The sequence below is a fragment of the Nocardia cerradoensis NBRC 101014 genome (assembly GCF_000308535.1).
Classification (GTDB): Bacteria; Actinomycetota; Actinomycetes; order Mycobacteriales; family Mycobacteriaceae; genus Nocardia; species Nocardia cerradoensis.
The window spans coordinates 1-56,762 of record NZ_BAFW01000161.1 but is presented as its reverse complement, the minus strand read 5'-3'; the positions used below and the strand labels follow the sequence as shown (position 1 = coordinate 56,762).

Below are 56,762 nucleotides of genomic sequence, written 5' to 3'. Positions count from 1 at the left end.
GCCAGCATGGTCAGCAGATAGCCGTAGACACCGCTGCCGGGGGCGTCCACCGGCACATCGGCATGCATCGCGTTGCCCATGATCAGCAATTTGGCGGCTTCGTCGTGGAACTGTTCGTCGACCATCCGCCCGACCGGCAGCATCAGGAACCGCAGATACCGGAACAGGTCGGCGGAGCCGAGATCACGCCACAACCCGGCCGCGCCGCGCACGGGCGGGAACGGGCCGAGGAACGACCCGAGCAGATGTTCGCGCACCTGCCGCCACTGTTCGACCAGCCGCATCCAGGTGCGGCCGTCGCGAGCGTCGCGCCGGGCCAGCGCCTCGGCCGTGATCTCGGCGTCCGGATGGACGACGGCGGCATCGCTGTCCTCGGGACTGCGGGGGTGGCCGTACACGATGGGCGCTCGGCTCCATCGCAATCCGTGATCTTCCAGACCGAGGCCGCGCAGCGCCGGCGAGGCGCCGGCCATCGGATAGAACGCGCTGAACAGATCCATCCGGTAGCCGGGCACCAGCTCGGCGCTGCGCACGGCGCCCCCGGCGGTGTCCTGGGCCTCCAGCACCACCACATCCCAGCCGTGATCGGCGAGCAGCGCGGCGCTCACCAGGCCGTTGTGCCCGCCGCCGATGATCACGGCGTCGACGGGCTCGGCATCGAGCGGCGCCGAACCACCGGGCGTGGGCGAGGACACGGGCATGCGCTACGGCCGGGGCCGGTCGACGTCCCCGCGCCACGCGCCCGATTCCTGGGGGCGCGATTCGATGAAGTCGCGGAAACGCTCGAGATCACCCTTGACGCGACGATCGAGTATGCCGAGCTTGTCGGCGACGTTCTCCACGAACCCGTCGGGATCGATATCCATCTGCGCGGTCACCCGCGTGTGGTCCTCGTCGAGCCGATGGAAGGTGATCACTCCGGCATGCCGGGGGCCGGCCTCCGAGGTCCACGACACCCGCTCGTCGGGGTGCTGCTCGGTGATCTTCGCGTCGAATTCGCGGGTCGCGCCGGCGACGTGCACCGTCCAGTGGGTGTGCGTGTCGTCGCGCTGCTCGACCCGCTCGACGCCCTGCATGAACTGCGGGAACGATTCGAACTGGGTCCACTGGTTGTAGGCGGTGGTCACCGGTACGTGCACATCGACCGATTCGGTGACTGTTGTCATGCTGCGACCTCCTCGTGGTCTCGGTGGGCAACGCTGACGCCATACCCGCACCGCGCGCTCGTACACGGATCACTCGGTCCCGGCGTCGAGTGCGTACATCGAGCGGACCACCGCGAGCAGTGCGGCCTGCTGGGCGTGACCGGGGATGTGCCGCTCGGACAGATCCCGCACGGCGGCCGCGGTATCGGCGTGCGCTGTGCGCAGTTCGTCGAGGTAGGCGTCCAATCGCGCGGGATGGGCGTGGGTGGCGTCGAGGCAGGCGACGGCGTCGGCCAGTATCGTGACCAGGTGGGCGAGCCGGGGGGCGAACACCTCGCCGAATTCGTCGTATTCGGCGCCGGTCGCCACCGCCTCGGTCAATCGCTTGACCTGTTCGGAGACCTCGCTCAGCGTCCGGAACGGGGATTCGGAGACCGCTGGATGCCAGTCGCGTCGACGGCGGACCAGCCAGCGCGGATTCCAGCGCAGGCTCTCGCGGCCCTGTCCGAGCGCGTCGTCGGCGCGCCGCACGGTCGCATCGAGCAGCCGCGCCTGATGCTGCCAGTGCGCCGCGGTCGGGAGATCGACGTGCTCGGTCAGGCCCGCGGCGATCGAGGCCAGCAGTTCGCGCAGTTCTCCGGCGAGGGCGTCGACGGCCTCGCGGGTCCGGCGCAGATGCATGGGCGGCAGCACGATCATGTTGACCGCGACCCCGATGGCCGACCCCAGCAGGATTTCGGCCATCCAATACGCCAGATAGGTCAGATTCTGCGCGGTGCCGTAACAGACCATCAGCAGTGCGGTCACCCCGGTCCAGATGCCGCTGGTGCCGAACCGATGCCATTGCCCCACAATCATTCCCGCGAATACCGCGACACCGAGCGTCAGCATCGGCTGCCGGAAGACGAGGGTGGTGAGGTAGGCGACCGCCAGTCCGGCCAGCAGTGCGCAGGTCTGCTGCGCGGCGCCGGTGAGCGAGCGGTACACCGTGGTCGTCATCAGGAAGACCGCCGCGTAGGGGGCCATGAACGACTGCGGCGCCGGGATCGCCGCGCGGGCGATGGTCCAGGCCGCGACGGCGGCCCCGGCCATCTTCGCGGCCTGGATCAGTGCCTCACGTTCGCGCCCGGAACGAGTGCAGGCGAGCACCGGCCACGTCGTGGTCAGTCGTCGCGCCGCTCGTGCGCGATATCCGAGAGGCGGAATGAACAGTCCCTTCGTCGCGGGTGGGCCGGCATCTACTCGCCGAGCTACCCGCGACGTTTCCGGCGAAACGCGGCGTCGGCCGCGGTCACCAGGTCAGAACGGGTTTGACGACACGTCCCGCGTGGTGGTCGGCCAGGGCGGCGCCGATCTCGGTGTACGGGTAGGACCGGACCAGCCGGTCGAGTGGCAGCCGCCCGGCGGTGTAGAGCTCGAGCAGGTGCGGGATGAATCGCCGCGGCACGGCGTCGCCCTCCAGGCAGCCGTGAATGGTCTTGCCGCCCAACACGATATCGCGCATATCGAGCTGCGGGACGCCGATGCCGAGGCCGACCACCGCCACCGCGCCGCCGGTGGCCAGCCCCGCCACCGCCGCCGCGAGCACGTCGGGACGACCGGTGGTGTCGAGGGCGTGGGTGGCGCCGCCGCCGGTGAGTTCGTCTATGGTCGCGGCGGTCTCGTCGCCCGGGGCCAGGGCGGCGGCCGCGCCGAGTTCGAGGGCCAGCGCACGGCGATCGGCGGACGGTTCGACCACCAGCACCGTGGTGCCGGGACGTGTGCGCGCGGCCAGCAGCCCGGCCATACCGACCGCACCCGCGCCGTAGATCACGAGCTGCGAATCCGGTTCCGGGGCGAGCACATTCAGGATCGCGCCGGCGCCGGTCTGGAAGCCGCAGCCCAGCGCGGCGGCGACGGCGAGATCGGTACCGCCCGGGACGACGATCGTATTGTCCGCGGTGCTCAGCGCGTATCCGGCGAAACTCGACTGCCCGAAGAACCCGTCGCGCACGCGCGTGCCGTCGACGGTGATGCGGGGCGAGCGATCGGCACGGCCGCCGAACTGATTCAACGCCGTGGATCGAGCGCAGTACGGCAGGCGGCCGAGCCGGCAGTTGCGGCAGCTGCCGCAGTGCCGGAACGTCAGCACGACCCGGTCGCCGGGCCGCACGCCCGCCACCTCGGCGCCGACCGCCGCCACCACACCCGCGCCCTCGTGGCCGAGCAGGATCGGGCGGTCGGCGGCGCCGGCGGCGCGGGAGACCAGATCGGTGTGACAGATTCCCGACGCCTCGATCCGGACCAGGATCTCGTCGGCGCGCGGCTCGTCGATCGTGACGGATTCCAGGCTGAAGGCGGCCCGCGGATCGCGCGACAGCGCGGCAGTGGTCACCGGCACGGCTCAGACCCGCTCGAGCAGGAAGTAGAAGTATTCGCCGCCGGCCAGCACCAGTTCGGGTCGTCCGTTCATGATGCCCATCAGCGTGTTCTCGTCGAGGCGCTTGAAGTGGTCGAACACCGCGCGGCCGTCGTAGACCATGGTCGCGGTGACCTCGCCACGGAATTCGATGTTCCACAGCGTGGCCTCGCCGCCGCCCAGTTCGACATCGGAGTACAGCGTGCCGTCCTCGGCGCGGCAGATCAGCGGTTTCGCATCCATCGTCGAATGGAAGGTCTTGCCGTACCAGCCGCTCTTGTCCAGTGCGCGGCACAGCGGGTGGCCGGTCCGGAAGGCGGCGCCCTTCCATTCGCCGAGGATGTCCTCGGCGCGCACGACCGCGAGTTCGGCCCACAGCCGGTCCAACTCGTCCGTCGATACTCCGCTCGATTGCGCCGCCAGCTCGCGCCAGCGTTCGGTTGTCCCGGTCATCGCATCCTCCACAGTTTCCCGAACCAGCTGGTTCGGGAAACTACACCCGAACCGGCTGGTTCGGCAAGATAGGATCCGCGGCATGCGCGCAGCAGGCCATGCCACCAGGGAGCGAATCCTCGCCGCGGCCAAGGCGGAGTTCGCCCGCTACGGCATCGCCGGGGCCCGGATCAACCGGATCGCGGAGGCGGCCCATGCCAGCAAGGATCGCCTCTACGCCTACTTCTCCGGCAAGGACGACCTCTACGCGGCGGTGACCGAGCAATGGGCTACCGAGACCACCGCCGCGACCGCGCTGGACGCGGACGATCTGCCGTCCTACGTCGGCAGGCTCTTCGATCACTATCTGCGAAATCCCGACAACGCCCGTCTGCAGGCGTGGGCGGAGATCGAGCGCACCCAGATCCCGGGTGCCGACGAGGCGATCCGGCGCGCGGTCGCACCCAAGATCGCCGAGATCCGTCGCGGTCAGCGCGCCGGGCTGATCACCGGCACCTTTCAACCGCTGACCCTGCTGACCCTGCTGACCGATCTCGCCCGCACCTCCGCGGTGCACGCGCTGCACGACGACGACGCCGAGGACCGCCGCGCCGCCACCGTCCTCGCGGCCCGGCGGCTGATCGCCCCCTGAGCGCGGCGCTGGTTTGCCCGTAGCGGGTGCGGGTAGCGCGAGTGCTGAGGCTCCCCGGGCTGCACGCGAACGTGGGGACCTTCCACCGCCGCCACGTCGACAGGAGATCGCGATGGGTTTTCCGGAGCAGCAGCAACAGGTCCCCGGGGTGCAGCAGCGGATGACCCCGCAACCGGACTGCGGGGAGGACAGCTATCGGGGGTCGGGCAAACTCACCGGGAAGGCGGCGGTGATCACCGGCGCCGACAGCGGAATCGGGCGCGCCGTGGCCATCGCCTTTGCGCGCGAGGGCGCCGATGTGCTGATCTCCTACCTCGACGAGCACGACGACGCGCAACAGGTCGTCGCGCTGGTGGAGCAGGCCGGGCGCAAGGCGGTCGCGGTGCCGGGCGACCTGTCCGATCCCGAACACTGCAAGGCCGTCATCGACCGCGCCGCAACGGAATTCGGAAAAATCGATGTGCTGGTCAGCAACGCCGCCTATCAGATGACGCACGAAAGCCTCGACGAGATCTCCGGCGACGAATGGGATTACACGTTCAAGCTCAACGTCGGCGCGCTGTTCCATCTGGTGAAGGCGGCCGTCCCGCATATGCCGGCGGGCGGCTCCATCATCGGAAGCTCCTCGGTGAACTCGGATATGCCCTCACCGACGCTGGCGCCCTACGCGGCCACCAAGGCGGCCATCGCCAACTTCTGCGCCAGCCTCGCACAGCTGCTGGGCGAGAAGGGGATTCGCGTCAACAGCGTCGCGCCTGGCCCGATCTGGACGCCGCTGATCCCGTCCACCATGCCGGTGGAGAAGGTCCGCAACTTCGGCGACGACGTCCCGCTCGGACGGGCCGGACAGCCCGCCGAGCTGGCCGCCTCCTATGTGCTGCTGGCCTCCGACGACGGCAGCTACATCTCCGGTGCGCGGCTCGCCGTCACCGGCGGCCGGCCGATTCTCTGATCGGCCCGTCAATCGGTGCGCCCGTGGCCGGTCCCGGGCGGAGCGGACTCCGGCCGTCCCGGCTGCGGCGAACCCTCGAACAGGATGGGACGGTCGCCGGCCGGACCGAGGAACAGCCCGAGCAGCAGCATCGCCGCGCCGAGGCCCAGATGCAGCCAGTTGTCCGCGGTGTTGACCGGAATGACGTTCGCGCTCGACTCCTTGTCCACGACCAGGCCGTACACCCAGAGCGCGAGGTAGACGACACCACCGGCGATGAGATAGGTCCGCGCGGTCATCGTCGTGCGGCCCATCGCCAGACCCGCGACACCGAACACCAGATGCACGATGTTGTGCAGCGCCGAGACCTGGAACACGCCGAACAGTTCGGCGCCGGAATGGTGCCCGGTCCAGGTGAGCATGTCGTAGTTCGTGGTCACGCCCGGGATGAACCCGAGCACCCCGACCACCAGGAACGCCGCCCCGACCACATAGGCCGCGGCCTGCACCGGGGAAACCCGCGCCCGATGCCGAGATACAGATGCGGTGGCCATCGCTGCTCCCTTCGAATGCCGAAGATTCGCCCGTGACTTCGACGGTAGCCGCACCGGACCGCCGCGAACAGCGCGAACCCGTTACAACCCGGTCGGCGCGGGTATCGCGGACACAGACCGGGCGGTCGCCAGGACCGGGTCCGCGCCATCCGCCACTCTTCGTCTCCGAGGTGACCATGCATATCCGATCCGGTGCACAGACGGCCGGGGCGAACGAACACGACCGCATCGCGCACCCGTGGGGGACGCGCACCCCGTACGGTCCCGGGGAACGGTGGCCGGAACGCGTGGACATGTTCCTGGCCGAAGGTGTGCGCGAGGACATGGTGGAACGCTGGGTGCCGACCGCCTCGGTGCTGCATTCCAACGGTGACGCGATGGATATCGCCGTGCACGAGGGCCGCATCGTGGGGGTGCGCGGTCGCGCCGGGGACCGGGTCAACCGCGGGCGGCTGGGGCCGAAGGACCTGTTCGGCTGGCAGGCCAGCAATTCTGCCGACCGGCTGAGGGCCCCGCTGGTGCGCCGCCGCGGCAAACTGGTCGAAACCGATTGGGACACAGCGATGTCGATGGTGGCCGAGCGGACCCGCGACCTGCTGGGTGAGCGCGGGCCGGGATCGATCGGCTTCTACACCACCGGACAACTGTTCCTCGAGGAGTACTACGCGCTCACCGTTCTGGCCCGCGGCGGCATCGGCACCGATCATCTCGACGGCAACACCCGGCTGTGCACCGCCACCGCCGGTGAGGCGCTGAAGGAGTCGTTCGGATCCGACGGGCAGCCCGGCAGCTACGCCGATGTCGACCACGCCGACGTGATCGCGCTCTACGGCCACAACGTCGCCGAAACCCAGACCGTGCTGTGGTCGCGCATGCTCGATCGTCTGCGCGGCCCGAATCCGCCCGCCCTCGTCTGTGTCGATCCGCGCACCACGCAGGTCGCCCGCGCGGCAAGCATCCATCTGGCGCCGCGCCCGGGCACCAATGTGATGGTCATGAACGCGCTGTTGCACGAGCTGATCCGCAACGAGTGGATCGATCGCGACTACATCGACGCGCACACCGTCGGCTTCGACGAATTGCGCACACAGGTCGCCGGCTGCACGCCCGAACGCGCGGCGGAGATCTGCGACGTGCCGGCGGCCGATCTGCGGGCCGCGGCGAGGGTGATCGGCACCGGCGAGCGGGTGCTGTCGACGGTGCTGCAGGGCTTCTACCAATCCCACCAGGCCACCGCGGCGGCGGTGCAGGTCAACAACATTCATCTGATTCGCGGCATGCTGGGCCGCCCCGGCTGCGGCGTCCTGCAGATGAACGGCCAGCCCACCGCGCAGAACACCCGCGAATGCGGCGCCAACGGCGATCTGCCGGGATTCCGCAACTGGGCCAACGATTCTCACGTCGAAGAACTGGCACGGCTGTGGAATGTGGATCCGGAACGCATACCGCACTTCAGCGCGCCGACGCATCTGATGCAGATCCTGCGCTTCGTCGAGGACGGGTCGATCCGCTTCCTGTACGTCAACGGCACCAACCCGGCAGTGTCGCTGCCCGAACTCGCGCGTGTGCGCGCCCTGCTGTCGCAGCGGCGGCTGTTTCTCGTCGTGCAGGACATCTTCCTGTCCGAGACGGCGCGATTGGCGGATGTGGTACTGCCCGCGGCGACCTGGGGCGAGAAGACCGGCACCTTCACCAACGCCGACCGCACCGTGCATCTGTCGGAGAAGGCGGTCGAGCCACCCGGCGCCGCCCGGCCGGATCTGGACATCTTCCTCGACTACGCCCGCCGCCTGGACCTGCGCGACGCCGACGGCGCACCGCTGCTGCCGTGGCGGACGCCGGAAGAGGTCTTCGAGCAGTGGAAGCGGTGCAGTGCGGGACGACTGTGCGACTACTCGGCCATGACCTACGCGAAACTTCGCGCGCTGGGCGGCATTCAGTGGCCGTGCACCGAGGAGCATCCGGAGGGCACCGAGCGCTTGTACGCCGATGCGAAATTCCGTGCGGCGCCGCAGGATTGCGAAACCTACGGTCGTGATCTGATCACCGGAGCGCCGCTGGAACCGACCGAATATCGCGCGCTCAACCCCGAGGGCCGCGCGATCATCAAGGCGGCGGAGTTTCTTCCGCGGCACGAGTCGCCGAGCGAGGACTATCCGTATGCGCTGATCACCGGTCGCACGCTCTACCACTTCCACACCCGCACCAAAACCGGCCGCGCCCCGCAACTGCAGGCCGCCGCACCGGAGGTGTGGGTGGAGATGGCCGCCGAGGACGCCCGGCGCGAAGGGTGGGACGACGGCGACCTGGTGCGCGTGCGCACCCCGCGCGGGCGGGTGACGGCCCGGCTGCGCACCGGCGACATCCGCCCCGGCGTGGTCTTTCTCCCGTTCCACTACGGCTACTGGGACACCGCGGCCGGCGATCGCCCCGCCGGGAAGGACGGCACCGCCGCCAACGAACTCACCCCCACCGAATGGGATCCGGTGTCCAAACAGCCGCTGTTCAAATCCGGTGCGGCCGCACTGGAACGCGTGCGCCCCGGCCGGCGATCGGAGCGAACCACCACAGCGGCGGTCGAACTGGAGCGGAGTGCGCGATGAACGACCTGGACGCCATGCTCGCCGAAATACATCGCAGCGACACCCATCTCGGCAAACTGCTGATCCGCACCGCCGATCGTCACCGTACCGACCACGAGGTCCACCACGTCTGCCGCGATCTGCTGGTCTGGACCGACGAGCATCGCCGCAAACTGGCCCGGACGGGAGAACGGCGCGGCCTGCGCCTGGACGCGTCGCCGCTGTCGGCCGCCGGACCGGTGGAATCGGCGCGCCGGACGCTCGGCACCCTGGTCGGCCGGCGGCACGCGCCCGCGCTGCTGTTGCTGCGCGATCTGCGCACGCTGCACAGCCACGCCGCGGTGGTGTCGGTGAACTGGGAAATCCTGGCCCAGGCGGCGCAGGCGGCGAGAGACAGCGAACTGCTGGACCTGGCCACCGACTGCCATCCGGAGACGTTGCGGCAGATGCGCTGGGCCAATGCCAAGATCAAGGAGACCGCTCCGCAGGCCGTCGCGACGCCGTGAATACCGCTGCCGACGGCGGGTATGCGCCCGCTATGACTGCCTCGATAGAGCAGTTGCTGCACACGCTCACCAAAGTGGTGAACGCGCTGCTGGCCCATGAGATCGACTTCGCGGTCGGCGGCGGTTGTGCGGTGTACGCCCGCGGGGGTCCCGCGAGCGACCACGACGTCGACATCTACGTCAAACCGGCCGACGCCTTCCGCGCTCGCGACATCCTGACCGCGTCCGGGCTGCACGCGGTCGACCCGCCCGAGGACTGGCTGACCAAGGTATACGACGGAAATACGCTGGTGGACTTGATCTTCCGGCCCAATTACCGCAACGTCGACGACGATCTGCTGGGCCGCGCCACCTGGATGCGGATAGGCCCGGCGGCGGCTCCGGTGCTCAGCGGCACCGATCTGATGGTGGACAAATTGATGGTCCTCGACCCGCACCGGCTCGATTTCACCCGGCTGCTGGCGATCGCCCGGGATCTGCGGGAGCAGGTCGACTGGCGGCGTGCCCGGGACGAAACCGCGGTCTCGCCGTACGCGCGGGCGTTTCTGGCGCTGATCGAGGATCTCGGAATCGGAGGTGAGGTCATGGCTCAGGACTCGGGCGACGAGGTGTTGCCGCAATATCTGGTCGCGAATCTGCGGCGGGCGTTCGCGGAGGACCCGCGCACCGCCGAACTCGGCGTGCAAGTGACCATCCGCGGCACCGTGGTGGTGCTGTGCGGAGAGGTCGGCAGCGAACAGCAGCGCAGCGATCTGGAGGACATCGTGCGCGAGCACGCGCCGAAACTGCGCATTCACAACGATATTCGGGTGACCTCCACACAGTCGCCCATCGTCGATCACGAACGGCTGAGCTGATGACGGGCCCGGAACGGACCGACGGGGTGGTGCGCATCGCGGCGGTGGCCGATATCCATCTCGGCGCGGATTCGCGGGGGACGCTGCGCCCGGCATGGGAGCGACTGCCGGCCGAGGCCGACGTACTGCTGGTCGGTGGCGATCTCACCCGGCACGGCACCCTCGACGAGGCGCGGGTGGTCGCCACCGAACTGGCGGACCCCGGTGTGCCGGTGATCGCGGTGCTCGGCAACCACGACTACCATTCCGATCTGCAGGACGACATCACGGCCCTGCTGTGCGACCACGGGATCCGGGTGCTGGAAGGAACCTCCACCACGGTGACCGTCGGTCCCTATTCGCTGGGCGTGGCGGGGACGAAGGGCTTCGGCGGCGGCTTCGCCGGCAAGTGCGCGAGCGTGTTCGGTGAGCGCATCATGCGCGACTTCGCCTCGTACACCGTGGATCTCGCCGACGCGCTGCATGTCGCCCTGTGCGGACTGGACACCGATGTGAAGGTCGCGCTCACCCACTATTCCCCGTGCGGGGACACCCTGCACGGCGAGCCGCCCGAGATCTATCCGTTCCTGGGCTCGTACCTGCTCGGCGAGGCGATCGACACGTGCGGCGGCGCCGATCTGGCGATCCACGGGCACGCGCACGCCGGGTACGAGCGCGGCACCACACCCGGCGGGGTGCGGGTGCGCAATGTGGCCCAGCCGGTGATCCGCGCGGCCTACACGGTCTACGATCTCTCGGTGCCGGAGCGGGCGGACGGTTCCGGTGCGCCGAGCGAGTCGCACGAGGCCGCGCGGACCCCGGCCTGACAACGAATTGCCGGAATATCCGGCCGAGGAAGTGCCGCCGAAGTTCTGGTAATTCCCGCCGGGCTGCGGAATCATTTGTGGAGAATACCCGTCGGCGGTGCGGGAAGTCCCGGCCCCGGCGGCGGGAATTACCTTCCGGCCGACGCGGGAAGGAATGTTCCGAGCGGTCGCGACGCGGAATTGCGCGGCCGCCCGGCCCGGGGAGACGTCGGCGGCTCGCTCGGCCAGGTGCCGGGACAGGCCCCGGGGCGCGGTGGGAACGGCCGGTGCCGCTGGAGGTTTCGCGGTGTCGATGAGCTCGACGGACGGTACCTGATGACGATCGCCGAGCGGCCCGGCGTACGCACAAAATCGCGCACATTCAACCGTGCAAATGTGCTTGCATCCGTAAATGCTTTCGCACAACACGTGACAATGCGCGCGGTTGCGCATTGTTGTTGTTCTGGCTAATGTGTCCGCATCCCGGTGGCGTACATGTGACGTTTCCTTCGCAGGCGATGCGTCGCTGCCTGTGTCCACATGTGATCGGGTGCGAGCGTGTACTGCGGGGAGGAATGCGGTAGATATCGGACAAGGGGGAACAAAGATTGGTATTCGATGACAATAAATTCTGCATCGGTGAATATTCGAGGATATCGGGGCAGGGATATCGCGACCGGTGCCGGTAGGCCCGCGCTGTTGTTCAGCGCGGTCACGACCGCCATGCGGATGCGCCCGTACGCGACGGTGTCGAGCATGCACGACAGCCGGACCTTCGGTGACCTGCTCGCCGAGGTCTCCGACAAGGCCGCGCGATTCGATACGGTGTTGCGTCGTCCGCGTGCGAGAGTCCTTGTGGCGCTCGGCAATTCCCCCGGATACATCTCGACGATGCTGTCGCTGCTCGCTCGCGGCGACATCCCCGTCCTGGCCAATCCGGCACTGCCGCTCACCGCGATGCGGGAGCTGATCGAGGAGTGCGGCATCGACGCCGTCGTCGCCTCCGGGCAGGCCGGTGGAATCCGGCTCGACGAACGATCCTGGGCGCAGCGCACCGATTTCGACGGCGACCGCCCGGCCCTGCACCGCGACACCGAACTGTGCCGTGTCGCCTCGGCGCCGTCGCGGCGACTGGTCTGTCTCGAGTACTCCGCGACCGCGGTGCTCAACGCGGCCACCGCGTGGGTGGGGGCGAGCAAACTGCGCGAATCCGATCGGACGCTGTGTTTCGCGGGTCTGTTCGGGCGCTTCGGATTCCACACCGCCACCGTCGCCAATCTCGTCGCCGGCGCCGATCTGGTCCTGCCCGCCGGAACCCACGCACCGGGCAATATCCATCGCCACCTGGCCGCGGAGTCGCCGACCGTCCTGGTGGCCGAACCGGCCGTCTATCAGGCGATGGTGCAGGGCACCCGGGAGGACCTGTCGGTCGATGTCGCGGCGGCGCTGCGCCGGATCCGGCTGCGGCTGTCCCCGCATTCGGTCGCCTCTTCGGTGGCGGCGCGGGTGCGGGCCGTGTCCGGGCCGATCACCATCTGCTACGGCCTCGACGAAACCGGCCCGGTCGCCTACGGATTCGACGCCGCCGACGGTGCGTCCGGCGTCCACCTGCTGTCCGGAGTCCGCATGGAGGACCGCTCCACCGACGGCGAACAGTACGCGCGCGTGCACACCAAATCGCTGGCGACGACCTACCTCAACGACCCGCTCGAATTCGAACGCTCCCTCACCGGCGACGGCAGCTATCTGAGCCGCAGCCTGGCCGGCCTGCCCGCATCGGTCGTCGACGCCGGCTGACCGCGGCCGGGTAGTCCGGCGGCCGCCGCGCCTCGGCATCTCATCCGTGGTGGGTGATGCCGCCGTCGCGCGGGCGATACACAGTCGATGCGCCGGCGCTCGACCTCTCGTGAGCGCCGGGCCCGATCGGCCTGTGAGGAGCCACGGTGGCGAATCGACGATCTGAGCGGATGCGTGGTCGTGCCGCCGCGGCATGGCGTTACGTCCGCACGGCGCCGTGGACGTTCTCGTGGTTGGCGCTGCTGCTGGTGACCACGATCGTGCAGCATGCGGTGCCGCTGGACGACCTGAAGATCATTCTGGGCGAGCGCTCGACGAATCTGTCGAATCTGCAGAGCGATCCGCTCCACGTCCTGGTGACCAGCCTGCTGTGGGTCGCGGGCTACTTCTGGCTGCCGTATCTGGTGCTGTACTGCGTCTTCCACGCGCCCGCCGAACGGTGGCTGGGCGCCCTGCGCTGGGCGATCGTCGGGTTGCTCGCCCATGTGGGCGCCACCTACATCAGCGAGGGGCTGCTGGGCTGGGCGATCCGGCACGGATATGCCGATCCCGCTCTCGTCGACGTGCGCGATATCGGCGTCAGCTACTTTCTCGCCGGCATCATCGGCGTGCTGACCTATCACCTCGCGTATCCGTGGCGATGGGTCTATGTCGTGGCGGCCACTGCGTGTTTCGCCGCGCCGCCGCTGATCCACCTGACCTTCACGGGAATCGGCCACTTCTCGGCCTTCCTGATCGGCCTGGCGTGCTACCCGCTCACCCGGACACGGACCGCGCCGACGTGGAATCCGGCGCAGGCGTGGCGGGACCGCCGCCGTCGCGCGCGCGCAGTCTAGTTCATCGGTGCGCACCTGGAAAGCGAAGTGGCGCTGAGTGTTTGCGGCGTGCTAAGAGAGTGGACGTGTTGTCGTCTGCGCGTGTTCATCTCCACCCTCGTGTGTCGGTACCGGCGCCCCCTCGCGGGAACCGGCGTTTCGCGTGGTGACCGGAGGTATCGCGCGCGCCCGGATCGCAGCGCCGCCGCGGCCGGCACCGGTCCGTTCGGCGCCGGGGCGAGCCGAGACCGCGTCGAGGAGGACCGCCTACCGCGGCGACCTGGACGGGTTGCGCGGTGTGGCGATCGTGCTGGTGGTGGTGTTCCACATCTGGTTCGGCCGGGTCTCCGGCGGCGTGGACGTCTTCCTGGTGCTGTCGGGATTCTTCTTCACCGGACTGCTGGTGCGCCGCGCGGAGCGGGGAGCCGTCGGCATCGCATTCACCGTGCGCCGCACCGGGCGGCGGCTGCTGCCGGCGATGGTCGTCGTCCTGGCCGCCGTCGTGGCGGCGACGATCTCCACGCGGCCCTATACCCAATGGTCGGATCTGGCGGGACAAACCCTGGCGTCGCTGTTCTATTACCAGAACTGGCGACTCGCGACGAGCTGGTCGGACTACCTGGCCGCGGATCCGTCGGTGAGCCCGCTGCAGCATCTGTGGTCGATGGCCGTGCAGGGACAGTTCTATCTGCTCGCCCTCGTCGTGGTGGCCGCGGTCGCCGCCGTGCTGCACCGCATCGACCGCATCGCACTGCTGCGTCCTGTCCTGGCCGGTCTGATCCCACCCGCGGCCGTGGTGTCGCTGCTGTACGCGACCCACGGGGCGGCGACGCATCAGGGCTGGAACTACTACGACAGCGGCGCGCGGCTGTGGGAGCTGCTGGCGGGGGCGGCGCTGGCGCTGGCCGGACCGGCCCTGCTGCTACCGCGCATGCTGCGGGCGGTGACGGCGCTCGCCGGTCTGGCGGGTGTGCTGTTCTGCGGCTGGCTCATCGTCGACGGGGCCAACCGCTACCCGGGCCCCGCCGCGCTGGTACCGGTGCTCGCCGCGGTGGCGGTGATCGTCTCCGGAAACAACGTCGCGGCGGCGGACATGCCGTGGCCCAATCGGATTCTCTCCTCGCGGCCGGCGCAGTGGCTCGGCGAGATCGCCTATCCGCTGTATCTGTGGCACTGGCCGATTCTCATCTTCTACCTCGCCGAATCGGGTCGCCCGCACGCCGGGCTGCGCGATGGCGCGCTGGTGGTCGCGGCGTCGCTGCTGCTGGCGTGGGCGACGCACCTGCTCGTCGAACAGCCGTTGCGCCTGGGGGCGCGCAGTGCCTTGCTGAGTTCGTCGCCCCTGTATCGGCGCGGCGCGGGCACGCTGGTGTGCGCGGTGGCCGTCGCCGTGGTCGCGGCGACGGGTGCGTGGCAGTTCGGTGTGGTGCGCATGCATCCGGCGCAACCGACGCGGCCGCTGGATCGGGTGCTGTATCCGGGTGCCGAGGCGCTGGCGGCGGGGGCGCCGACCCCGCAGGCGCCGATGCGGCCCACGGTCCTGCAGGCTCCCGGTGAACTTCCGCCGCCGACGCTCGACGGCTGCATCGCCGACTGGGACACCCGCGAGGTGGTCACCTGCACCTACGGCGATACGAGCGCCACCCGCACCCTGGCGGTGGTGGGCAGTTCCCATGCCGAACACTGGGTTCCGGCGCTCCAGGAGCTCGCCGCACAGCATTCCTTCCGCATCCAGGTGTATCTGAAGATGGGCTGCCCGCTCACCCTGGCCGACGACGCCACCTACAAGGGGGAACCGATTCCCGACTGCCGGGACTGGTCGCGCGCGGTCCTGGACCGCCTCGCCGTCGACCGTCCGGACTGGGTGTTCACCACCGGCAGCCGGCCCCGCACCGGAACCGGTGACGAGACACCGCCCGAATACGTGGACGTGTGGTCGGCCCTGGCCGAACGCGGCCTGGACACCGTCACCATCCGCGACTCACCGTGGTTGCGCCACAACGAGATTCGTTACGCGGCGGCCGACTGCCTGGCCGGCGGCGGCGACCCGGTCAGCTGCGGTATGCGCCGAAGCGATGCGCTGGATCCGGTCGATCCGCAGCTCGAACCGGCCTCGCGCTACCCGAACATCTTCCCGATCGACCTGAGCGATGCGTTCTGCGATGCGTCGGTATGCCCGGTCGTCGCCGGCAACATCCTGATCTACCACGACGAACACCATCTGACCTCGAGCTACTCGCGTTCGCTGTCCGGGCCGCTCGGCCGGGAGTTGGGACCACTGCTGCACTGGTGGTAGTGCCGCGCGTCACGTGGGACGACACGGCGGCTCGATTGCCAGTACCGTATCCCACGAGTGGCTCGAGCAGGAGGTGCCCGCACGTGGTGGGCGTTGGACAGGGTGGGACGCGCCGGTGGGTCATGGCCGGGGTACTCGCGATCGTCGTCGCGGCGATCGGATTCGGTTCCGTGGAACCGGCGGCGCCGGATGGGCATGCCGGTCCGGCGGTGCCGGGCCTGAGCATTCAACCGGCCGAAGCCGGTGTGCCGATGCGGATCGCGTACGGCCGCGAAGCCGATACCTTCGGTGACCTGTATCTGCCCGCCGGTGGGCCGCTGTCCGGATCTTCGGGCCGGTGTCCGGTGGTGGTGCTGATCCACGGCGGCGGGTGGTCGCAGTACCGCGATCTGACCCAGTTCTCCGCGCAGGCCCGGCAACTCGCCGAATCCGGTGTGGCGGTGTGGAATGTCGAGTATCGGCGGGTCAACGGCGCCGGCGGCTGGCCGGTGACACTGACCGATGTCGACGACGCCGTCGCGGCCCTGAGCACGGTCGTCCAGCAGCGCGCCGGAGGACGGCTCGATCTGGACAACGTCCATCTCGCCGGTCATTCGGCGGGCGGGCAGCTGGCGGCGTGGGTCGCGGGCCGCCGGACCGACGGCGAGGCCGCATCGCGCGGGTTGCGCATCCGCAGTGTGACGCTGATGGCCGCGGTCCTGGATCTGGACTACGCGGTGGCGCACGGCAACGACGGATTCGCGCGAAAACTGCTGGGCGGTCTGCCCGACGAGGTGCCCGACCGCTACCGGTACGCCTCGCCGATCGTGAATCTTCCCCGCGGCGTGCACATCACGGCCGTGCACGGCGACGCCGACCGGGTGGTGTCGGTCGAACAGAGCCGCCGCTACGCCGAGGCCGCTCGCCGCGCCGGCGACCCCACCGACCTGCACATCCTGCCCGGTGTCGGGCACGCCGAATTCACCGATCCGGGCTCTGCGGCGTGGTCCGTGGCGCGGGTGGCGATTCTCGCGAGCGTCGCCGAATCGGCGTAGCCGGGGCACCGTCCCTGCCGCCGGCGGTGGCGACCGATAGTGTGGATTCGTGACGATGGCGGACAGACAGTACGGCGGCCGTGCGGTGACCGAACGCCGGGCCGAACGCCGTCAGCGGTTCATCGTCGCGGCGACGAAGGTGTTCGCCGAACGCGGCTACGCGAACTGCTCGCTGGCCGATGTGTGCGCCGCGGCCGGACTGTCGAAACGGCAGTTCTACGAGGAGTTCCAGACCCGCGAGGATGTGCTGATCGCCGCCTACGACCGGGTTCAGGACGAGGCCGCCGCGGCGGTCGTGCGGACCCTGGGCACGCTGTCGCCGGCCGATCCGGCGCGGGCGATGGCGGTGGTGCTGTCGGCCTATCTCGACTCGATCACCTCCGACCCGTACCGGGCCAAGCTGGCGTTCATCGAGGTGGTCGGCGCGAGCGACCGGATGGAGCAGCATCGCCGCGAACGCCGGCACGGCTGGGTCACCCTGCTGGAGATGGTGGTGGTGCCGATCGCCGGCCAGGGCGCGCGTCTGCGTGGGGGCGCCGCGCTCTCGGCGAGTGTGCTGATCGGCGCGGTCAACGGCCTGGCCCACGAGTGGTTGCTGATGCAGCCGCGTCCCGACGTGAGTGAGCTGACCGATCTCCTCATCCCCGTCGCACTGTCGTTGATCGAGACGTAAATCGCCACGATGGTCGTCGCGCCGTGTGTCGCGACTGTTCGGCGGCGGGTTCGGTTCCAGCAGCCGTTGTCGCATCGGCTGATCCGGGACTAGCGTGCGGGATCGAGCGAGTCGAGTTCGGCGCGCAGCCGGCCGACCTCGGCCGCGACCTCGTCGCGCAGTTCTTCGCGCTCGGCCAGGCTCAGTCGCAGACTCTCGATCGTCTCGTTCATCGCCGCGAGTCGCCGGTCGGCGCCCTCGAGATGCCATTCCAGCACCGAGCGCCGGTCGACGTCGGTACTGGCCGAACCCACCCACTCGACCAGATAGTCCAGCCACTGCGGTTGTTTCGGCATCGGCTCGTCGTCGTGCCAGCCGCGGCGCAGTGCGGGCTTGGGGGAGAGCACGCGCTCGCTGTCGCCACCGTCCGGGGTGGGGGCGTGCAGCTGGATCATGCTCAGCTTGCCCGCGCTGGTCACCACCGCGGTCACCCGATATCGCCCGGCGAGATGCATTCTGAGTTCGGCGGTGCCGCGACCGTCGGCGTCCATCGCGCCCAGCCACGGGCCGTGCGCCGCGCTGAGGATCGATTCGAGGATGCCGAGCTGGCCGACGCCGCGTCGCAGGCGGGTCGCTCGCTTGCGCAGCTCCTCGGTCGTGGCGGTCATCTGATCCCAGTGCATACCCACGAACATAGTGGTCCCGCCCCGCGGGTTCCCCACCTCCGGTGAAGTGGGGAACCGTCCCGATCACTGCGCGGGCGTCGCGGCCTGCGCACTTCCGCTCGACAGCGCCTTCACCAGATCGGTGATGCCGGACGCGGAGCCGGTGCCCGTGGGGTCCGGCTCGCCCGGCGCCACCACCGGTGTCGCGGAGACGGCGTCGTCGGCCGCCGCGATGCCCGCTCCGCCGCACAGCGCGGCCGCCGCGGCGGCACCGATCAGGGTCAGAGTTCCGAGTTTCTTCATTCGGATGAAGTCCTATTCCGTGAATGTCGTTGTGAATGCGGCTGCCGCACCGTCAAATTCACTACATCCGGACGAATCGGACCAGCCCCGAGTATCCGGGGCAGCAGTGCCGGGGGCGGCCGCGGTCGGTGCGCCGCGGGATCCGGCCGAGGCGAGGGTGCTCAGCGACCGGTGCCGTGCAATGCCGTGGCGGTGCGGGAATTCGGCGTCGACGCCGGATCCGGATAGGTGCCGAGCAGCCGGTCGGCGGTACCGGAGCTGGTGACGGTGAACCAGTAGTGCTCGTTCTTGAAGTGGTGCAGCCGGTGGTTGCGCCGGACCGCGGTGTAGAGCCGGGTGCGGGGCTGATAGTCGGTGTGGATCAGATAGTGGGTCCACTCGTAGCCCAGGCCCAGCACGCCAACCACGGTGAGGAAGGTCAATCCCAGCCCGATGCGTGGAAAGGCCAGTGCCGCAACGACAACCAGCGCCGGAAAGAGCCAGAGGAAGGTCTGCCACGGGATGAAGATCAGGTCGACCCGGCGCGGGTCGGCATGGTGTTCGCGATGTTTGCGCGCGAGCAGTGAATCGAGGGTGAGACGGCCGATCCGGCGGGGTCGCCAATGCAGGATGCACACGTGGATCATCCACTCGGTCACCGGGAAGAACGCCAGCATCACCCCGGCGACCAGGGCGTCGGTGAGCTGCCAGTCGCCCACCGCGATCCGGGCGGTGAGCGCGCCGGCCAGCAGCGTGGTGATGATCCACGGCGAGGGGCGGCGCACGAAGACGCCGAAGGCGTCGGGCAGCGTCGTGGTCCGGCGGTGGGAGCGGGTCTCAGCGGTCATCGTCCGCACCTTCCATTGTGCGTATCACGGTGTCGAATTGTGTTGCGGCGACGCGCAACAGCGTGTCCGCGGCGGTGCGGGCCGCGGCCGGGTCGCCGCCGACGACGGCCGCGGTGAGCCGGCGGTAGTGGTCGATGCTGCCGACCTCGGCGGCCATCACCCCGGCCAGCGCGACGATCGCGGGCTCGTAGACCTCCCGCAGCGTGTTGAACAGCAGCCGGAACACGATCGACCCGGTGCCGTCGACGATGTGGTCCCAGAATTTCAGCGCCTCGAGCTGCTGTGCGACCGGCTCCTGTTGTGCGGCAAGCGATTCCAGGCAGTCGCCGAGTTCGGCGTGCAGTTGCGTGCCGCCCTGTTCGGCGGCCAGGGCGGCGACCTCCCGGCCCAGGACCAGCCGCGCCTGCAGGATGCTCGCGACCACGGTGTGGTCGAACTCGCCGTTGCGCACGATGAGCCGGGGCAGCAGATCCAATCCGGCCGCACGACGGAAGTCGCGCACCGTGGTCGCCCCGCCCTGGCGCACGTCGATGAGCCCGGTGTGCGCGAGCTTGCGCAGCGCCTCCCGCACGGTCGGCCGCGACACTCCGAGCGCCTCGGCGAGTTGCCGTTCGGCCGGAAGGGTGGCGCCCGCCGGAAGTTCTCCGTCGAGGACCTCGGTGACGAGCTGGTCGAATACCGCGTCGGGGACCGTCTGCCGGTCGATCCGCTGAAAGGCCATGACGGGAACGCTAAACCCGCTGCGGTCAGAGGTCAAGTGGTCAGACCAGTTGGGTGGGAGCGATGCCGGGGGATTCGCCGCCCTCCGGCTACGATCGAGCTGTTCCGAGAGGTGTAGTGCTCCCGTTTCGCCCGGTGGCGGCCGTCGGGCCGGACCGGCTTTCGTACGCCGCGTAGTCGATCGAGGAGGATGTTCGTGACCACCGAGGAATCCGTGACCGAGAAGTCCGCGCCCGCGAAGTCCGCACGTACCGGGCAGCCGGAGACCGCGAAGGGGCCGATCGTCGTCGCCGTGGACGGCTCGCCGACCTCGCTGCAGGCGGTGGCCTGGGCGGCCCGCGATGCGGCACTGGGCGGATCATCGCTGCAGATCGTGCATTCGATCGCGATTCCGGCGAGTTTCGGTCCCGGCCTGGCCGCCGGTACGGCACAGCCGGATTGGTTGCGCACCGACGGTGAGCAGATCCTCACGCGCGCGACGCAGGTGGCTCGCGACATCGGCGGGCCGGATCTCGATATCGACGCCGAACTGGGACTGGAACTGATCATCGGCGACATGCTGGTGCGGTCGGAGACCGCCGGCGCGCTGGTCGCGGGCAGCCGCGGGCGGGGTGCGTTGCAGCGCGGACTGCTGGGGTCGGTCAGCTCGGCGCTGGTCCATCACGCGAAATGTCCGGTGGTGATCGTCAAATCCCATTCGGCCACCGACCCGGTCACGGCGCAGCGCCCGGTGCTGGTGGGTGTCGACGGCACCGAGAACAGTGAACCCGCCGTCGACGCGGCCTTCGCCGAGGCGCACCGGCGTGGTGTGGAGCTGGTGGCGCTGCATTCGTGGAGCGACACCACCGGTCTCGACATCTCGATGTTCGGCTGGGATACCATCGTCCGTGCCGAACACGCCATGCTCGCCGAGCGGCTCACGCCGTGGCGCGAACGGTATCCCGAGCTGCCGGTCACTCTGCAGGTGGTGCGCGACAATCCCGCGAAATCGCTGCTGGAGCATTCGGATTCGGCACAACTGGTGGTCGTGGGCAGCCGCGGCCGCGGCGGATTCGCCGGAATGCTGCTCGGCTCGACGAGTGCGGCGCTGATCGGTTCGGTCGAATGTCCCATCATGGTGGTGCGCCGCTGACGGCGCATCACGACGCCCCGACCACGAGGAGATGTCATGTGCGTCCCGATCACCTGTACGACCTGCGGCAAGACCACCTGGTCCGGCTGCGGCGCCCACATCGACGAGGTGCGTGCCACGGTTCCGGCCGACCGGTGGTGTGGCGGGCACACCGACCCGGCGCCGGCGAAGCGCTGGTGGCAGCGCGGCTGACTCAGTCCTCGGCGACGATCACGTGGACGTCGATGTTGCCACGCGTCGCATTCGAGTACGGGCACACCTGGTGTGCCTTGTCGGCCAGCGCCTGAGCCTCGTCGCGCGACAGGTGCGGCAGTGACACCTCCAGGGTCACCTCGAGGCCGAAGCCGCCCGCGTCGTTCGGGCCGATGCCGACCTTCGCGCCGACCGCGGAATCGCTGACGTCGACCTTCTCCTGCTTGCCGACAAGGCGCAGTGCGGAGTGGAAGCATGCGGCATACCCGGCGGCGAACAGCTGCTCCGGGTTGGTGCCCGCTCCGCTGCCGCCCATTTCCGGCGGCGTCGCGAGGTCGACGTCGAGCTTGCCGTCGGTGGTGCGGGCGTGGCCGTTGCGGCCGTCTCCGGTGGCCAGGGCCTCGGCGGTGTAGAGGATTGCCATATCGGTCATCGCTTTCTCTCGGTGGATGCGCCTTCCGCATCCGGTTCGGTGTTCAGCGCGGCGGTCAGCCGTGCCAGTGTTTCGCGCAGGGTCACCAGCTCGTCCAGGGACAGTCCGCCACCGAATGCGGTGGCCATGCGCGCCGGAATGTCGCACGCGCGTTCTCGCAGTGCGTCCCCGCGTTCGGTGAGCCGGATCTCCACCCGGCGCTCGTCGTCCGCGGCACGCCGGCGTTCGACGAACCCGGCGGCCTCCAAGCGTTTCAACAGCGGTGAGAGCGTGCCGGAATCCAGGGCGAGGGCGGCGCAGAGGTCACCGACGCCGCGGCCGTCGCGCTCCCACAGCGCCAGCATGACCAGATACTGCGGGTAGGTCAGCCCCAGTGCGTCCAGCTGTGGCCGATAGCGGGCCGTCACCGCGCGGGAGGCGGCGTACAGCTGGAAGCACAGCTGCTGGTCCAGTGCCAGCGGATCGGTCATGACGACAAATGTAGGACGCAATTAAGTTGTACACAACCTAAATGGGCTGTGCACTGGGTCACGTCCGTTTGCCGCCCGGGGGAGGTCGATGAGAGGGGCGGACCGTCGCGGGCGGGATGGCTACGGGCAGGCGAAGTGGGAAGTCCGACTCGCCGTGGTGGCGCTCAGCGGTGCGGCGGTGATACTCGACGTGGAGGCCGTCTCAGATCGAGGGGCCTCGGCGCGAGGGTGTTCTCAGGCCGACGTCGCCCGTACGACCATCGCCGCGATCTCGTCGTCGCTCAGGGTGCTGCGTTCGACGAGTATGTGCGACAACACGGTGCGCACGATGATCTCGGCGGCTTGTTCCGGTGTCACGGACAGATCGCCGGCGCGTCGCAGTGAGAGCAGCGGGGTCAGCAGCGCGGCCACGGTCTCGACGAGATTGCGCTCGGACTCCATGTGGGTGACCGCCGCGTTCAGCAGCCACTGTGGCTCGTGACCGCGGATGTACCGGAACGCCTCGTGGGCCCGCAGATAGCGCAGCGCGAAAAGCGTTGCCGTGCGGGCCAACTCCGGTGTCGGCGCCGTCATGTCGACCTCCTGGTACGCGGCGGCGATCATCGTGCCGATTTCGCGCCGGACGAGGGCGGCCACCAGTCCGTCCTTGTCGCCGAACTCCCGGTAGGTGGTCGCGCGCGAGACGCCCGCGCGCCGCGCCACGTCGGTCAGTGTCAGGTCGGTCAGGCCGGATTCCGCCACGAGTTGCAGTGCGGCATCCATCAGTTCGGTCGCGGACCTGGTCACCGCCTCATTGTGCCTGCCGTGCCGGTGAGTCGGGAATGGCGGTTGTTTCCTCGCCATCCTGAGACTATTTTGTATTTCAGTCTCAGTAGTGCGATGAAGGTGGCTCGATGGCGAGAATCGGTGAACATGCGGTGGTCGTGGGGGCCGGAATGGGCGGCCTGCTCGCGGCCCGCGTGCTCGGCGACCACTACGACCGCGTGACCGTCGTCGAGCGTGATGCGCTGCCCGAGGGTCCGGAGGCGCGCCGGGGTGTGCCCCAGGGCCGGCACGTGCACGGGCTGCTGCCGCGCGGAAAGGACTTGCTCGAGGAGTTCTTTCCGGGATTCGAGGCGCAGCTGCGCGCCGCCGGGGCGATCGACTGTGATGTGCTGGGGGAGGTCAACTTTCAGATGGCCGGGCGCACACTCGCGCAGGTCTCCACCGGCTATCGCGGCCTCCAGGCCAGCCGCCCACATGTGGAACACCATGTGCGGCAACGTATTCTGTCGATTCCGAATGTCACGCTGCGCGACCGGTCCCAGGTCTCCGGTGTCATCACGAATCCGTTCGCGACGCGCGTCACCGGTGTCACCGTGCACGACGCGGGCGGTAGGGAAGACCTGAGCGCCGACCTCGTGGTCGCCGCGACCGGGCGCGGCGGGGTAGTCCCGGCCTGGCTGAGCGCCCTCGGCTATCCGCGACCACGGGAAGAGGGCACCACCATCGATATCGTCTACCGCAGCGCCTTCATCGAACTCGAGCCGGGTGCGCTGGGGACCGACAAATCGCTGACCATCGGTGTGCGGGAACTCCCGCCGCGGGCCCTGGCGCTGTTCGCGGTGGAGGGGCGGAATCGCTACGTGCTCACGCTGATCGGGCACGCCGGCGAACAACCACCCGCGGACCCGGACGGCTTCCTGGACGCCGCAGCGGCCCTCGCTCCGCCGGACGTGCGCGCGGCGTTGCGCCGCGGCGAACTGCTCACCGATATCGCCACCTTCCGCTACAAGGCCAACCTGCGCCGGCGCTACGAACGCCTCGACCGGTTCCCGGCCGGCCTGCTCGCGGTCGGTGACGGTCTGTGCAGTTTCAGTCCCGTCTACGGCCAGGGCATGACGATCGCGGCGATCCAGATGCGGGTGCTGCAACGCTGCCTCGCCGCGGGCGGCGAACGTGACCTGGCCCGCCGCTTCTATACCGCCGTCACACCCGAGATCGATATCGCCTGGCAGCTCACCGTGATCGCCGACAGCGCGATGCCGCACGTCGGACCGCACCCGGATCCGGTGATCCGGGTCGCGGTGGCGGCCCTCGATCCGGTACTGGCCGCGGCCGAGCGTGACCCGGTCGTCGCCGCCACCCTCTATCGCGTGATGGGGCTGACGCAGCGGCCGTCCGCCCTGTTGCGTCCGGACCTGGTCGCCCGCATCGGGCTCGGCGCGGCGCGCGCGGCCGGCGAGGCGGCACTGGCGGAGGCCGAACGCCGGGCCGCTCGGATCGGTGGGCTCGTCGCGGCGCTCGGGCCCGGCCCGGTCGCCGTCGCCGCCGTCGAACGCCGGTGACGGAGGCCTCAGGTGAGGCCGAAACCGCCGGCCGGATCGGCCCAGCGGGCGGCGTCGACCGTGGTGAGCAGGTCGGCCATGGCGCGCACGGCCGCGCGCATTGCGTCGACCGCGGCGGTTTCCTCGGGGTCGGTGGTCCAGGTCATGATCGGCTCCTGACGATTCAGCGGAGGGCGGTGGGGATTTCGGTGTGGTGGGTGGTGCGGCGCTGGTAGGCGTCCCCGGCGCGCAGGACGGTGGCTTCGGCGAAATGATTGCCGGACACCGACATCGACAGGGGCAGCCCGTCGGCGGTGGTGCCGATCGGCAGCGCGAGGGTGGGGTTGCCGAGCGGGTTCCAGTACGGGGTGTGCAGACTCGACAACACCCCCATCGGTTGGAGCTGATCCAGGTCGGCGATCGCGGGGGCGCCGAGGTGTCCGGTCGGCGTCACCACGAGGTCGACCTTCGTCAGCAGTTCGGCCATCCGCTGCCTGCCGATGCGGCGAACCCGTTGAGCCTGAACATAATCCGGGCCGCCGACCGCATCCCCACCGGCGAGGATGATGCGGGTGGCCTGTCCGTAGTCCGCCCAGCGTTCGCGCAGTGCGGGCCGGTGGTAGGCGTGCGCCTCCGCCAGCATCACCACGACGTCGACCGCGGTCAGTTCCCGGTACATCGGCACCTCCACGGGCACGATCCGGGCGCCCGCCGCGGCGAGCACGGATACGGCGTCGGAAAACCGTTGTGGCTGAGCGGGATCGATACCGCCGTCGGCGAACCGGTCCAGGGTGTCCACGCCGATGGTCAGTCCGGTGAGATCTCCGGTGAGCGCGCCGGGATAGTCGTCGACCGGTGTGTGCGCACTGTAGGGATCGGCCGGGTCGTATCCCGCAAGAACCGACAGCAGCAGGGCGCAGTCGGCGGCCGAACGAGCCATCGGACCCGGATGATCGAGGGTGTAGCCCAGCGGAACCACACCGGACTTCGGGACGCGGCCGAAGGTCGGCTTCAATCCGGTGATCCCGTTGAAGGCCGCCGGAATGCGGATACTGCCCGCCGTGTCGGTTCCGACGGCGCCCAGGAACATCCCGGCGGCCACGCCGCTGCCCGATCCCGAACTCGACCCGCCCGCCCAGCGGGACGGATCCCACGGATTACACGGTACCGGAAAGGGTTTGGCCGGATCAGGGAGACCGATGGCGAACTCCATCGTGGTCACCTTGCCGGTGACGACGGCACCGGCCTCCTCGAGGCGGCGGACCACCGTGCAATCGCCCTGGGCAGCGCCCCAGCCGGGATCGAGAACCAGGCTCTGCGCGGTGGTGGGTGCGGCGGAATGGGCGAGAATATCCTTGATTCCCACCGGGATTCCGGCCAGCGGGCCGAGCGGAACACCGGCGGCCAGCTTCTCGTCGATGCGCGCGGCTTGTGCGACCGCGCGCTCGTCGAACCGCGACAGGTAGACACCGAGCGTCGCGTCGTGCGCGTCGGCGGCGGCGAGGGCCTGTTCGACCAGCCGGGTGGCGGTGGTCTCGCCGGAGCGCAGCGCGGCGGCGGCCTCGGTCAGTCCGGAGAGTACGGGTGGGTCGGCGAGTGTCATGGTCGTCCTTACCTGGGCGGGCGGTGGTGTCAGCGGGACAGGGTGGCGGTCATGTCGAGACGGGGGATGGCGCCGAGTTCGAGCTGGATCTCGGCACGGCAGGAACCCAGCGCGTAATCGACGGCGATACCGTCGCTGGTGCGGATGGTCTGTTCCACCAGCAGCACCGGCTCGCCGGGCAGGATGTGCAGCAGTGCCGCGGTGGTCTCGTCGGCGCGTGCGGCCTGGACGCCGACGTCGCTGCCGCCGACATCCACCCGGCCGCCGCGCAACAGGCTGTAGAAGTCGTCGCCGAACGCGGCCTGGTCGATCCGCGTCGCCTCCGGTGCGCGCAAATAGTTGGTGAACACCGCGAGCGGGCGATCGTCGAGCAGCAGGACGTATTCGACGCACAGGCAATCGTCTCCGGGCCCGACACCGGCCAGATGGGCGGCGATCACCGGCGGCGCCGGAATCCAGGCCCAATACAGCAGGCGCGGTGAGATCCGGCCCAGGGCCAGATGCTGCTCGAGCGTCCGGCCCACCGGCGGCAGCGCGCCGGATACGACGTAGTGCTCACCGACCGCGACCGTGCCCACTCCGCGGCGTCGCTCGATCAAACCGTCGGCACGCAGCATGCTCAGCGCGGCGCGGACCACGTCGCGCGGGAGATGGTGGCGCGCCATCAATTCCGGCTCGCCGGGCAGCCGTCCGGTGCCGAACGAGCCCGCTCGCAGGTCCGCACGCAGCAGATCGCGCAGGCGCCGGGCGGGCAGTTGTGCTGCGGCCGGCAGGATTTCGCGCATCTGATCGCCGAACGCCCGGCGGTCGTGAGCGGTCCGATCGGAGTGGAGCTGTTCGGAGCGGTGGTGCATGCCGGTAGCGTGCAGAGAATCCGCGTTACGCGACAAGGACTTCCGGTAAAGACCTGGTTACGCGGTCGTCCGGGTCGGTGCGCAGCGCTGCTACCAGCGGTTTCCGGTGCCGTCGCACGGCATTTCGCGGTCGCGTGGCGAGATGCGGTCCCGTCCGCAACCCCGGTGTCGGAAGTTACGCGGGCGAATGGTGGGAGTGATGAGGGAGTGGTTTAGGGGGGGTGCGGAAGTGATGCGGGGTTGGTGGCAGAGATGCCGGGCGGGGTTGGTGGGAGAGATGCCGGGCCGGGTGTGGGAGAGATGCCCCGTGGGGGTGTCCCTATGGGGTTCGTCAAGGGGTGGGTGGGGTGTTGAGGCGTTTGGTGAGGTGGTCGAGGCAGTCCTCGAGGTCCTGACGGTCGGCGAACTGGTGGTGGGTGCTGGTGCTGGCGTCGGTGGTGAGGCTGGCGATGTCGAGTTCGGCTTCGCCGCTGGTCCAGACGGTGAGCTGAGCGGCCGTGTGGGTGCTTTCGCAGATGACCCAGGCTGCGGATTTGTCACGGGTCGGGCCGAGGGTGAGTTCCCAGGTGATGGCTTTGGACTCCCAGCTGCGACTGCGGTCCTGGATGGCGGTGGTGAAGGTGGTGAGGTCGAACTCGGTCACGCTGTGATCTTTCCAGGAGTTCGTCAGGCTGCCCGAGCTGCCGGTGCCGGGGTTGGTAAGGCCGCCGCGTGTTGCGGAGCATGGCGTAGATGACGTCGCAGCGGCGGGCCAGGCAGATGAGGGCGGCGTTGTGTTTCTTGCCTTCGGCACGTTTCCGGTCGTAGTAGGCGCGGCTGGCCGGATCGTGCAGTGCGGCGAATGCGGACAGAAACAGTGCGCGTTCGAGTGTGTGGTTGCCGGATCGTGCGGGATGTTCGCCGCGGATGGAGCTGCCGGAGCGGTGGGTGACGGGAGCGATGCCGGCGTAGGCGGCGAGGTGTCCGGCGGTGGGGAAGGTCGAGCCGTCGCCGATTTCGAGCAGGATGCGGGCTCCGGTCCGGACTCCGACGCCGGGCATCGAGGTCAGGACCTCGGCGAGAGGGTGGTCATCGAGCATCCTCTCGACAGCGGTCCGTCGACGCCACCAGAATCCGGCGACACCACCCCCGGATCATGCGAAAGACAGGGGCAAGAAGTCATACCGGGCCCGGCGACCGTGGCCCTCGTTCCAGAGCCACGAAGAAGAAGGTAACGGGGGTGGCACTTCCCAGTGGTCTGTCCGATCCGTTCAAGACGTGCGCGGCGTCGGCACGGTTGACTGCATGCGCAGAACGACGAGAACGGAGGTATCGGGGTGCGAGCACAGATCCACGCGATCACGCTGGGGGTGCGCGATCTGGAGGTGTCGTTGCGGTTCTACCGGGCGCTCGGATTGGAGTCACCGGGGATCATCGGGACCGAATTCCGGCCGGACGCGGCGAATCCCGGTGGGGCGGTGGTCATGTTCCCGCTCGGCAACGGGGTGACGCTGGCGCTGTACGGGCGCGACGACCTGGCCGAGGACGCGGGGATCCCGCCGGAACGTATGCAGGGTTCCGCGATGAGTCTGGGCTGGTTCGTCGACAGTGACGCCGAGGCGGAACGAGTTCTGGACCTCGCCGGCGCGTCGGGCGGCACGGTGGTCCAGCCCGCGCGCCCGCGGCCGTGGGGGATCTACGCCGGCTATTTCGCCGACCCCGACGGGCATCTGTGGGAGGTCGTGCACTTCGCTCAGCCCTTAGCCGCCGAACCCTGAGGTGCCGGGCTTCGGGTCGCCCTGTCGGAAGGCCGCGTGGCCCGATCGCTCCCTCACCCCTGCGCCGAGTCGCCGCCGTCACGGTACAGCGCGGCGATGGCCGCGATATCGGCGTCGGGATTCGTCCGTGCCGCATCCTCGTACCGTTTGCGGACGATTTCCGCCAACGGAAGGTGGGCGCCCGCTTCCGCGGCGATGTCGACGGCGAGCCCCGCGTCCTTGGCGCCCAGAACGGTGGTCCACCATCCGTCGGGGGACGCGGTGAGTACGGCGTCGAAACGATTGCCCAGGGCGGGCGCGACGACCGGCGCGCCGGCGAGCAGTTCGCGCAACTGGTCGTCGCCGAGTCCGCCGGATCGCCCTACGGTGAACGCCTCCGCTAGCGCCGCCACCCCGCTGATCAGCAGGAAGTTCGTGGTCACCTTGGCGGTCAGCGCATGCGCCGCCGAATCGTAGTGGCGCAACCGCTCGGAGAGCGTGCCGAGCAGAGGGGCGAGTTGGTCCCGCAATTGCGCGGGCCCGCCGGCCAGGAGTGTCGCCTTCCCGGCCGTGACCGCGCCGGGCGCGCCGACGATCGGAAGGGCGAGAAAACGGTCACCGAAGCCGTCGGCGAGGGCGGCGCCCAATGCGGGGGAGACGGTCGAACAGTCGATGTACGGGGTGCCGGAATCGAGGGTTGTCTGCAGCTCGCCGAAGGCCACCGAGGTCACCGCGGCGTCGTCGGCGAGCGCGGTGACGGCCGCGTCGACTCCCGACACGGCCGCCGCGACCGTTCCGGCCTCCGTCGCGCCGGCCGAAATCAGTTCGGCCGCTTTACCTTCGGTGCGGTTCCACACCGTCACCCGATGTCCGCCGTCGAGCAGGCGCCCGGCCACGGCGCGACCCATCCGTCCCATTCCCAGTACCGCGATATGCACTGTTGCCTCCTCGTCCGGGTCCCGGTCGGCACACGACACCGACCCTGTCCTTCCCACTGTCCCGCAGTCGGCCGCGCCGGTCGCGTTCGGCCGCGGTGATAGGCAAATCGTACAAGTGACCAGGAACGCCGCTGCGGTAGTATCGCCAGTGCGTACGTCGAAGAGATTCTGCGCCATCGTCTTTCGGTGCACTGCGGCGTTCGGGGGTCGTCCCGGGCAGTTGCGGACCTCGCGTAGGATTGTGATATAGATCACAATTGAATACCGGCGCCGACTTTTGTTCTGAAAACCCTTTCCAACTGCTTTGCGTTGTCTTTACTATTAAGCGCGTTGGGCCGCTGCCGGCATCCATGTCCGGATGCATCGCAGGCGCAACGCATCTCGCGTCATCCGCTTCGCCCGCCCGCTCTCGATGCCAGTACATGTTCCACCGATGGACCGAACCGACACCGGTTCGGCGAAGGAGAAATATGTCCACCGACACCGACTCGGTCCGACGGACGTCACCTCGGGGCCTTTCGGTCGTTCTACGCCATGATCTACCCGCCTCCGTGGTGGTTTTCCTGGTCGCGCTACCCCTGTCCATCGGTGTGGCCGTCGCCATGGGCGCGCCGGTCGCGGCCGGTTTGATCGCCGCCGTGGTCGGCGGTCTGGTCGCCGGGCTGTGCGGCGGTTCGGTACTGCAGGTCAGCGGCCCCACCGCCAGCCTCACCGTCGTGGTGGCCGAATCCATCCACCAGTTCGGCTGGGCGACAACCTGTTTCATCACCGTCTGTGCCGGTGCGCTGCAGGTGGTGTTCGGCCTGAGCCGGATCGCGCGCGGCGCGCTGGCCATCGCGCCCGTGGTGGTGCACGCCATGCTCGCCGGCATCGGCGTCGTGATCGCACTGCAGCAACTGCACGTGCTGCTGGGCGGGCAGACGTTGAGTTCGTCGTGGGCGAGCATCGTGCAGTTGCCACATCAGCTGACGGTGATGCATGCCGGCGACGCGCTCGTCGGCGGGGTGGTGATCGCGATCATGCTGGGCTGGCGCTATCTACCGGGCCGGATCCGCGCGGTCCCGGCGCCGCTGGCGGCCGTGGTCGCGGCGACCGCGCTCGCCATGGTGGTGCCCACCAGCGTGGAGCGCATCACCCTGCACGGGTCGCTGTTCGACGCGATGTCGTTACCGCAACTGCCGCACGGTCATTGGAGTGCGGTCGTGCTGACCGCGTTCACCATCGCGCTGATCGCCAGCGTGGAGACGCTGTTGTCCGCGGTGGCCGTGGACCGGTTGCGGCCGGAGTACCGCACCGACCTCGACCGCGAACTGCTCGGCCAGGGCGTCGCGAACATGACCTCCGGCATGCTCGGCGGCCTGCCCATCGCCGCGGTCATCGTCCGCAGTATCACCAACGCCAAGGCCGGCGCGCGGACCAAGGCCTCGACCATGCTCAGTGGCGTGTGGGTGCTGGTGTTCTCCGTCGCGCTGGTCGAGGTGGTGCGCCAGATCCCGAAGGCCGCGCTGGCCGGGCTGCTGATCGTGATCGGTATCGGTTTGGTGAAACTCGCGCATATCCGCCTCGCGCGCCGCGCCGGTGATCTGATCGTCTATGCCGCAACGGTTCTCGTGGTGATCTTCGGTAATCTGCTGCTGGGCATGCTGATCGGGCTGGTGCTCTCGTTCGCGCTGCTGATGTGGCGGGTGGTGCAGGTGGTGATCGTGGCCGCGCCGGTCGGCGACACCGGGCGCTGGCTCGTGACCGTGGACGGTTCGGCCACCTTCCTGGCCCTGCCGCGGCTCACCGCGCAGCTGGCGCGGATTCCCGCGGGCGTTCCGGTCACCGTGGAGATGACCGTCGACTTCATCGACCACGCCGCCTCCGACACCCTGCACGAATGGGCGCAGCGACACGAAAGCCTCGGCGGCGCCGTGCAATTCGTCGAACTCGGTGCCGTGCGCATCGCCGACCTCACCGCGGGACCGCCCGCGCGCGGCCACGCCCGGCGCATGCTCGACGATGTTCTCGCGCCCTGGCGACCCACCACCCGCACCGACCGGATCGCCGCCGGGATCGCGGCCTATCACCGCGGGCACGCCCACATGATGCGGCCGCATCTGGACGAACTGCGGCACACCCAGGATCCGGAATCGCTGTTCGTCACCTGCGCCGACTCCCGCATCGTGCCCAACGTGATCACCAACAGCGGCCCGGGCGATCTGTTCACCGTGCGCAATATCGGCAATCTGATCCCCGCCGACGGCCGCGACACCTCGGTCGAGGCCGCGCTGGTCTACGCGCTGAACAAACTCGACGTGCGCTCGATCGTCGTTTGCGGTCATTCCGGCTGTGGCGCCATGGACGCACTGCACCACGGTCTGCACACCGGCTCGGGTCTCGACGACTGGCTCGCACACGGCCGCCCCGCGCTCGAGCGCTTCCGGGCTGGGCATCCGGTGGCGGTGGCGGCCGCGGCCGCCGGGTACGGCGAGGTCGACCAGCTGGGCATGGTGAACGTCGCCGTGCAGATCGAGACGCTGGCCGCCCATCCCGTCGTGCGGCGTGGAATCGAGGCGCGCGGTGTGGTGCTGTCGGGACTGTTCTTCGATATCGCCACCGCCCGCGTCCTCGCGATCACGCCCGACGGCATCGCCGATATCGACGACCTCCGCCACCCCGTTCCGGTCCCGGTTTCCTGAAAGGAGCATTCCCAGTTCTGGCAATTTCGCCGGATGGAATACGCGCGCTGAGCGGGCGCACAGTGGTGCCGGTGCAGGTCGAACTCCAGGCGAGTGAGGGCCGTCACATCGAATCCGGAACGTGTGCGAGGCTAAAGATCCTTTTCTAAGCCTTTGCTTAGTCTTTACTATTAGGGTTGCCCTCGCTTCCGGCTCACTGCTGGACAACGAAGTCTCGCAGCTGAATTCGATGCCTGGAGAACATGTTCGACCGACCGGACCGCCGCGGCGGCTCCGGTGAAGGAGCAATATGTCCACCGACACCGTCGCTACGCCCAGACCCTCGGCCCCGCCGGGCCCCAGCTGGTCGGACCGGATGAATTCGGTCCTTCGACACGATCTACCCGCATCGGTCGTCGTCTTCCTCGTCGCGCTCCCGCTCTCGATCGGCATCGCGGTCGCCACCGGCGCCCCGGTCGCGGCCGGACTGATCGCCGCCGCCGTGGGCGGCATCGTGGTGGGATCCCTGGGGGGCTCCGTCCTGCAGGTCAGCGGACCCGCGGCCGGCCTGACCGTGGTCATGGCCGAGACCATCAATCAATTCGGCTGGAAGACAACCTGTTTCATCACCGTCTGCGCGGGCGCGCTGCAGATCGTGTTCGGCCTGAGCCGAATCGCGCGCGCCGCGCTCGCCATCGCGCCGGTCGTCGTGCACGCCATGCTCGCCGGCATCGGTATCACCATCGCCTTGCAGCAGGTTCATGTCCTGCTCGGCGGATCGTCGCAGAGCTCGGCGTGGGAGAACGTCGCCGAGTTGCCGAATCAGCTGCTGCATCTCAGCGGTATCGATGTCGTGATCGGCGGGCTGGTCATCGCGATCATGCTCGGCTGGCGCTGGGTGCCGGCCAAGATCCGCGTGGTTCCCGGACCGCTGGTGGCGATCGTGGTCGCCACCGCGCTGTCGCTGGTGCTGCCCGGAAACCCCGCCCGCATCACGATGAGCGGGTCGCTGTTCGACGCCGTCGGCCTGCCGGACATGCCCAGCGGAAACTGGAGTGGTGTCGCGCTGGCGGTGCTGACCGTGGCCCTGATCGCCAGCGTGGAAAGCCTGCTGTCGGCTGTCGCCGTCGACAAGATGCACAACGGCCCGCGGACCAACTTCGACCGTGAGCTCATGGCGCAGGGTGCGGCCAACGTGACTTCGGGCATGATCGGTGGCCTGCCGGTCACGGGCGTGATCGTGCGCAGTGCGACCAATGTGACCGCCGGGGCGCGCAGCCGGGCCTCGGCGCTGCTGCACGGCGTGTGGGTGCTGCTGTTCTCGATCGCCCTGGTGGGCGTGGTCGAGCAGATCCCGAAATCGGCGCTGGCCGGCCTGCTGGTGATGATCGGCATCCAGCTGGTGAAGCTCGCCCACATCAAGATCGCGCACCGCACCGGCGAACTGGTGATCTACGCGGTGACCATCGCCGTGGTGGTGTTCTTGAACCTGCTCGAAGGTGTGCTGATCGGTCTGGTCGTCGCCTTCGCGCTGCTGCTGTGGCGTGTGGTGCGCGTCTCGGTCGAGGCCGCTCCGGTCGAGGGAACCGACCGGTGGCTGGTGAGCGTGGACGGCACCTGCACCTTCCTCGCCCTGCCGAAGCTGACCGGGCAGCTGGCCAAGGTGCCCGAAGGCGTGGACGTCCTGGTGGAGCTGACGGTCGACTTCCTCGACCACGCCGCCTACGACGCCGTCCACTCCTGGGCGCAGCAGCACGAAAGTACCGGCGGCACCGTCGAATTCGTCGAGATCGGGCCCGCACGCATGGCCGATGCGGCGGAGCGTCCGCCGCGGCGCGCCCGGGCCCGCGGGCTGCTCGACGATGTGCTGGGGCCGTGGCGTTCCGAGGGTGGCAATCCGGTCGCCGCCGGTGTCGCCGCCTACCACCGCAGCCATGCCCACGTGATGCGGCCGCACCTGGACGAATTGCGCCACGGTCAGGACCCGGACTCCTTCTTCCTGACCTGCTCCGACTCGCGGATCGTGCCGAATGTGATCACCAACAGCGGTCCGGGTGACCTGTTCACCGTCCGCAACATCGGCAATCTGATCCCGGCGCGCGGCACCGATGTGTCGGTGGACGCCGCGCTGAGTTTCGCGCTGCACAATCTGTCGGTGCGCAACGTCGTGGTGTGCGGACATTCGGGCTGCGGTGCGATGAACGCCCTGCTGTCGGACCGGTCCGCCGGTCCCGATATCGACGACTGGCTGGCGCACGGCGCCGAGGCCCTGCAGCGCTACCGCGGCGGCCATCCGGTGGCGGCGGCCGCGGCGGCCGCCGGTTACGGCCCGGCCGACCAGCTGAGCATGGTCAACGTCGCGGTCCAATTGGAGACCCTGCGGCAGCATCCGGTCGTCGCACGGGCCGTCGACGAGCGCGGTGTTGCGCTTTCGGGCCTGTTCTTCGATATCGGAACCGCACGGGTCCTCGAGGTCACCACGACCGGCATCGCCGAGATCACCGATGCCGAGCGACCCGGAATACCCGCCCGGAATCCGACCCACGCCTGATCCGGGCGGAGGGTGCGCGAGTTCGTCGGCCCGACAGCCGAACTCGCGCACCCGTCCACCTTCGCCACGGCAGCCGTCCCGCCACGACCGGGGGACGGCTGCCGCGGCGCGCCTGAACGTCGGCGGCGCCCGCGCCGATACGCTGAGCGGCGCACCCCGAAACCCTGCCGCCGCCTCGATCCGAGCGCGCCGGACATGCCAAGGTGGAGGTGGTGCATTCGCTGGATCGATCTGGATCGGAGTCGGATGGAAATGGTGGCGCAGTCGGTGGCATCCGGAGTGCCCGCCCAGGTGGCCGGCATCAAACTCACCGAGCCCGCGTGGCTGTCGGAACGGATCGCCGATATGGGAATCTCCTGGGGCACAGGCAATTCCCGCGTCTCGGGCACGCTGTGGTGGTGTATGGCCGCCTCGGCGCTGGTGGATCCGATCACCGAGGCCTACGCGACCGGCGCACCGGCACCCGATCCCACGCTGGAACGGCTGCGCTGCGAGATCCGGCCCGACGGTGGCATCGAGCGGATCGTGCCCGAATCCGCGGGCGAGTCCGAGGCGGTCGGCGCCGCGCTGGGCGACACCCTGCGGCGCGTCATCCCGGCCGTGGCCCGGGTGACCGGCGCCCGTCCCGCGGCGCTGTGGGCGATCGTCGCCGACGCGATCGGCAACCGGGCCATCGACGCGGGCGACCCCGAGGCGGGTGCGCGGCTGGCCGCCCAGGTCGGCGAGCGACTGCCCGTGCCACGATTCACCGACATCGCCGCGCGCACGTTCGTGCGGCGCATCTCCTGCTGCCTGGTCTACGAGGTGCCCGGTTGCGATATGTGCACCAGCTGCCCCAAAAGACCCGCCGCCGAGCGTGAGCGGCTGCTCACCGAGCTGGCCCGGCGCGGGTGAGCGGGCCAGCGTCGCTTCGCGGCCGGTCCATCGGCGCACGACCGGTACTGTCCCGATAGCATTGGTCGCGCCGGTGAGATTTCTGTTCGTCGACCGGCCCGGAACAAGAATGCCGACATGTCTAAGGAGAGCGCAGCCGTGACCACCTCAGCCCGCATAACCCCCGCCGCCCTCGTCCGGGTGCCGGCCGGGACGACGGCGGGCGCCGCGGTGCGCGAAGCGGGCCTGGCCACCAAGGGCCCCGACACCGTCGTCGTCGTCCGCGACGACGAGGGCAATCTGAGGGACCTGTCCTGGGCTCCCGAGACCGACGTCGAGGTCGAGGCCGTCACCGCCGGCTCCGAGGACGGCCGCAGCGTCATCCGCCATTCGGCCGCCCATGTGCTGGCCCAGGCGGTGCAGCAGGAGTTCCCCGAGGCCAAACTCGGCATCGGCCCGCCGATCAAGGACGGCTTCTACTACGACTTCCAGGTCGAGCGGCCCTTCACCCCCGAGGATCTGGCCAAGCTCGAATCCCGGATGAAGAAGATCATCAAAGGCGCGCAACGGTTTTCGCGCCGGGTGGTCGAGGTCGACGAGGCCCGGGTGGAATTGGCGAAGGAGCCGTTCAAACTCGAGCTGATCTCCGATAAATCGGGTATCGACGATCCGGAGGTCATGGAGGTCGGCGGTAAAGAGCTGACCATCTACGACAATCTCGACCCGCGCTCCGGCGAGAAGGTGTGGGGCGACCTGTGCCGCGGCCCGCACATCCCGACCACGAAATTCATTCCCGCGTTCAAGCTGACCCGTTCCTCGGCGGCCTACTGGCGCGGTGACCAGAACCGCGAGGATCTGCAGCGCATCTACGGCACCGCCTGGGAATCGCCGGAGGCGCTGGAGAACCACCTGCACGTCCTGGAGGAGGCCGAGAAGCGCGATCACCGCAAACTCGGACTGGAACTGGATCTGTTCTCCTTCCCGGACGAGTTGGGGTCGGGCCTGCCGGTGTTCCACCCCAAGGGCGGCATCATCCGCAAGGAGCTCGAGGACTATTCCCGTCGCCGCCACATCGCGGCCGGCTACGAATTCGTCAACACCCCGCATATCACCAAGGGGCATCTGTTCGAGGTCTCCGGACACCTCGACTGGTATCGCGAGGGCATGTTCCCGGCCATGCATCTGGACGCCGAATACAACGACGACGGCACCGTGCGCAAACCCGGCCAGGACTATTACGTCAAGCCGATGAACTGCCCGATGCACAACCTGATCTTCCGCTCGCGCGGCCGGTCGTATCGCGAGCTGCCGCTGCGGCTGTTCGAATTCGGGTCGGTGTATCGCTACGAGAAGTCCGGTGTCGTCCACGGGCTGACCCGGGTGCGCGGCATGACCCAGGACGACGCGCACATCTACTGCACCAAAGAACAGATGCACGCCGAACTGACCTCGACGCTGCAATTCGTGCTGAGCCTGCTGCGCGATTACGGTCTCGACGATTTCTACCTGGAATTGTCGACCAAGGATCCGCAGAAATTCGTGGGCTCCGACGAATTGTGGGAGGAGGCCACCGAGACGCTGCGCAAGGTGGCCACCGACTCGGGTCTGGATCTGGTCCCGGATCCGGGCGGCGCCGCGTTCTACGGTCCGAAGATTTCCGTGCAGGCCAAGGACGCGCTGGGCCGCACCTGGCAGATGTCGACCATTCAGCTCGACTTCAACCTGCCCGAGCGCTTCGGCCTGGAATACACCGCCTCCGACGGCACCAAGCAGCGTCCGGTGATGATCCACCGCGCCCTGTTCGGGTCGATCGAACGATTCTTCGGCGTGCTCACCGAGCATTACGCGGGCGCGTTCCCGGCCTGGCTGGCGCCGGTGCAGGTGGTCGGCATCCCGGTCGCCGACGCGTTCGCCGACCATCTGGACACGGTGGTGGAGGAACTGCGCGCCCACGGTGTGCGGGCCGAGGTCGATCGCAGTGACGACCGGATGCAGAAGAAGATCTTCAACCACACCGCGCAGAAGGTGCCGTTCATGCTGCTGGCCGGCGAGCGCGATGTGAACGCCGGTGCGGTCAGCTTCCGATTCCGCGACGGCACCCAGGTCAACACCGTGCCGGTGGCCGATGCGGTGGCGACCGTCGTCGACTGGATCTCGCGGCGCGACAACGCCTCGCCGAGCGCGGAAGGATTCGAGGTCCGGACCGGTGGGGCGTGAGTGAGGGCATGGTGGAAGAGGCTGTGACGCAACAGGATCCGGGTCGGATCGTCGACACGGGAGCGGGGGACCCGGACCGGTTGCAGCGATTGTGGACGCCGTACCGGATGTCCTACATCACCGGTGCGGTCGCCGCCGATCGCGACAGCCGGAACGGGCCGGCCGAGGCCGACGCGCCCGCCGGCGCCGAGGAGAAGACCTCGGCCGGGCTGAAACACCCCTTCACCGAGATCCCGAAGATGTCGGACGAGGACGGACTGGTCATCGCGCGCGGCGAATGGGTCTTCGCGGTGCTCAACCTCTACCCGTACAACCCCGGCCACATGATGGTGGTGCCCTATCGGCGGGTGGCCGACCTCGAGGATCTCACCCCGGAAGAGAGCGCCGAACTGATGGCGTTCACCCAGCGGGCGATCCGGGTGATGAAGAAGGTGTCGCGGCCCGAGGGCTTCAACGTCGGGCTGAATCTCGGCGGCGTCGCCGGGGGATCGCTGGCCGACCACCTGCATCAGCACATCGTTCCCCGCTGGGGCGGGGACGCCAATTTCATCACCGTCGTCGGTGGTGTGAAGGTGATGCCGCAGTTGCTGCGGGAGACGCGGGCCCTGCTGGCCGGGGCGTGGCACGAGGCGAAGGAAGTCGAGTAGCGTGCTGAGCTTCTTCGGTCGGGAGACGTTCGCCAAGGCGACCGCGCCGCTGGGACGGGCGCTGGTGAGCACCGGGCTCACGCCCGACACGATGACGCTGATCGGCACCACCGCCTCGATCGTGGCCGCGGTGACGCTGTTCCCGACCGATCACCTGTTCTGGGGAACGATGGTGATCTGGCTCTTCGTCATGTTCGACATGCTCGACGGGGCGATGGCCCGCGCCCGCGGCGGCGGCACGAAATACGGTGCGGTCCTCGACGCCACCTGTGATCGCGTGGCCGACGGCGCCATCTTCGGCGCCCTCGCCTGGTGGGCGGTGTATCACGAGCACAGCAAGCACCTGTTCGTGGCGACGCTGGTGGTCCTGGTGACCTCGCAGGTGATCTCCTATGCCAAGGCGCGGGCGGAGGCGAGCGGGCTGTCGGCCGACGGCGGGATCATCGAACGCCCCGACCGTCTGGTGATCGTGCTGGTCGGGGCCGGCTTCACCGGCATCGGTGGCTATTTCGACATCGAATGGCTCACCTACGCGGTGTATGTGGCGATGTACATCCTGGCGGTGCTGAGCATCGTCACAGTCTTCCAGCGAGTCCTGGCGGTACGGAATTCGGCCGGTGCCCGCGACGTGATCGCGCCGGTGACCAAGGCCGAATCCGATACGGCGAAATGAAGGTGGTACGGGCGTGACGCAGATGAGGGCCGCGTTGACCGACCGCGCCTATGCGGCCGGATGGCGACTGGTACGGGGACTGCCCGAACGCACCGCGCGCCGCGCGTTCGACTTCGGCGGCGACTGGGCGGCCCGGCGCGCGAACCGTGCCGCCCACCACGGCGCGGGACCGAACCAATTGCGCCGCAACCTGGCCCGGGTGCTGGCCGTCGACCCGCTCGCGGTGCCCGACGAGCTGATCCACGCCTCGATGCGCTCGTACGCCCGGTACTGGCGCGAGGCGTTCCGGCTGCCGACCCTCGATCACGCGGCACTGGCGGATTCGCCGCTCATGCCGCCCCCCGACGGGCTCGAGCATCTCGACGAGGCACTGGCGCAGGGGCGCGGCGTGGTCTTCGTGCTGCCGCATTCGGGAAACTGGGATATGGCCGGGGTGTGGCTGGTGCAGCACTACGGCGGCCTCACCACGGTGGCCGAACGGCTGCAGCCGGAATCGCTGTTCGAGCGCTTCGTGGCCTACCGGGAGAGCCTGGGGTTCGAGGTGTTCCCGCTGACCGGCGGGGAGCAGCCGCCGTTCCGGCAGCTCGCGCAACGGTTGCGCGACAACAAGGTGGTCTGCCTGATGGGCGAGCGCGACCTGACGGGCAAGGGTGTGCCGGTGGAATTCTTCGGCGAACGCACCTGGATGCCGGCGGGCGCGGCGAAACTGGCCATCGAGACCGGCGCCGCGCTGATGCCGGTGCACGCCTGGTTCACCGTGGACGAGCAGGGGCGCGAGGGCTGGGGACTGAAAACCGAAGCGCCACTCGATGTTTCGGCCGGGGTCGCGGCGGCCACCCAGCAGCTGGCGAACCGGTTCGCCGCCAATATCGCCGAACACCCCGCCGACTGGCATATGCTGCAGCCGCTGTGGGAGCGGGATCTGTCCGCCCAGCGCCTGGAGCGGATCGCGGCAGCGCGGGCCGTGCGCGGCGATGAGCGGTCCGCCGGAGACGCGGTGTCATGAGAATCGGCATGGTCTGCCCGTACTCGTTCGACGTACCGGGCGGTGTGCAGTCACATGTCGTGGAGTTGGCGCAGGTGCTGATCGAGCGCGGTCACAAGGTGAGCGTGCTGGCGCCGGCCTCCGACGACACCGAACTGCCGGAATTCGTCGTCTCGGCCGGGAAGGCGGTGGCGATTCCCTACAACGGGTCGGTGGCGCGGCTGTCGTTCGGGCCGACCGCCTACACCCGGCTGCGGCGCTGGATCGCCGACAGCGACTTCGAGGTCCTGCACGTCCACGAACCCAACGCCCCGAGTATCTCGATGCTGGCGCTGAAGGTGGCCGAGGGGCCCATCGTGGCCACCTTCCACACCTCCACCACCCGCTCGCTGGTGCTGGCGACCTTCCAGGGGGTGCTGCGGCCGTACCACGAGAAGATCAGCGGGCGGATCGCGGTGTCGGAGCTGGCGCGGCGCTGGCAGGTGGAGGCACTGGGCAGCGACGCGGTCGAGATCCCCAACGGGGTCGATGTGCCGGCGTTCGCGAATGCGCCACTGCTGCAGGGTTATCCGCGTGCGGGCGGGACGGTGCTGTTCCTCGGCCGCTACGACGAGCCCCGCAAGGGGATGGCCGTGCTGCTGGGCGCACTGCCGAAACTGGTCGCCCGGCATCCCGATGTGGAGATCCTGATCGTCGGCCGCGGGGACGAGGAACGGCTGCGCCGGGAAGCGGGCGAACACGCCGGACATCTGCGTTTCCTCGGTCAGGTCTCGGATGCGGAGAAGGCGTCCGCGATGCGCAGTGCCGATGTGTACTGCGCGCCGAATCTGGGCGGTGAGAGCTTCGGCATCGTGCTGGTGGAGGCGATGGCCGCCGGAACGGCCGTGGTGGCCAGCGAATTGGACGCCTTCCGCCGGGTGCTGCGCGACGGGACCGCGGGAGTGCTGGTACCGGTGGGTGATTCCGCGGCGCTGGTCGAGGCGATCGACGGATTGCTCACCGATCGCACCCGCCGCGAGGATCTGGTGCGTACTGCGGATCAGGTTGTCGGCGAATATGATTGGCCGGTCGTGGCCGAACAGATTCTGCGGGTGTACGAGACGGTCACCGTCGGCGACGCCCGGGTGAGGACCGCTGGATGATCACCTTCTCCGCGACGACCATCCTGGTCCTCGCGCTGATCGCGGCGGTGATCATCGCCATCGGAGTCTGGGCCTACTCCACCGCCAACCGGCTCGACCGGCTGCATGTGCGCGGTGACCAGGCCCGCGACGCGCTGGAGGCGGCCCTGGCGCGGCGCGCGGTCGTGGCCCGCACGGTCGCGATCTCGATGGCCGGGCCGATGTCGGAGTCCGCCGCCGCGGAGCAGTCCAAGCGGCTGATCGCCCTGGCCGACCGCGCCGAACGCGCCGGCTGGAGCGACCGGGAGACGGCCGAGAACCAGCTGGCGGCCGCGCTGTCCGCCGTCGACATCACCTCACTGCGGCCGCAGCTGGTGGCCGAACTCGCCGATGCCGAGGCGCGGGTTCTGATCGCGCGCCGCTTCCACAACGACGCCGTGCGCGACACCCTGGCGCTGCGTACCCGTCGCCCGGTGCGGTTGCTGCACCTCGGCGGTACCGCGCCGCTGCCCACCTATTTCGAGATCGCGGAACGGGTCACGCCCGCCGCGACCACCGGCCTCGAGGTCGACACCGTCCGCACCTCGGCCCGCGTGGTGCTGCTCGACGACGAGGACCGCGTGCTGCTGATGCGTGGCCACGACCCGCAGACTCCCGATTCGCCGTTCTGGTTCACCGTCGGCGGTGGCATCGAACCGGGGGAGACGCTGCGGACCGCGGCGGTGCGCGAGGTGTGGGAGGAAACGGGTCTGGCGCTGGACTCCACGCTGCTGCGCGGCCCGATCTGGCGGCGGGTCGCGGTCTTCCCGTTCAACGGCGAGCTGATCCGCTCCGAGGAATTGTTCTTCGTCGCCCGGGTGCGCTGGTTCGATCCGAAACCCGCCGACCCGACCGTCTGGGAACGCCGCTGCGTGACCGCCTACCGCTGGTGCCTGCCACCGGATATCGCCGAACTCGACCGGATCGGGGAAACGGTGTACCCGTACCACCTGGACAATCTGCTGGCCGAGGCGCTCGCCGCCGCCGGTTCCGATATCGAGCCCGAGGTCCGGTCCATCCGCTGAGCCGCGGCTCGGGCGTGATCGGGATGTGGTGCGGAGCCGGCCGGGTGGCGCTCCAGGGCCTGCCTCCGGTGTGACACGCTGCGCCGCCGTGCGCGGAGCGGACCCGCTCGGTCAGGGGTGGCTCGACAACTCGGTCGCGACGGCCAGCTCCTGCAGGGGAATGGTCGCGTCGGACCAGGTTTCGACGGGGTGCGTGGTGTGGGCCGCGATGAGAGTGCGAGCGGTGCGCAGCTCGGCCGGGCAGGCGACGGCCGCGGCGGCGACCAGGCGCCCGGCGCGCAGGCTCAGGGCGAGGAATCGGCCGGGGGTGCCGGTGGTGCGGACCACGACCTCGTCCTCGGGCTGCGGGCGCCCGGCGAATTGCATGGTGACGCCGTACTGGGTTGTCCAGCCCCAGGTGACCTCCTCGGCCGGAACAGGTTGTCCGAGAACCGAGTTCGCGACGGCGACGCCGTGTGCCTGGGCGCTGTTCCACTGTTCGGTGCGCCGGTGGACCCCGAATTCCGGATCGTAGACGGCCGCGGCGTCACCGGCAGCGAAGATGTTCGGTGCCGAGGTGGTGTGGGACTCGTCGACGAGGATGCCGTCGCCGACGGCGAGTCCGGCCTGCCGTGCCAATCCGGTATCCGGTTCCGCGCCGATCGCGACGAGGACCGCCGCGGCGGTCCACCGACGTCCGTCGACGGCGGTGGCTGTGACATCGCCACCGCCACCGTCGATCCGGTCCAGCACGATCGCGTCGTGGATGTCGACGCCGTTGTCGGCGTGCAGATTTCGGCAGTACTCGCCGATCACTCGCGCCGCCACCCGATCCAGGGGCGCGTCGGCCGCGTGCACGATCGTCACCGCAGCCCCCAGCCCGCGCGCCGTCGCGGCGGCTTCGCATCCGACCAGGCCGCCACCCACCACGAGCAGCGATCCACCGGTCATCACGGCCGCACGCAACGCGTCGACATCCGCGGCGGTCCGCAGCGTGTACGCGCCCGATTCGGGGCCGGGCAGTTCCCGGGCGCGGGCGCCCGTGGCGAGCACGAGCGCGTCGTAGCCGAGGGTTTCGCCGGTGCCCAGATGTATGCGGTCGCGGTCGACGTCGATGCCCTCGACCGTGGTCCCCAGGCGCAACTCGACCTCGAGTTCGCGCCACGACTGCGCGGACTCGAGCAGCAGCCGGCGTTCGTTCGCGGTGCCGGCGAGCAACTCCTTCGAGACCATCGGGCGGCGGTAGGGCAGCCGGTCCTCGGCGCCGAGCAGGACGATCTCGCCGGTGTAGCCCTCGGTGCGCAGGGTGCGGGCGGCGGTCGCGCCCGCGATCCCGGCGCCCACGATGACGATGCGTCCGGTCATGCGCGGCTGACCTCGACCATCTCGAAATCCGCCTTGGCCGCACCGCAGTCGGGGCAGGACCAGTCGTCGGGAATGTCGTCCCAGCGGGTGCCGGGCGCGATGCCGTCCTCGGGCCAGCCGAGGGCCTCGTCGTATTCGAATCCGCATTGCAGGCAACGGAACAGCTTGTAGTCGGTCATGTCAGGGGCCTTTCGTCGGGGTCGGGTCGTGGGTTGCGAGCTCGGCGAGGAAATCCGGCTTCTCCCGCACGCCGCAGTCGGGGCAGCACCAGTCCTCGGGAATCGCGGACCACGCGGTGCCGGGTGGGAAGCCCTCGCGCGGGGCGCCGTCGGATTCGTCGTACACGTAATCGCAGACGGGGCAACGGAATCGGGACATCAGGCCACCCCGTACTTCGCGAGGATCCGATCGCGCTTGCCGGGCTGGACGTTCACGCGGGTGATGTCACCGCCGTAGTGGGCGAGCACCCGCTTGTCCATCACGCGGCGCCACAGCGGCGGGAAATAGGCGACGGTGATCATGCTGGCGTAGCCGCTGGGCAGATTGGGTGCGCCGTCCATACTGCGCAGCGTCTGATAGCGCCGGGTGGGGTTGGCGTGATGGTCGCTGTGGCGCTGCAGGTGGTAGAGGAAGATGTTGGTGACGATGTGGTCGGAGTTCCAGCTGTGCTCCGGCGTGCAGCGTTCGTAGCGCCCGGCGGCCGTGCGCTGCCGCAGCAGACCGTAGTGCTCGAGATAGTTGACCGTCTCCAGCAGCGAGAATCCGTAGACCGCCTGCAACACCAGGAACGGCAGCACCCCGGGACCGAAGACCGCGGCCAGCGCGCCCCACAGCACCACCGACATCAGCCACGCGTTGAGCACGTCGTTGTGAATCGTCCACGGCCGCTTGCCCATTCGCTGCAGCCGGGACTTCTCGAGCGACCACGACGAGCGCAGGCTGCCCCACACGCTGCGCGGCAGGAAGGTCCAGAACGATTCGCCGAACCGGGAACTGGCCGGATCCTCCGGTGTCGCCACCCGCACGTGGTGGCCGCGGTTGTGCTCGATGTAGAAGTGGCCGTAGAACGTCTGCGCCAGCGTGATCTTCGACAGCCAGCGCTCCAGTTCGTCCTTCTTGTGGCCGAGTTCGTGCGCGGTGTTGATGCCGACACCGCCCATGGTGCCGATGCTCAGAGCCAGGCCGATCTTGGACACCAGGCTCAGCCCGCCGTCGACGCCCAGCCAGGACAGATCGACCGCGCTCCACAGATAGCAGGCGAACACCAGGCTGAGCAGCTGGAACGGGATGTAGGCGTAGACGCAGTAGCGGTAGTACCGGTCGTTCTCGAGCTGTTCCATCACCTCGTCGGGCGGATTCTGCCCGTCGGGCCCGAAGAATCGGTCGAGGATCGGCAGCAGCACGTACACCAGCAGCGGTCCGATCCACCACCACACCGGCGCCGCGTGGTGCCAGCCCAGCTGGTTGAACAGCCACACCAGGCCGGTGGCGAGCAGGACCGCGGTCGGCGGGACGAGGCCGAACAGCCAGAGATGGCGTTTGCGGTCGCGCCACTGCGGCGGCGCGGTCCGGGCCGGATCGCCGATTCGGGATGTGGTCACGAAATTCTCCTCACGAACGGTGCGCGGAATGCGCGGCGGAACGGTGCGTCCGGCGGACAGAGTGCGCGGACGGAGTGCGCGGACGGGGCCGGGGCGGCGGCGCGCCCACCTCGGTGTATTTACACTTTCCGAAGAAGTGTTCTCATTGAATACAGATACCTACTAGTTGTCAATAGTCGAACATTTTCGTGGTCCGTGTACGATCGTGGGCGTGGCTACCGCGCCGAACTTCCAGTCCGATATGCGCCGACTGCTGCGCGAGCGCGTCATCGAGACCGCTCGCGGGCTGGTCTGTACCGAGGGCTGGGGCGCGGTGAACATGTCGCGGGTGGCCAAGGAGGTCGGCGTCAGCCGGCCGGTGCTGTACAAGGAGATCGGCACCAAACAGGACCTCGCCGAGGTGGTGATCGCGAACGAGGTGGACGTCTTCCTGGTCGGTATCGCCGAGCAGCTGGCGGCCCACCCCGACGATGTGATCGCCGGCCTGATCGCGGCCGTGGAGTTCACCCTGCGCAGCGGTGCGGACAATATGCTGCTGAAAGCGGTGCTGGCGGGCCGCTCGGCACCCGATACCGCGCTGTTGCCGGCGCTGATGACCGAACCGGAACCGGTGCTCGGCCGGGCGATCGCCGCGGTGACCGCGACGGTTCGCGCGCAATACGAGCTGGCGTCGGTGGGCGAGGAGGAGTTGGCGTCGGTCGCCGAAACCGTTGTGCGCCTTGCCCTCAGTCATCTGTTCCAGCCGACCGGGCCGGTCGAACGGGCGCTGGACCAGATCCGGGTCGTCGCCGTCGGACTGCTCGAGCCGCTGCTGGGTGCGGCGTGACGGCGGGACGCGTTGGCGGTCAACGCATTTCGTCGGAAACCCGCCGATCTGGCTGATACCCGGCCGTTGCCGGTGTGTGACAGGTCACCATCGGTTAGGGTCGAAACCGGTTTGCCGCACACCGAATCCGGCGAACCGGTGTGTGGAGGTGAGGTACCGAATGCCTATGTCCTATCTGCTGTACGACTTCCTGCTGCCGTATATCGGCGAGCAGGCCGCGACGTACTGGGCGCAGCTGTTCGTCGTCGACCCGATCTGACGAACAGGTGGCGCCGGCCTGCGGTTTCGCACCGTCCGGCGCCACGGGTACCCGCATTCGGCGCGCCCGTAGCGACGCCGTAGCGGCCGCCCGGCCCGGGGTGCGATCCCGGCCGCGGGCGGCGGACCAGTCCAGTGCTCTCGGACTGGCTATCTAGTGGCCTGATCGGGGCGCCTAGAATCGTGGAGGTTCGCATCGCAGCGATGCCTCCTCGAACGAATCCCCGATAATCAGGAGTTTGCCCGTGACAACGCCCGACACCACCTCGACGACCGGCACCGCCCGCGTGAAGCGCGGCATGGCCGAGATGCTCAAGGGCGGGGTGATCATGGACGTCGTCACCGCCGATCAGGCCAAGATCGCCGAGGATGCCGGCGCGGTCGCGGTGATGGCGCTCGAGCGGGTTCCCGCCGACATCCGCGCCCAGGGCGGCGTCGCGCGGATGAGCGACCCGGACCTGATCGACGGCATCGTCAACGCCGTCTCCATCCCGGTCATGGCCAAGGCGCGCATCGGCCACTTCGTCGAGGCGCAGATCCTGCAGAGCCTCGGCGTCGACTACATCGACGAGTCCGAGGTGCTGACCCCCGCCGACTACGCCAACCACATCGACAAGTGGCAGTTCACCGTGCCGTTCGTCTGCGGCGCCACCAACCTGGGCGAGGCGCTGCGCCGCATCACCGAGGGCGCGGCGATGATCCGCTCCAAGGGTGAGGCCGGCACCGGCGACGTATCCAACGCGACCACTCACATGCGCAAGATCCGCGGCGAGATCCGCCACCTGCAGTCGCTGCCCGAGGACGAGCTGTTCGTGGCCGCCAAGGAGCTGCAGGCGCCCTACGAGCTGGTCCGTGAGATCGCCGAGACCGGCAAGCTGCCGGTGGTGCTGTTCACCGCCGGCGGTATCGCCACTCCCGCCGATGCCGCGATGATGATGCAGCTGGGCGCCGAGGGTGTCTTCGTCGGCTCCGGCATCTTCAAATCCGGCAACCCGGCCGAGCGTGCCGCCGCCATCGTGAAGGCCACCACCTTCTACGACGACCCCGATGTGCTCGCCAAGGTGTCGCGCGGACTGGGTGAGGCCATGGTCGGCATCAACGTCGAGGAGATTCCGGAGCCCCACCGCCTCGCCGAGCGCGGCTGGTAAATCCGTTCGGACGCCGATCCCGAGACAACGCCTTCGCCGGGCCGTCCTGCACAGGACGGCCCGGCGTCGTCGTTCCCGAGCAGTGACACCGCCGGCGGCCCTCGTCGCCGAGGCGGTCGCCGGCTCACCTGCTCGGCGTGACCGGCACCGCCCGTCCCGCGAACTTCGCGATCGCCGCCGGCGTCACGGGTGTGAAGAAGTTGACCAGGTTGCCGTCGGGGTCGCGGACCAGCAGCGAGCGGTTGCCCCAGGGCATCGTGGCCGGCTCGGCGACCACTTCGGTGCCGGCGCCGGACAGCTCGCGATACACACGGTCCACGTCGTCGACGAGGAATTCGGTGATCACAGTGTGGTTGTCCGACGGACGGGCGGAGTCCGGTGCGAACAGGGCGACGGTCCGGGTGCTAGCGAGCGCGAGGGTGGCGACGCCGGTCTCGAGTTCGGCGAAATCCTCGGTCGCCCACCGTGCGCGCAATCCGGTGGCGCGCTCGTAGAACTCGGCCAGACGCGCGACGTCTGCGGTGATGATGCGGATCGAGACGAAATTCATGGGCTGCTCCGTGCCGTTCGAGGGTGTTTTCCGCAGCGTAGGAGCAATAGGGGACAGAATCGGTCCAGTATTCACACTAGGGTCGAATTCATGGCTCGACCGACCGGACGCGTGCTGACCCTGCTGGAACTGCTGCAGTCCGGCGGCACCCGGACCGTGGCCGAACTCGCCGACCGGCTCGGTGTCGAGGGACGCACCGTGCGCCGATACGTGGACCATCTGCTCGATCTCGATATTCCGGTGGAGTCGGTGCGTGGACGCTACGGCGGCTATCGGCTCGCCCCCGGATATCGCCTGCCGCCGTTGATGTTCGACGACGACGAGGCGCTGGCGGTACTGCTCGGGCTCCGGGCCGGCCGCCGAAACGGCTGGGCCGCAACGGATGCGACGGCGAGCGAGACCGCCGCCGCCAAGATCCGGAGGGTCCTTCCCCAGCCTGTGCGCCGGCGGCTCGACGTGCTGCTGGAATCGCTCGCATTCACCGATACGCCGGCCGAATTCGCGTCCCCGGATGCCGCGGTGCTGCTGACGATCGCCGACGCGATACGCCACCACCGGCCGATCGCCCTCCGCTATACCGATCGCCACGGCCGCGCGAGCGAACGCACACTGCACGCCTACGGGCTGGTCGCGCATTCCGGACGGTGGTATGTCACCGGTGCGGATCCCGGGCACGGCGGGGACCGCACCTTCCGCCTGGATCGCATCACCACCGCCCGAACCCTGCCGGGGTCGTTCGACCCGCCCGGCGATATCGATCCGGTGCGGCGGGTGGTGTCCGGATTCGCCGCCGCCGAGTATCGATACGACGTGCGGCTGCGCATCTTCGGTACCGTCGAGCAGATCCGCGCTCACCTGCCCGCGACCGTGGCGACTCTCGATGCGACGGCCGACGCGGCGGACGCGGACGCCGAGCGCTGGTGGGACGTCGGTATCCGGGCGGAGCGGCTCGACTGGCTGCCGCCGGTACTCGCCGCGCTCGATCGCCCGTTCGAGGTGCGGCAGCCGGGGGAGTTGCGCGAACTGGTCCTGGGTCTCGCCGCTCGCCTCGCGGAATCGGGCCGCCGCGGCGTCGTGCCGGCCGGCGACTGAGCAACCGGCCCGGGCGTCGAGGCCGAGCCGATGCCCGGGGTGTCATTGGCTCGTGCCCGTATGTCGTGGCCCGCTCGGTTCGTTCGCGTCGCGCCGTGTCGAGCACCGTGGTGGGCACACGGCAGCACATCCCCACGGCGTGAGTTCTCAGTGCTCGCCCGGCCGTTCGTGGCAGCCGGGACGATGCGGGCGCTCACCGAATGGCTTGTCGGGTACTGTCTTCCGGAAGTTGCCGGGCTCCGTACGCGAGGGGCCCGAGGAGAATACAACGAAGGATGCACAACGGATGGTTGTCGGTGGCGGTGCGAGAACGGATCTCGACCTGGCAGCCGTGCGCGCCTTCGTGGCCGCGGCCGAGGAACGGCAGTTCAGTCTCGCCGCCGTGGTTCTCGGCATCAGCCAGCAGGCAGTGTCGAAGCGGATCGCGAAGCTCGAGGCGCAGCTCGGTGTGGCGCTGTTCGACCGCGTACCCGCCGGAATCGTGGCGACCGCCGCCGGTGCGCGGCTGCTGCCACATGCGCGCGCACTGCTGGCGGTGGCCGAGACCGCGGTGGCGGCGGTCGGTGAGATGCCGCGCCCGCTCCGCGTCGCGGTGCAGGGCGAACGGCAGGGCGCGACCGAGCAGATGCGGTTCTACCTCGACCGCAATCCGGGCGCCGATACCGAGATCGTGATCTCGAACGTCTTCGTGACCTCGCGGGACATGGTGGTGCACGGCCGCGCCGATGCGGCGTTCGCCCGGCCCTCGGGTGGGCCCCGCCCATTGCCGGCCGATATCGCGGCCGTGCCCGCGTACGTGGATCCGGCGCATCTGCTCGTCGGCCGCGATCATCCGCTGGCCGGGCGGTCGGCGGTGCCGCTCGCCGAACTGGGCACGTACACGGTGTGGATTCCCGGCGCGGGGGTGGCGTCGGAGTGGGCCGACTTCTATCGCGAGCTGAGCGAATTCTGCGGTGTCACAGTCGATACCACGCCCCGTGACCGCACCCGGTTCCCCGGGCCCGACGGCATCGAAGCCATGCTCGCCCGGATCGCGGCCTCCGACACCCTGGCCACCGTCAGCAGCGACCACTTCCGCAATCCGTGGCATCCGCACATCCGGCGGGTGCCGATCGTCGACCCGACACCGGCCTATCCGCACGCGCTGCTGTGGTCGACGGCCAACACCCACCCGGGACTCCCGCATCTGATCGAGCATTTCCGCACGACCTACAACCGCGACATCGCCGCCGGATGCTGGCTCCCCGTCGCCGACCGCGAACGTTTCGCCGGCTGAACGCCGCGAATACGGTTGTGCCCCCGCGCATCCGAGTCGGCGCGACGGATCAGGCGCCGATCCGCAGTGCCGGGCGGTCCGGATGATCCCAGCGAACGTCGAAGGTGGGCACGTCGGCGTGCTCGCGGTCGTGTCGCAGCAGAGCCGGCACGGTCCACCGGTCCGCGGGATCGGTCCGCCGCAGCAGTGCCGCCTCCGACATCTGCAGCCGCACGGTGACATCGAAATCCAGACCCCGGCCGAGCAACATCGGGCCCGCGACCACCAGTACGAGACCCGGTTCGGCCGACTGCATGCGCGCCCGGGCGGACCGGTCCTCGGCTTCGTCCCACAGCGCGGGCAGCCACCGCCCGCGCCGGCGCACCGCCTCGAGCACCTCGCGATCGAGCGCGGCGTAATCGAACCAGGCTGTGCGATAGGTCATCTCGTCGCGCCCGAACTCCAGCCGCAACGATGCGGGGCGAACGAAGTCGTGCAACCACACCCGCGCGGCCGGTCGCCCGCTCGTGCGGATCCGATCGACGATCCGATCGGCCGGTTCCCGCGGTCCGGCGCCGTCGGCCCCGTCGACGGCCACCACGACCGGCCCCGGCAGCGCGAGTGCGGCCGCGACGACCCGCTCGACCAGCCCGTCCGCGGCGATCGGTTCGTATGCGGGCATCCGCCTATCATGCCCGCCACGGCGCGAATCGCGGAGAGTCGCCCGCCGCGCGCGTTTGCCATCGCATAGCCTGAGCGGGTCGATTCCGGACACGGCGGCACCTGCGAGGCGATCGAACACCGTCCGCGGCGCCCCGGCTGCACCGGTGATCGACGGGTTGTCGCGAAGTCGAGGAGGTCGGAGTCCGTGGCGGTGCTGGTCCCGCGTGAACGTCCGAAGCGGTGGTCGCTCGACGACATCGTCGTTACCGATCCGCCGATCATCCGCCGGGCGATCGGCGCGGCGAGTATCGGCAACATCACCGAGTGGTACGACTTCGGCGTCTACGCGTATTTCGAGCCGACCATCAAGGACGTGTTCTTTTCCCATCTCGGGGACACCGCGGGCACGATCGCCACGTTCGGCCTGTTCGCGGTGGCGTTCCTCGTGCGCCCCTTCGGCGGCATGTTCTTCGGACCACTGGCCGACCGCATCGGCCGCAACAAGGTGCTCGCCACCACGATGATCCTCATGGCGGCCGGCACCTTCGCCATCGGCTGCATCCCGGATCAGAACACGATCGGGATCTGGGCACCGATGTTGTTGCTGTGCGCGCGGTTGCTGCAGGGTTTCTCGACCGGCGGCGAATACGGCAACGCCATGACCTTCATCGCCGAGTACGCACCCGACCGGCGGCGCGGATTCCTCGGCAGCTGGCTGGAATTCGGCACCTTCACCGGATATCTGCTGGGCGCCTTGGTCGTCACGCTCGCCGACGCCACCCTCACCGAGGATCAGCTGCTGTCGTGGGGCTGGCGGCTGCCGTTCTTCGTCGCCCTGCCACTCGGCGCGGTCGGCGTCTATCTGCGGATGCGACTGGCCGACACCCCCGCCTTCGCCGCCCTGGAGAAGGAATCCGAGGAGCGGGAGAAGGCGAACAAGACCGGCGACGAGGCCAAGATCCTGGCCCGGCTGTGGCCCTACGTGCTGGTCTGCATGGGTCTGGTCGTCGTCTGGAACGTCACCAACTACATGCTGACCTCCTATATGCCGACCTACGTCACCTCGACCGTGCCCGACAGCACCGGCGGCGGTGTGTCCTCCTCGGCGTCGCAGTGGCTGCAGATCGCCGTGATGGCCATCGCGCTGCTGACCATCCCGGTGATCGGCCTGATCTCGGACCGGGTCGGCCGCAAACCGATCATCTGGACCGGCGTCATCGCCCTGGTGGTGCTGGCGTTTCCGATGGTTCTGCTGGTCCGCACCGACAACGCGTTCGCCGTATTCCTGGGCCTGCTCATGATGGGCCTGACCCTCATCTGCTTCAGCGCGACCATGCCGTCCACCCTGCCGTCGCTGTTCCCGACGAAGGTGCGCGGCGCCGGGCTGTCGGTGTCGTTCAACGTGGCGGTCTCACTGTTCGCCGGCACCACCTCGGTGGTGGTCGGCGCGCTCGTCGGTGCGACCGGCGATCTGAACTGGCCGGCGTACTACCTGATCATCGCCGGGCTGGTGGGTGCGGTCTCGGTGTATTTCCTGCAGGAGCCCAACGGCAGGCACATGTGGGGGTCGGCGCCGGCCGCGCAATCCGAGGAAGAGGCGCGGGAACTGATCGGATCGCAGGGCGAGCCGGCGTCGTGAGCGCTGTCACGGCGCGGAGAGTCGCTCGCCGGAGCGGGTTCGCCATCGCTTAGCCTGAGCGGGGCACAGGGCGGAAGGACGGTACATGGCGACGATCGAAGAGGCACTGGAGATCGAGCGGCTCGAGCGGGACATCTTCCGCGGCGCGATCACCAAGTCCCAGCTGGCGCGCACCTTCGGCGGCCAGGTTGCCGGGCAGGCGCTGGTCTCGGCGGTGCGCACCGTGGAACCACGCTTCGAGGTGCATTCGCTGCACGGATACTTCCTGCGCCCCGGCAATCCCGCCGAGCAGACCGTGTACCTGGTGGAACGCATTCGCGAGGGCCGCTCGTTCTGCACCCGCCGGGTCACCGGCGTGCAGGACGGCGAGGCGATCTTCACCATGTCGGCCTCCTTCCACGTCGGCGACGAGGGCCCCGAACATCAGGACGTGATGCCGGAAGTCCCACTGCCGCAGGATATTCCGGACGAACGCGCGGCGATGAGCCCGGAGCGGCTGTGGCTGATGCGGGAATGGGAGCACTGGGACATCCGGCTGGTGCCGCAGGAGCAGGTGGTCCGGCGCGACGGCCTGGCCTCCCAGCAGCAGGTCTGGTTCCGTTACCGCCACCCGCTGCCCGACGACCCGCTGTTCCACGTCTGCACCCTCGCCTACATGAGCGATATGACCCTGCTCGGTTCGTCGAAGGTCACCCACCGAGACGAACCGACCCAGGACGCGTCGCTGGACCACGCGATGTGGTTCCTGCGCCCCTTCCGCGCCGACGAATGGCTGCTCTACGACCAGAATTCCCCGTCCGCGGGCTACGGCCGCGCGCTCACTAGCGGCCGGATCTTCAACCAGCGCGGACAGTTCGTCGCGCAGGTCGTGCAGGAAGGGCTCATCCGCACACTGCGGCGGTAGGTGAGCGGCGCCACAACCGTGGTGGCCGCGGGCCACGACCGCACCGCGCGACTCGTATGCTCGTGCCGTGAAACCGACCATTGGCGTGCTGGCTCTGCAGGGTGACGTGCGCGAGCACTTCCACGCGCTGGCCGCGTGCGATGCCGAACCGGTGAGTGTGCGACGGGAATCGGAACTCGAGTCCGTCGACGCGCTCGTGCTGCCCGGCGGCGAATCCACCGCGATCAGCAAACTGCTCGAGGTGTTCGGGTTGCTGGATCCGCTGCGGGCACGGCTGCGTGCGGGTATGCCTGCGTTCGGCTCCTGTGCCGGGATGATCCTGCTGGCCTCGGAGGTACTCGACACCCGCCCCGACGCCCAGTCGCTGTCGGGCATCGATATGACGGTGCGGCGCAACGCCTTCGGACGGCAGGTCGATTCGTTCGAGACCGATCTCGACTTCACCGGGCTCGACGATCCGATCCGCGCGGTGTTCATCCGGGCGCCCTGGGTGGAACGCGCCGGCGCCGGCGTCGAGGTGCTGGCCCGGGTCCCGCACCGGCCGCGGCCGGGGACCGTGGTCGCCGAGGGTCCGTCGGTGGGCGACCCGCAGGATGCGGCGGGCCGGATCGTCGCGGTCCGGCAGGGCTCGGTCATCGCGACCTCCTTCCATCCCGAGGTGACCGGAGATCTGCGCGTGCACCGCCTGTTCGTCGACTCGGTCCGGGCCGCGGTGGGCGCCGGTACCTGAGCGTTCGCCGAGCACCCCGCCCGGGCGGTGGCGGACCGGGCAGTAGACTGCACAGCGATCGCCGGAACGCAGATCGCGAATCTGTCCGGGCCTCGAGCACACCGACCTGAAGGAAGTAGGGAATGAGCGGCCACTCCAAATGGGCCACCACCAAGCACAAGAAGGCCGTGATCGATGCCAAGCGCGGCAAGATGTTCGCGAAACTCATCAAGAACATCGAGGTCGCGGCGCGCACCGGCGGTGGTGATCCTGGCGGAAACCCGACTCTCTACGACGCCATCCAGAAGGCGAAGAAGTCGTCGGTTCCCAACGACAACATCGAGCGCGCCCGCAAGCGCGGCGGTGGTGAAGAGGCCGGCGGCGCCGACTGGCAGACCATCATGTACGAGGGCTACGGGCCCAATGGTGTTGCGGTACTGATCGAATGCCTCACCGACAACCGCAATCGCGCCGCCGGTGAGGTGCGCGTGGCCATGACCCGCAACGGCGGCAATATGGCCGATCCCGGTTCGGTCGCCTACCTGTTCCACCGCAAGGGCGTCGTCACGCTGGAGAAGAACGGGCTCAGCGAGGACGACGTGCTGACCGCGGTGCTCGACGCCGGCGCCGAGGAGGTCAACGATCTCGGTGATTCGTTCGAGATCATCAGCGATCCCAGCGACCTGATCGCCGTGCGCACCGCGCTGCAGGAGGCCGGAATCGATTACGACTCCGCCGAATCCGGTTTCCAGCCCTCGGTGTCGGTCGCGGTCGACGCCGACGGCGCCCGCAAGGTGTTCAAACTCGTCGACGCGCTCGAGGACAGCGACGACGTGCAGAACGTCTACACCAACGTCGACGTCTCCGACGAGGTCCTCGCCGAACTCGACGACTGATCCGTACCGCCGCGGGCCGCTGCCGGATGCTCCGGCGGCGGCCCGCGGTGTGTATCAGATGTGCACGGGCAGCCCGAGCCGCGCCGACACCCACGGCAGCGACGAGGTGAACGCGGCCGCCGCGAACTGCCAGGTGTGCCCGCCCTGCGTGGTGTGGATGGTGCATTCGATGCCGACCGCGCGGCCCTGACCACACAGTTTCTCGGCGGCGCCCACCTCACCGGTATCCATGACGCCGTCCTGGCCGCCGACGCCGATGCGGCTCTCGTCGACCTGCGGCATGTGGAAGTGGCCACCGCCCGGGTCCTTACCGGTGTGGTCCTGGCGATGCGGCGGCGTCAGATCGTCGAACAGACCGGCGACACCGGTGTAGGTGCCGTGCTTCGCCATCACCGTCAGCGGGTCGAAGCGGTCGTAGGCGGCCGCATCGCCGCCGTAGAGCCGCGCGATCGTCTGTTCCCTGGTACCGGAGGTCGGGCCGAGATCGCCGGCGATATCGACGAAGGTGTGGAACAGCTCCGGATGCATCACGGTCAGATCGGTGGCGCAGGTGCCGCCCATCGACCAGCCGACCACCGCCCACTTCGCCGGATCGGCGGGGACGCCGAAATGCGAATCCACATACGGCACGACATCTTTCGTGAGGTGGTCGGCGGCGGCGCCGCGCGGGCCGTCGACACATTCGGTGTCGTTGTTGAAGCTGCCCGAGGAGTCGACGAAGACCAGGACCGGGGCGCTGCCGTTGTTCGCCGCGGTGAACGCGTCGATGGCGGGCATGATCTGGCCGCTGCGCAACCAGTCGGCGGGGGTGTTGAATTCGCCGCCGATCATCATCACGGCCGGCAGGGCGGGCGGGGTGGGCCCGGAGAACCAGGCCGGTGGCAGGTAGACATATTCGGTGCGGTGCTTGAATCCGCTGGCGGCGTCGCCGGTGTCGATCGGCACCACCACGCCGTGGGCGGGGTGGGTGTCGCGCATCGCGGCGAGTTCGTCCTGATCGGTCTGATGGGGCAGTGGCCCGGCGGTCAGCGCACTCCACGCCGACTGCACGCTGGGGTAGTAGCCCACCCATTGGTTGAGCACCACCGCCGAGCTGGCGATCGCGAACGGCACCGCGACGATCGCGGCGGTGCGGTGCCACCAGCGCGCACCCGGCCAGCCGACGACCACCAGGGCGATCGCGGCGACCGCCGCGCCCACCCAGATCCACAGCCGCACCGGAGCGGGATCGGAGGCCAGGCCCTCGTTGTTCATCACGGTGCGGGCGGCGAAGGCGGCCACCACACCGAGGGCGAGACAGATGGGGACCCGGATCAGCCACCACCGCCGGCCCCAGCGCGCGATCGCGATCACGAGCAGGACGGCGGCGACGATCTCGATGGTCAGTGGCAGCCAGCCGTGCAGCAACGACAGGCCGTGATGAAAACCGTTGTAGGGGTTCAGTTTCGCCGAGGGCAGCTGCGGTGGCGGG

Annotated in this window: 57 protein-coding genes and 1 pseudogene (1 of these 58 running past the window's edge); 32 read left to right on the top strand and 26 right to left on the bottom strand. The window is 69.1% G+C overall.

Going from position 1 to position 56,762, the window contains the following annotated elements:
* The 5 genes from ON23_RS16990 to ON23_RS16970 all read right to left on the bottom strand — a co-directional run.
* Positions 1-695, bottom strand: the 5' portion of a protein-coding gene (locus tag ON23_RS16990; protein ID WP_245555981.1) for a phytoene desaturase family protein. 940 nt of this gene lie to the left of the window's left edge; only the first 695 of its 1,635 coding nucleotides appear in the window; the start codon lies at positions 693-695; the stop codon falls past the left edge of the window.
* A gap of 9 nt (positions 696-704) precedes the next feature.
* Positions 705-1,166, bottom strand: a complete 462-nt coding sequence (locus tag ON23_RS16985; protein ID WP_039779331.1) for an SRPBCC family protein — start codon at positions 1,164-1,166, stop codon at positions 705-707.
* A gap of 69 nt (positions 1,167-1,235) precedes the next feature.
* Positions 1,236-2,294, bottom strand: a complete 1,059-nt coding sequence (locus ON23_RS16980) for an FUSC family protein (protein WP_210743176.1) — start codon at positions 2,292-2,294, stop codon at positions 1,236-1,238.
* Positions 2,295-2,436: 142 nt separating this feature from the next.
* Positions 2,437-3,525, bottom strand: coding sequence for an alcohol dehydrogenase catalytic domain-containing protein (locus tag ON23_RS16975; RefSeq protein ID WP_039779330.1), 1,089 nt, complete (start codon positions 3,523-3,525; stop codon positions 2,437-2,439).
* A gap of 3 nt (positions 3,526-3,528) precedes the next feature.
* On the bottom strand, positions 3,529-3,996 hold the full coding sequence (locus ON23_RS16970; protein WP_039779329.1) for a DUF4334 domain-containing protein: 468 nt from the start codon (positions 3,994-3,996) through the stop codon (positions 3,529-3,531).
* An 82-nt stretch (positions 3,997-4,078) separates the two neighbouring features.
* On the opposite strand from ON23_RS16970, the gene ON23_RS16965 reads away from it, so the two are divergent.
* A complete protein-coding gene (locus tag ON23_RS16965) occupies positions 4,079-4,627 on the top strand; it encodes a TetR/AcrR family transcriptional regulator (RefSeq protein WP_039779328.1) in 549 nt (182 codons plus the stop codon).
* A 112-nt stretch (positions 4,628-4,739) separates the two neighbouring features.
* Positions 4,740-5,579 (top strand): SDR family oxidoreductase, encoded by an 840-nt coding sequence (locus ON23_RS16960; RefSeq protein ID WP_039779327.1) that lies wholly within the window; start codon positions 4,740-4,742, stop codon positions 5,577-5,579.
* Positions 5,580-5,587: 8 nt separating this feature from the next.
* Here ON23_RS16960 and ON23_RS16955 read toward each other — a convergent pair whose 3' ends face one another.
* Complete coding sequence (locus ON23_RS16955) at positions 5,588-6,112, bottom strand: DUF4383 domain-containing protein (protein WP_051042781.1); 525 nt, start codon at positions 6,110-6,112, stop codon at positions 5,588-5,590.
* Between the two features lie 176 nt (positions 6,113-6,288).
* Between ON23_RS16955 and ON23_RS16950 the strand changes: the two genes are divergently transcribed.
* The 9 genes from ON23_RS16950 (at position 6,289) to ON23_RS16910 (ending at position 17,457) form a co-directional block, all read left to right on the top strand.
* Complete coding sequence (locus tag ON23_RS16950; protein WP_051042780.1) at positions 6,289-8,715, top strand: molybdopterin oxidoreductase family protein; 2,427 nt, start codon at positions 6,289-6,291, stop codon at positions 8,713-8,715.
* Positions 8,712-9,200, top strand: a complete 489-nt coding sequence (locus tag ON23_RS16945; RefSeq protein WP_039779326.1) for a hypothetical protein — start codon at positions 8,712-8,714, stop codon at positions 9,198-9,200. Before ON23_RS16950 ends, ON23_RS16945 begins: the two co-directional genes overlap by 4 nt.
* Before the next feature lie 32 nt (positions 9,201-9,232).
* Positions 9,233-10,057, top strand: a complete 825-nt coding sequence (locus ON23_RS16940; protein WP_039779325.1) for a BON domain-containing protein — start codon at positions 9,233-9,235, stop codon at positions 10,055-10,057.
* 26 nt (positions 10,058-10,083) lie between these two features.
* Entirely contained in the window at positions 10,084-10,863 is a 780-nt protein-coding gene (locus tag ON23_RS16935) for a metallophosphoesterase family protein (RefSeq protein WP_218001102.1), read from the top strand.
* A gap of 618 nt (positions 10,864-11,481) precedes the next feature.
* Positions 11,482-12,639 carry an AMP-binding protein gene (locus ON23_RS16930; RefSeq protein WP_039779324.1) on the top strand — a complete coding sequence of 386 codons (1,158 nt, stop codon included), beginning with the start codon at positions 11,482-11,484 and terminating at the stop codon, positions 12,637-12,639.
* Positions 12,640-12,809: 170 nt separating this feature from the next.
* Entirely contained in the window at positions 12,810-13,475 is a 666-nt protein-coding gene (locus ON23_RS16925) for a rhomboid-like protein (RefSeq protein ID WP_039779322.1), read from the top strand.
* Between the two features lie 145 nt (positions 13,476-13,620).
* Entirely contained in the window at positions 13,621-15,750 is a 2,130-nt protein-coding gene (locus tag ON23_RS16920) for an acyltransferase family protein (protein WP_245555979.1), read from the top strand.
* A gap of 83 nt (positions 15,751-15,833) precedes the next feature.
* Complete coding sequence (locus ON23_RS16915; protein ID WP_245555977.1) at positions 15,834-16,784, top strand: alpha/beta hydrolase family protein; 951 nt, start codon at positions 15,834-15,836, stop codon at positions 16,782-16,784.
* A 55-nt stretch (positions 16,785-16,839) separates the two neighbouring features.
* Positions 16,840-17,457, top strand: a complete 618-nt coding sequence (locus ON23_RS16910; protein WP_039779319.1) for a TetR/AcrR family transcriptional regulator — start codon at positions 16,840-16,842, stop codon at positions 17,455-17,457.
* 89 nt (positions 17,458-17,546) lie between these two features.
* Here the strand turns inward: ON23_RS16910 and ON23_RS16905 are convergent, their stop codons facing one another.
* The 4 genes from ON23_RS16905 to ON23_RS16890 all read right to left on the bottom strand — a co-directional run bounded on the left by ON23_RS16905 (position 17,547) and on the right by ON23_RS16890 (position 19,952).
* Positions 17,547-18,119, bottom strand: coding sequence for a hypothetical protein (locus ON23_RS16905; RefSeq protein WP_143860094.1), 573 nt, complete (start codon positions 18,117-18,119; stop codon positions 17,547-17,549).
* A 66-nt stretch (positions 18,120-18,185) separates the two neighbouring features.
* Positions 18,186-18,404: a hypothetical protein gene (locus ON23_RS16900; protein WP_036505405.1), complete on the bottom strand. Its 219-nt coding sequence runs from the start codon at positions 18,402-18,404 to the stop codon at positions 18,186-18,188.
* Between the two features lie 161 nt (positions 18,405-18,565).
* The gene (locus ON23_RS16895) at positions 18,566-19,231 is read right to left on the bottom strand and encodes a sterol desaturase family protein (protein WP_039779317.1); all 666 of its coding nucleotides are present in this window, start codon (positions 19,229-19,231) and stop codon (positions 18,566-18,568) included.
* Positions 19,221-19,952, bottom strand: coding sequence for a FadR/GntR family transcriptional regulator (locus ON23_RS16890; RefSeq protein WP_039779315.1), 732 nt, complete (start codon positions 19,950-19,952; stop codon positions 19,221-19,223). The genes ON23_RS16895 and ON23_RS16890 overlap by 11 nt, the downstream gene beginning before the upstream one ends.
* Positions 19,953-20,147: 195 nt before the next feature.
* Between ON23_RS16890 and ON23_RS16885 the strand changes: the two genes are divergently transcribed.
* Entirely contained in the window at positions 20,148-21,083 is a 936-nt protein-coding gene (locus tag ON23_RS16885) for a universal stress protein (protein WP_223273568.1), read from the top strand.
* 36 nt (positions 21,084-21,119) lie between these two features.
* Positions 21,120-21,275 carry a DUF8730 family Cys-rich protein gene (locus ON23_RS38485; protein WP_167331865.1) on the top strand — a complete coding sequence of 52 codons (156 nt, stop codon included), beginning with the start codon at positions 21,120-21,122 and terminating at the stop codon, positions 21,273-21,275.
* A 1-nt stretch (position 21,276) separates the two neighbouring features.
* Here ON23_RS38485 and ON23_RS16880 read toward each other — a convergent pair whose 3' ends face one another.
* The 3 genes from ON23_RS16880 to ON23_RS16870 form a co-directional block, all read right to left on the bottom strand.
* Positions 21,277-21,699: an organic hydroperoxide resistance protein gene (locus ON23_RS16880; RefSeq protein WP_039779349.1), complete on the bottom strand. Its 423-nt coding sequence runs from the start codon at positions 21,697-21,699 to the stop codon at positions 21,277-21,279.
* 5 nt (positions 21,700-21,704) lie between these two features.
* Positions 21,705-22,178, bottom strand: coding sequence for a MarR family winged helix-turn-helix transcriptional regulator (locus ON23_RS16875; protein WP_039779314.1), 474 nt, complete (start codon positions 22,176-22,178; stop codon positions 21,705-21,707).
* Between the two features lie 234 nt (positions 22,179-22,412).
* Positions 22,413-22,964, bottom strand: a complete 552-nt coding sequence (locus tag ON23_RS16870) for a TetR/AcrR family transcriptional regulator (protein WP_223273569.1) — start codon at positions 22,962-22,964, stop codon at positions 22,413-22,415.
* 107 nt (positions 22,965-23,071) lie between these two features.
* Between ON23_RS16870 and ON23_RS16865 the strand changes: the two genes are divergently transcribed.
* Positions 23,072-24,505 carry an FAD-dependent oxidoreductase gene (locus ON23_RS16865; protein WP_063821284.1) on the top strand — a complete coding sequence of 478 codons (1,434 nt, stop codon included), beginning with the start codon at positions 23,072-23,074 and terminating at the stop codon, positions 24,503-24,505.
* Between the two features lie 8 nt (positions 24,506-24,513).
* Here the strand turns inward: ON23_RS16865 and ON23_RS37945 are convergent, their stop codons facing one another.
* The 5 genes and pseudogenes from ON23_RS37945 to ON23_RS36900 form a co-directional block, all read right to left on the bottom strand.
* Complete coding sequence (locus tag ON23_RS37945; RefSeq protein ID WP_157170234.1) at positions 24,514-24,651, bottom strand: hypothetical protein; 138 nt, start codon at positions 24,649-24,651, stop codon at positions 24,514-24,516.
* A 17-nt stretch (positions 24,652-24,668) separates the two neighbouring features.
* Positions 24,669-26,087 (bottom strand): amidase, encoded by a 1,419-nt coding sequence (locus ON23_RS16860; RefSeq protein ID WP_039779313.1) that lies wholly within the window; start codon positions 26,085-26,087, stop codon positions 24,669-24,671.
* A gap of 29 nt (positions 26,088-26,116) precedes the next feature.
* Positions 26,117-26,941: a GntR family transcriptional regulator gene (locus ON23_RS16855; RefSeq protein WP_051042777.1), complete on the bottom strand. Its 825-nt coding sequence runs from the start codon at positions 26,939-26,941 to the stop codon at positions 26,117-26,119.
* Between the two features lie 331 nt (positions 26,942-27,272).
* A complete protein-coding gene (locus ON23_RS16850) occupies positions 27,273-27,584 on the bottom strand; it encodes an immunity protein TriTu family protein (protein ID WP_039779312.1) in 312 nt (103 codons plus the stop codon).
* Between the two features lie 70 nt (positions 27,585-27,654).
* Positions 27,655-28,029 (bottom strand): annotated as a pseudogene (locus ON23_RS36900) (transposase); the annotation flags it as partial.
* A 228-nt stretch (positions 28,030-28,257) separates the two neighbouring features.
* Here ON23_RS36900 and ON23_RS16845 point away from each other — a divergent pair.
* Positions 28,258-28,698 carry a VOC family protein gene (locus ON23_RS16845; RefSeq protein WP_039779310.1) on the top strand — a complete coding sequence of 147 codons (441 nt, stop codon included), beginning with the start codon at positions 28,258-28,260 and terminating at the stop codon, positions 28,696-28,698.
* Between the two features lie 53 nt (positions 28,699-28,751).
* Here the strand turns inward: ON23_RS16845 and ON23_RS16840 are convergent, their stop codons facing one another.
* Complete coding sequence (locus ON23_RS16840; RefSeq protein ID WP_167331864.1) at positions 28,752-29,615, bottom strand: NAD(P)-dependent oxidoreductase; 864 nt, start codon at positions 29,613-29,615, stop codon at positions 28,752-28,754.
* A 470-nt stretch (positions 29,616-30,085) separates the two neighbouring features.
* On the opposite strand from ON23_RS16840, the gene ON23_RS16835 reads away from it, so the two are divergent.
* The 9 genes from ON23_RS16835 to ON23_RS16795 all read left to right on the top strand — a co-directional run bounded on the left by ON23_RS16835 (position 30,086) and on the right by ON23_RS16795 (position 42,406).
* Entirely contained in the window at positions 30,086-32,296 is a 2,211-nt protein-coding gene (locus ON23_RS16835; RefSeq protein WP_039779309.1) for a SulP family inorganic anion transporter, read from the top strand.
* A 289-nt stretch (positions 32,297-32,585) separates the two neighbouring features.
* Positions 32,586-34,826 carry a SulP family inorganic anion transporter gene (locus ON23_RS16830; RefSeq protein WP_051042775.1) on the top strand — a complete coding sequence of 747 codons (2,241 nt, stop codon included), beginning with the start codon at positions 32,586-32,588 and terminating at the stop codon, positions 34,824-34,826.
* 246 nt (positions 34,827-35,072) lie between these two features.
* The gene (locus tag ON23_RS16825) at positions 35,073-35,720 is read left to right on the top strand and encodes a (2Fe-2S)-binding protein (RefSeq protein WP_051042774.1); all 648 of its coding nucleotides are present in this window, start codon (positions 35,073-35,075) and stop codon (positions 35,718-35,720) included.
* Positions 35,721-35,837: 117 nt separating this feature from the next.
* On the top strand, positions 35,838-37,916 hold the full coding sequence (gene thrS / locus ON23_RS16820; protein WP_210743177.1) for a threonine--tRNA ligase: 2,079 nt from the start codon (positions 35,838-35,840) through the stop codon (positions 37,914-37,916).
* A gap of 8 nt (positions 37,917-37,924) precedes the next feature.
* Positions 37,925-38,563: an ATP adenylyltransferase gene (locus ON23_RS16815; protein ID WP_039779307.1), complete on the top strand. Its 639-nt coding sequence runs from the start codon at positions 37,925-37,927 to the stop codon at positions 38,561-38,563.
* Position 38,564: 1 nt separating this feature from the next.
* Positions 38,565-39,236, top strand: coding sequence for a phosphatidylinositol phosphate synthase (gene pgsA / locus ON23_RS16810; RefSeq protein WP_039779306.1), 672 nt, complete (start codon positions 38,565-38,567; stop codon positions 39,234-39,236).
* Between the two features lie 22 nt (positions 39,237-39,258).
* Positions 39,259-40,242 carry a phosphatidylinositol mannoside acyltransferase gene (locus tag ON23_RS16805; protein WP_051042786.1) on the top strand — a complete coding sequence of 328 codons (984 nt, stop codon included), beginning with the start codon at positions 39,259-39,261 and terminating at the stop codon, positions 40,240-40,242.
* Positions 40,239-41,363 (top strand): glycosyltransferase family 4 protein, encoded by a 1,125-nt coding sequence (locus tag ON23_RS16800; RefSeq protein ID WP_039779305.1) that lies wholly within the window; start codon positions 40,239-40,241, stop codon positions 41,361-41,363. Before ON23_RS16805 ends, ON23_RS16800 begins: the two co-directional genes overlap by 4 nt.
* Entirely contained in the window at positions 41,363-42,406 is a 1,044-nt protein-coding gene (locus ON23_RS16795; RefSeq protein ID WP_039779340.1) for an NUDIX hydrolase, read from the top strand. The genes ON23_RS16800 and ON23_RS16795 overlap by 1 nt, the downstream gene beginning before the upstream one ends.
* 111 nt (positions 42,407-42,517) lie before the next feature.
* On the opposite strand, the gene ON23_RS16790 is transcribed toward ON23_RS16795, so the two are convergent.
* Genes ON23_RS16790 through ON23_RS16775 form a run of 4 tightly spaced genes read right to left on the bottom strand, consistent with a single transcriptional unit; the run spans position 42,518 to position 45,351 of the window.
* The gene (locus ON23_RS16790; protein ID WP_039779303.1) at positions 42,518-43,750 is read right to left on the bottom strand and encodes an NAD(P)/FAD-dependent oxidoreductase; all 1,233 of its coding nucleotides are present in this window, start codon (positions 43,748-43,750) and stop codon (positions 42,518-42,520) included.
* A complete protein-coding gene (locus ON23_RS16785) occupies positions 43,747-43,929 on the bottom strand; it encodes a rubredoxin (protein ID WP_036502897.1) in 183 nt (60 codons plus the stop codon). The genes ON23_RS16790 and ON23_RS16785 overlap by 4 nt, the downstream gene beginning before the upstream one ends.
* A 1-nt stretch (position 43,930) precedes the next feature.
* A complete protein-coding gene (locus tag ON23_RS16780; protein ID WP_039779301.1) occupies positions 43,931-44,128 on the bottom strand; it encodes a rubredoxin in 198 nt (65 codons plus the stop codon).
* Positions 44,128-45,351: an alkane 1-monooxygenase gene (locus tag ON23_RS16775; RefSeq protein WP_039779300.1), complete on the bottom strand. Its 1,224-nt coding sequence runs from the start codon at positions 45,349-45,351 to the stop codon at positions 44,128-44,130. The genes ON23_RS16780 and ON23_RS16775 overlap by 1 nt, the downstream gene beginning before the upstream one ends.
* A gap of 211 nt (positions 45,352-45,562) precedes the next feature.
* Between ON23_RS16775 and ON23_RS16770 the strand changes: the two genes are divergently transcribed.
* Together ON23_RS16770 and pdxS are read left to right on the top strand one after the other, a co-directional pair.
* Complete coding sequence (locus tag ON23_RS16770) at positions 45,563-46,177, top strand: TetR family transcriptional regulator (protein WP_039779339.1); 615 nt, start codon at positions 45,563-45,565, stop codon at positions 46,175-46,177.
* A 503-nt stretch (positions 46,178-46,680) separates the two neighbouring features.
* Positions 46,681-47,583, top strand: coding sequence for a pyridoxal 5'-phosphate synthase lyase subunit PdxS (pdxS, locus tag ON23_RS16765; RefSeq protein WP_062997834.1), 903 nt, complete (start codon positions 46,681-46,683; stop codon positions 47,581-47,583).
* A 124-nt stretch (positions 47,584-47,707) separates the two neighbouring features.
* Here pdxS and ON23_RS16760 read toward each other — a convergent pair whose 3' ends face one another.
* Positions 47,708-48,133 (bottom strand): VOC family protein, encoded by a 426-nt coding sequence (locus ON23_RS16760; protein WP_039779299.1) that lies wholly within the window; start codon positions 48,131-48,133, stop codon positions 47,708-47,710.
* 90 nt (positions 48,134-48,223) lie between these two features.
* On the opposite strand from ON23_RS16760, the gene ON23_RS16755 reads away from it, so the two are divergent.
* Together ON23_RS16755 and ON23_RS16750 are read left to right on the top strand one after the other, a co-directional pair.
* Positions 48,224-49,225 (top strand): helix-turn-helix transcriptional regulator, encoded by a 1,002-nt coding sequence (locus tag ON23_RS16755; protein WP_039779298.1) that lies wholly within the window; start codon positions 48,224-48,226, stop codon positions 49,223-49,225.
* A gap of 286 nt (positions 49,226-49,511) precedes the next feature.
* Positions 49,512-50,501 (top strand): LysR family transcriptional regulator, encoded by a 990-nt coding sequence (locus ON23_RS16750; protein ID WP_039779297.1) that lies wholly within the window; start codon positions 49,512-49,514, stop codon positions 50,499-50,501.
* Between the two features lie 49 nt (positions 50,502-50,550).
* Here ON23_RS16750 and ON23_RS16745 read toward each other — a convergent pair whose 3' ends face one another.
* Positions 50,551-51,162 carry a nucleoside/nucleotide kinase family protein gene (locus tag ON23_RS16745; RefSeq protein WP_039779296.1) on the bottom strand — a complete coding sequence of 204 codons (612 nt, stop codon included), beginning with the start codon at positions 51,160-51,162 and terminating at the stop codon, positions 50,551-50,553.
* A gap of 186 nt (positions 51,163-51,348) precedes the next feature.
* Between ON23_RS16745 and ON23_RS16740 the strand changes: the two genes are divergently transcribed.
* The 4 genes from ON23_RS16740 to ON23_RS16725 all read left to right on the top strand — a co-directional run bounded on the left by ON23_RS16740 (position 51,349) and on the right by ON23_RS16725 (position 55,291).
* Positions 51,349-52,782, top strand: a complete 1,434-nt coding sequence (locus ON23_RS16740) for an MFS transporter (RefSeq protein WP_039779295.1) — start codon at positions 51,349-51,351, stop codon at positions 52,780-52,782.
* Between the two features lie 85 nt (positions 52,783-52,867).
* The gene (locus tag ON23_RS16735; protein WP_039779294.1) at positions 52,868-53,686 is read left to right on the top strand and encodes an acyl-CoA thioesterase; all 819 of its coding nucleotides are present in this window, start codon (positions 52,868-52,870) and stop codon (positions 53,684-53,686) included.
* A 67-nt stretch (positions 53,687-53,753) separates the two neighbouring features.
* The gene (gene pdxT / locus ON23_RS16730) at positions 53,754-54,416 is read left to right on the top strand and encodes a pyridoxal 5'-phosphate synthase glutaminase subunit PdxT (RefSeq protein WP_083904023.1); all 663 of its coding nucleotides are present in this window, start codon (positions 53,754-53,756) and stop codon (positions 54,414-54,416) included.
* Between the two features lie 122 nt (positions 54,417-54,538).
* Positions 54,539-55,291, top strand: coding sequence for a YebC/PmpR family DNA-binding transcriptional regulator (locus ON23_RS16725; RefSeq protein WP_036502880.1), 753 nt, complete (start codon positions 54,539-54,541; stop codon positions 55,289-55,291).
* A 54-nt stretch (positions 55,292-55,345) separates the two neighbouring features.
* Here ON23_RS16725 and ON23_RS16720 read toward each other — a convergent pair.
* A partial coding sequence (locus ON23_RS16720; protein ID WP_245555974.1) for an alpha/beta hydrolase occupies positions 55,346-56,762 on the bottom strand: 1,417 nt, incomplete at its 5' end.

Coding starts and splice junctions, on each gene's coding strand:
- ON23_RS16965 (WP_039779328.1), top strand. CDS start 4,079: ATGCGCGCAGCAGGCCATGCCACCAGGGAGCGAATCCTCGCCGCGGCC.
- ON23_RS16875 (WP_039779314.1), bottom strand. CDS start 22,178: ATGACCGATCCGCTGGCACTGGACCAGCAGCTGTGCTTCCAGCTGTAC.
- ON23_RS16790 (WP_039779303.1), bottom strand. CDS start 43,750: ATGACCGGACGCATCGTCATCGTGGGCGCCGGGATCGCGGGCGCGACC.
- ON23_RS16745 (WP_039779296.1), bottom strand. CDS start 51,162: ATGCCCGCATACGAACCGATCGCCGCGGACGGGCTGGTCGAGCGGGTC.
- ON23_RS37945 (WP_157170234.1), bottom strand. CDS start 24,651: ATGACCTGGACCACCGACCCCGAGGAAACCGCCGCGGTCGACGCAATG.
- ON23_RS16855 (WP_051042777.1), bottom strand. CDS start 26,941: ATGCACCACCGCTCCGAACAGCTCCACTCCGATCGGACCGCTCACGAC.
- ON23_RS16800 (WP_039779305.1), top strand. CDS start 40,239: ATGAGAATCGGCATGGTCTGCCCGTACTCGTTCGACGTACCGGGCGGT.
- ON23_RS16910 (WP_039779319.1), top strand. CDS start 16,840: ATGGCGGACAGACAGTACGGCGGCCGTGCGGTGACCGAACGCCGGGCC.
- ON23_RS16825 (WP_051042774.1), top strand. CDS start 35,073: ATGGAAATGGTGGCGCAGTCGGTGGCATCCGGAGTGCCCGCCCAGGTG.
- ON23_RS16780 (WP_039779301.1), bottom strand. CDS start 44,128: ATGTCCCGATTCCGTTGCCCCGTCTGCGATTACGTGTACGACGAATCC.
- ON23_RS16905 (WP_143860094.1), bottom strand. CDS start 18,119: ATGCACTGGGATCAGATGACCGCCACGACCGAGGAGCTGCGCAAGCGA.
- ON23_RS16805 (WP_051042786.1), top strand. CDS start 39,259: ATGAGGGCCGCGTTGACCGACCGCGCCTATGCGGCCGGATGGCGACTG.
- ON23_RS16865 (WP_063821284.1), top strand. CDS start 23,072: ATGGCGAGAATCGGTGAACATGCGGTGGTCGTGGGGGCCGGAATGGGC.
- ON23_RS16735 (WP_039779294.1), top strand. CDS start 52,868: ATGGCGACGATCGAAGAGGCACTGGAGATCGAGCGGCTCGAGCGGGAC.
- ON23_RS16955 (WP_051042781.1), bottom strand. CDS start 6,112: ATGGCCACCGCATCTGTATCTCGGCATCGGGCGCGGGTTTCCCCGGTG.
- ON23_RS16945 (WP_039779326.1), top strand. CDS start 8,712: ATGAACGACCTGGACGCCATGCTCGCCGAAATACATCGCAGCGACACC.
- ON23_RS16830 (WP_051042775.1), top strand. CDS start 32,586: ATGTCCACCGACACCGTCGCTACGCCCAGACCCTCGGCCCCGCCGGGC.
- ON23_RS16960 (WP_039779327.1), top strand. CDS start 4,740: ATGGGTTTTCCGGAGCAGCAGCAACAGGTCCCCGGGGTGCAGCAGCGG.
- ON23_RS16815 (WP_039779307.1), top strand. CDS start 37,925: ATGGTGGAAGAGGCTGTGACGCAACAGGATCCGGGTCGGATCGTCGAC.
- ON23_RS16750 (WP_039779297.1), top strand. CDS start 49,512: ATGGTTGTCGGTGGCGGTGCGAGAACGGATCTCGACCTGGCAGCCGTG.
- ON23_RS16895 (WP_039779317.1), bottom strand. CDS start 19,231: ATGACCGCTGAGACCCGCTCCCACCGCCGGACCACGACGCTGCCCGAC.
- ON23_RS16950 (WP_051042780.1), top strand. CDS start 6,289: ATGCATATCCGATCCGGTGCACAGACGGCCGGGGCGAACGAACACGAC.
- thrS (WP_210743177.1), top strand. CDS start 35,838: ATGTCTAAGGAGAGCGCAGCCGTGACCACCTCAGCCCGCATAACCCCC.
- ON23_RS16880 (WP_039779349.1), bottom strand. CDS start 21,699: ATGGCAATCCTCTACACCGCCGAGGCCCTGGCCACCGGAGACGGCCGC.
- ON23_RS16860 (WP_039779313.1), bottom strand. CDS start 26,087: ATGACACTCGCCGACCCACCCGTACTCTCCGGACTGACCGAGGCCGCC.
- ON23_RS16900 (WP_036505405.1), bottom strand. CDS start 18,404: ATGAAGAAACTCGGAACTCTGACCCTGATCGGTGCCGCCGCGGCGGCC.
- ON23_RS16985 (WP_039779331.1), bottom strand. CDS start 1,166: ATGACAACAGTCACCGAATCGGTCGATGTGCACGTACCGGTGACCACC.
- ON23_RS16785 (WP_036502897.1), bottom strand. CDS start 43,929: ATGACCGACTACAAGCTGTTCCGTTGCCTGCAATGCGGATTCGAATAC.
- ON23_RS16725 (WP_036502880.1), top strand. CDS start 54,539: ATGAGCGGCCACTCCAAATGGGCCACCACCAAGCACAAGAAGGCCGTG.
- ON23_RS16940 (WP_039779325.1), top strand. CDS start 9,233: ATGACTGCCTCGATAGAGCAGTTGCTGCACACGCTCACCAAAGTGGTG.
- ON23_RS38485 (WP_167331865.1), top strand. CDS start 21,120: ATGTGCGTCCCGATCACCTGTACGACCTGCGGCAAGACCACCTGGTCC.
- ON23_RS16970 (WP_039779329.1), bottom strand. CDS start 3,996: ATGACCGGGACAACCGAACGCTGGCGCGAGCTGGCGGCGCAATCGAGC.
- ON23_RS16760 (WP_039779299.1), bottom strand. CDS start 48,133: ATGAATTTCGTCTCGATCCGCATCATCACCGCAGACGTCGCGCGTCTG.
- ON23_RS16890 (WP_039779315.1), bottom strand. CDS start 19,952: ATGGCCTTTCAGCGGATCGACCGGCAGACGGTCCCCGACGCGGTATTC.
- ON23_RS16755 (WP_039779298.1), top strand. CDS start 48,224: ATGGCTCGACCGACCGGACGCGTGCTGACCCTGCTGGAACTGCTGCAG.
- ON23_RS16925 (WP_039779322.1), top strand. CDS start 12,810: ATGCGTGGTCGTGCCGCCGCGGCATGGCGTTACGTCCGCACGGCGCCG.
- ON23_RS16835 (WP_039779309.1), top strand. CDS start 30,086: ATGTCCACCGACACCGACTCGGTCCGACGGACGTCACCTCGGGGCCTT.